We start from the raw sequence: 57,671 nt of genomic DNA, 5'->3' as shown, positions 1-57,671 counted from the left end.
AACGTTCCGCCAGCCATGCTAAAAGGGCTTCAGGTATATCTAGACAGAAAAATCCCAGTGGTGATGGTATCCCGTTGTTTTAACGGAATTGTTCAAGACATATATGGATATCAAGGCGGTGGAAAACAGATGAAAGAAATGGGAGTCATATTTGCCAATGGAATAAACGGACAAAAGGCAAGAATTAAATTAATGGTTGCATTGCAGGTGACTAAAAAGAGAGAAGAATTGGAGAAAATTTTTTCCAATTAAAGATGCGTAACTAAAGATTCACACATGCACTAGTCGAGTTCATACATTGGAAACTAACTTCAGTTGGAGTGTTCTTTTTCATCTGAAGTTTAGTTATGCCGCACAGGACGTGCAAATGTAGACAATGCAGCAGGACGCTACGTTTGTATCGATAACTTACAGGAGCCTACCGGCCACTTATCTCAAGATTATAAGCGCAAATACTGGTTCCATAGAATATTAAAAGGGTAGCCCATCCTTATGAGCTAACCCTTTCTTTCTATTCTAAACCCAATATCGAACTTTATACCCAACCTCTAAACCGGGATGCTTCCGCCATCTTTCTGACACCGACCATATAGGCGGCAAGCCTCATATTAACCCTTCTTGTTCTGGAAGTACGGTAAACATTATCAAAAGCTTTTACTAAGACTTCCTCCAACTTACTATTCACTTCTTCTTCGGACCAATAATAACCCTGATTATTTTGCACCCATTCAAAGTAGGAAACAGTAACCCCACCTGCACTTGCCAATACGTCCGGAACGATTAAAATTCCTCTTTCAGTCAAAATCTTGGTTGCTTCCCAAGTCGTGGGGCCATTGGCGGCTTCTACTACAATTTTCGCTTTGATTTTATGGGCATTTTCCTTCGTAATTTGGTTTTCAATAGCTGCTGGAACCAATATATCACAATCAAGCTGAAGCAATTCCTGATTGGTAATGGTATTCTTAAACAGTTTTGTTACGGTACCAAAGGAATCCCTTCGATCCAGCAAGTAATCAATGTCAAGTCCCTCGGGATTATGCAAAGCACCATAAGCATCGGAAATTCCGATAACCTTCGCACCGGCATCATGCATAAATTTGGCTAAATAGCTTCCGGCATTTCCAAAGCCTTGGATCACGACTCGAGCCCCTTCAATTTCAATTCCTTTCGTTTTTGCCGCTTCTCGGATACAGATGGTTACTCCTTTTGCTGTGGCAGATTCTCTTCCATGGGAGCCTCCTAAAACAAGGGGTTTCCCTGTGATGAATCCGGGGGAATCAAACTCCCTGATACGGCTATACTCATCCATCATCCATGCCATTATTTGCGAATTGGTAAATACATCTGGTGCTGGAATATCTTTAGTTGGTCCTACAAGCTGACTGATCGCACGCACATATCCTCTACTTAAGCTTTCTAATTCACGGAAGGACATTTCCCGGGGATCGCATACGATTCCTCCCTTTCCGCCTCCGTAAGGTAAATCAACAATACCCGCTTTTAAACTCATCCAAATGGATAGCGCTTTCACTTCATCCTCAGTAACATCTGGATGAAATCGTACCCCACCCTTTGTAGGTCCCACAGCATCATTATGCTGAGCGCGGTACCCGGTAAATACCTTTACCGTCCCATTATCCATTCTGATTGGAATTCTAACCGTTAACACTCTTATGGGTTCTTTAAGCAATTCATAAACTGGTTCAGGATAACCGAGTTTATCAAGAGCTTCCTTTATCACAGCCTGAGTAGATTGAAGAATATTTAGATTTTCTTCCTTCTCACTGTTTTGCTCCTGTCCGGCCATCACTTGATTTTCTCCCATGATTACCACCTCTAAAGATTGGTTATTTCAACTCTAATCCACGTCTTAGTATACACCCATCAGAGATTAATGAGAAGAAATTTCTTTATTTAATTCATAGAAAATCGCTTTCTCCTTATCAAAAGCAAATGAAACCTTTCCCAAAGTTCCATTTCGGTGTTTATCCAGACGGATAAGAATCTCCTCCCTTTCCTCATCCGATTCACTAACTCGATCTAAGGAGAAAATCACATCTGCTGACGCTTCCAGGTAGGAGAATCCCTTATCCTCTTTATCCGTATTTCTGGTAACTGCAACAATAATGGGAATATTCCATTGACGGGACCAATGATGGAGTATATACATGACCATGTAAGGATTTTCCACCCATTTGCTATCAGTTGTTTTGATGGGGACACGATGCAGATGATCAATAAATATGACAGGCGGTTTTCCTATGGTATGGGCAATTCTTTCTAAATAATGTTCCACTTCTTCCAAAGTTGTATCCATATTTCCTTCAACCGTCCATAAATATTTCGCCATTTCTCCATACGTTTTGTTTGCTTTCCCAATATCTTGAGGGTTTATTTTTCCTGTCAATATTTGCTGCGGAGATATTTTTAAAATACGCGCAATCGATCTCGACCACAATTCAAAGGTGGTCATATCCCATGTCACATACATCACCGGAATCCTTTGACCAGCGATTTGTTCGGCCATTTGCCGAAGAAACATCGACTTTCCCGAAGAAACGGTTCCTTGCAAAATATATAATCCTTCCTTTATCCCACCGCCCAACATTTGATCCAAACCATCAAATCCCGTTAAGACCCCCATATTCTTTCCGGTGTACCTCTTGAGATACTCCTCAAAAAATACAGTCAAATGCTTCACATCAGGGACAACGGGAACCGATAAATGGTCCTGAATGGTTTGGTTGATAATCTCAATAAAAATATTCAGTGGATTTTGGGCTTGGATAAATAAATGATTAATATCCTTAATCCCCTGAGGCAGGGGAAGGATATATACTTCCTTTGCCACTGAATCCAATCCTTGGGCAATTCTTCTGCTTTCTCTTCGTCCCATGTCGTCATTTGAAAAACATATAAAAACCCTTTTCCCAACAAAATATTTTTTATGGGATTCTTTAAAAATAACCGTTTGAGGCAGTGAAACCGCAGGCAACTGAACTTGTTCCAGAGAAAGGACATCAAAAATATTGCGGCAAAGAATAATATCATCAGAACCAGCCAGGGCCTTCATATTAAACAAAACATCTTCTCTTCCAATTAAAGCCTTATATTTGGGTTCTTTTCCTTCTTGAATATTCCTACCGATAATGTCCAACACTTCTCCATTCGGACCAATTATAGGAAAGATCAAATGATTTATAAAATACCCTGATATGTTTGATTTTCCTGCCTGAAATCCGATATGGGCCTTTTCAAAGCCAATGCGAAAGGCTTGGATAGTGTCTTTGGTTATCCCTCGATTTGTTAAGTATTGCTCCGCTTCCTCAGTTAATTGTCCTTCAAAGTACTTTACAAATTCCTCCAAATCCCTTGACGAGATACTTTGAGAAATAAACTGCTCTCCCATAAAAGCACCGCCGTTTCGATGATTTTATTTATTCAACGTGATCTTTACCAACTGATCAATCATATCTGAATAGTCCATACCAATGGCCCTGGCCGCATCAGGAAACAAACTGGTTTCCGTCATGCCAGGAAGAGTATTTACTTCAAGAATAACAGGATCAGAGCCATCTTTCGGAACAATAAAATCAACCCGGGAAAATGTCCGACATCCCAGCACCTGATGAGCTAAAACCGCCCATGATTGACATTTTTCCGTCATTTCCTGAGAGATTCTCGCTGGAATAATGTGGTCGCTCATTCCCGGAGCATATTTCGATTCATAATCATAAAAAGGATTCTTCGGAACAATCTCAATGACGGGAAGAGCCTTTATCCCCTTCCCTTTGCCCATTACACCAACCGTTACTTCAATGCCCTCTATAAATTCTTCCACCATGATCACACTATCGTATTGGGATGCCGTTTCTATTCCTTCAACAACTTCTTCCTCACTTCTCGCAATGGTTATTCCAATCGTTGATCCCTCTGAATTTGGTTTTATCACCAAGGGGAGGGATAAATTTATCCAAGGTTTTTCAATAGACAATTGGCTATCTTTGTTAATGATTACCTCTTTCGCCGTTCGGATACCTGCCTGAACAAACGACTGTTTCGCTTTATGCTTATCCATGGCAAGGGCACTGGCCAAAACCCCCGATCCAATATAAGGAATCTTTAATAAATCTAACAATCCCTGAACCCTACCATCTTCTCCATACTTGCCGTGGAGGGCAATATAAACTAAATCTACTTTTAAATCCGCCATTTGTTGTACTAAGTCTTTATTATCCGTAAAAAAAATCGGTTTGACAGAATATCCCTTTTCTGTCAAAGCGCGAATAACTCCCTCTCCCGTTTTTTTCGATACTTCCCTTTCAGTAGATTCTCCCCCATAAATGACACCAACCGTAATCATGAACAACACTCCTTCGCAAGATTCACTTTTCATTTTATCATTTATAAATAATATGCCATAATAAAAAAGGTTGAGAGAAATTATTTGAAAGGATGTCAAAATTGAGAAAAATTCTACTTGTTTTTGCCCATCCGGATGATGAATCATTTGCAACCGGGGGAACGATCGTAAAATATTCATCAATTGCAAATACGGAAATCCATCTCTTATGTGCAACTAGGGGGGAAGCCGGACAAACAGGTCATCCATCAATATGTACGAAAGAAGATTTGCCTTATGTCAGAGAAAAAGAGTTGCAAAAGGCTGCAAACATTCTGGGTATTGATCATATCCGTCTATTGGCCCACCGGGACGGAACCCTAGATAAAATTCCTACAGAAATTTTAGCCCAAGAAATTAAGGAATATATAGACGACTTTCACCCACAAATTGTGATTACCTTTCCACCCCATGGCATTTCCGGTCACCCCGACCATATCGCCATACAAAAGGCAACGATGGCAGCGGTGAAAGAAGCATCAATCGTTCCATATCTCTATTATATTACAATTCCTGAATCATGGGTTGGAAAACGTACTTCTCCCCCTTATTCGGACCCTGATGAATCCATACATGCAGTGATTGAATGTGCAGAATACAAGGATCAGGTGGCCGAAGCATTAAGGGCCCACCGAACACAAAATAAATCAGTTGACCGGGCTTTCCCTGGAGTAAATCAAGGAAAAAATGATTCCGTAAGAACGGCTAACCATTATATATTGGCGTGGCCGGAACGAACCCTTCATAAACCTCTTGATGCTCTATAGATGCGGAACGAACTCTATATTTTGATTGATAGATCGTGAAATTGCCAAAAACGGAAGGAAATGACCCTTCCGTTTTTTAAAGAACAACGCCTTTCTTTTGTGTTATCAAAAATAGTTACAGATCTTGGCGATGGCATTTTCATTGAGGATGCACTGTCCATATTCATCCAGTACAAATGTTGTGACATTACTTGCCTCACCAAATTCTGAAAGGATAGAAATGACATTATTTAATTGATCTTCGGGCCAATCAATTTCATCAAATACCAGATAATAACCATTCTGGTAATGATATAAACTGCCGCCGTCGATCGGATAATGCTCAATACGTTTGGCAAATTGAATTACATCTTCAAAATCTGAAAAACGGTATACAATCAAATCACTCTCTTCAAGGGTGACTTGCATTTCATATAATTCATCTTCTTCTTCACGGTCAACTGATTCCGATTTGCCTCTTGTTACGATAACAACCATGCCTTGTGCCGGAAGGGCAAATACTTCCACAGCCACGGGGCCATAAACTTCGAATCCTAATTCATAGTATGCCTGTTCCATCATTTCATTAAACAGTTCATGAATCTTGGGAACATCACGCCACATATCTTCCTTCTCTATTCCCCGCTCAACGAGGTCGTCAAAGGTAAGGAAAAAACGAATCTTGTCCTGACTTAGACGCTCAACCTTCATGATGACCCCTCCCTTGCCATCCAATGGTACTACAGATTATGTTGTTCTGCTAGATTTGGTTCTTCTTATTTAACAGATTACTCAGGTATCTATAGTGATATTATATCACATGAAAAACCATAATCATAACCCAATAATATTTGTTATTCAGGGTTTGATGTGCTTTTCCCAGCTTATTTAAGATGAAAAGTTTAGGAATAATTTACCGATCAATTTCTTTTACCATGTCAGCAGGAATTTATCTATAAACCAAGAAGTTTTAATTATTTAGATGTGGAAGTAAAGATTCATACGTCCGCTTGTCGAGTTCGTCACAGAAGTGATTCAGGCCCGCTTCAAGTCTAAAGAATGGAGCCCTCAAAAACATCTGGGTATTTCAAGGGTGGAGTCAGTTTGAGGGCCAATTTCCGTTCTTTAGACTTTCCGCTTAGTACGAACTCGAAGGCAGTCCTTAGTGAATTCTTTAATTCCGTCTATATAGATTAAATCGTATGCAGGAACTGCTAAAGAAAGGGTGCCCAAAGCAAATGACAAAAAAATTCTTAATGATTCTTACCTCAATCTTAATCATCGTTCTCATGATCTCCGGTTGCGGAGATCAAACAAGGGAAACAGCTGCACCTGAATCATCAAAAGTAAACAACACCAAAGAAAATGATGGCGTCTCAAAACCAATAGCAGAGCCTGATCCTGTGACAGAGAAGCAAACCCCAGACTCTGAAAAATCGGAAGAATCCTCTGAAGACAACCCCCCCGAAGATGAGCTCTCTGCAGATGAAAGATATTATGTGAATCCCAATAATTTTCGCATCTATCCTGTAGACAAAAATAACAACAAGAAAATTGTCTTGTTAACTTTCGATGATGCTCCATATGGAGATGCCACATTGGACATTTTAAATATACTGGACAAATATGATGCAAAAGCCATTTGGTTTATCAATGGAATCTATGCGGTAAGAAATAAGCCATTATTAGAAGAGATTGCCAATAGAGGACATGTGCTTGGAAACCATACCTGGGAGCATGATTTTCTGCGAAAAATGACTCCTGAACAGGTGCGTAAAGAAATCGTTTCTGTCAGCGATTTGATAGAAGAGGTTACCGGGGAGCGTCCAAAATATTTCAGACCTCCATTTGGCCAAAACTCCGATATATCCTTGCAGGTTATCAAAGAGGAGGGGATGCAGACCATGAACTGGTCCGTGGGTTCTTTAGATTGGAACACACCTGCTCCCGCTCCGGATGAAATCACGAAACAGGTGTTAAGCACCATGCACAATGGGGGAAATATCCTGTTTCATGATAAAACCATCACCGCCCAAGCCTTGGACGATATCCTTAAGAGCTTGTCTGAGCAGGGTTACCGCTTCGTGGTTCCCACTGAGGTTAGACCGGAATAATAGACATGCCTCCTGCCAATAATAAGGGAAACTTGATTCAATAACATTGGCACAAGGAGGCATTTTGTTATGGGACCAGATCCAAAAGTTGAAGGAAGGAATCAATTTTTTGTAGATGTTGACCGAATGATTAATGAAGGTTTAGGAGGGGGACAAGTAACAGAAGATAACGGTCTGATTGATTCTGCACTGGATTTTGAAGAGGAATCTCCCCCTACCCTGAATGGTCAACCGATGGATTGACAATTATTCGCTCCCTACTGAAACCCGGGTAAATTCTTTTCTCAGCTTTCGCCAGCTTCTCCAACGCATAAAGTTATGAACAAAAAGGTATATGGAATAGATCGCAAAGGTAATCAAACTAATCATGGGAATTTTAAAAAAACTGTAAGCCAAGAGAATTCCTGAAAGTATGGACTGAAGTACGATCCCCATGCTTCTGTCATTCCCAAAAGCCTTTTTTATGTTTCCCCATAAGATAATAAGAGTAATATATTGAATCAGGAATGTAGCAAAAAATCCCCATGGAGTAAATATAAGGGCGGATAGCCACTCACCGGCCGTATCCATGGAGAGTGCAGGGAAATTAATTGAATTGTACAGTCCAGAAGACATCACAATCAGCAATAATGCGAACATATTAAGAAAAAAAGAAAACACATTCGATCCCCCCACAAATAGAACAGCGTTAAAGGACATCAAAAATATATATGAATGGGGGGATGAAAGTATTCTTTTATTCAATTTAGGGTACTTGAGAATAATGCTGCACATTCCAATATTCCTCTTCGGAAATTCCAAGACCCTCGATTAGATATTGGATCATTTCCTTAACTTCTTGAGCATTTTCTGACTTGTTATTGTCAAGTATGTCTCTCTGTTCTTTAGCGAAGGCTTTCGCTGTTTCAACAGATATTGCTAAATTACGTTTTTTAGCTTCTTGAAATAATAATGTATCCTCTACGACCTTATTTATTGCTTTTTGTCGAGCGTTAGGTTCCCCTTGAATTGTTTCTAAGAAAAATTGGTAATTATTAACTTCATTAGCATCGATAGGCTCCCCGTTAACTTTTCCAATAGATTCTTGTACTAAACTGTTAGATGCTATTTGTTTCCCAAAAACACTGAAATTTTTATATGAAGACTCACCACTGGTAGATCCAAATAATGCAAGTGATGCCCTGGATTAGGGTTCTTCAGCACGCACATTTTTGAAAAATGGTAGATTTTTTTCGATCACCGAAATAAATTATAGAGGTTGTATAGTAATAATCCTCTGATCTTCCCACTTATATAACCAAAAAGCGATAGATCTATATGAGTCACTAATGGATATTGAGTAGAAAAGATAAAAGGGAATCTCCAATAAAGGAGTTCCCTTTTTTTCTCACTTCTCTTTTTTATCACTTAAATCCCAATCTACTTCAATCCCATAAGGAACAGGATCAGTCGCTTTGTTCCACTTAAACCCCTGAATGCGCAGACGGCAGCTGTCACAGAGACCGCATGCCAACTCATCTCCCAGATAACAGGAAGTAGTGAGATGATAGGGAACTCCCAGTGATAACCCCCATTTGATCGTTTCCCCCTTTGACAGTTGAATCAGGGGAGCCTTGATCATTATTCTTTCGTTAGAAACACCGGTTTTTGTTGCTAAATTCACTGTTTCTTCCATTGAACGGATAAACTCCGGCCTGCAGTCCGGATACCCGCTGTAATCTACATGGCTTACCCCAATATAGATGACCCTTGCTCCCATAACTTCAGCATATGCCGTTGCCAGAGAAAGAAAAGTCAAATTCCTTGCCGGCACATAAGTGTCAGGAATATCTTCCTCCACCCCATCCTGCCTCACTTGTATGTTGTCATCCGTTAGGGCGCTCCCCCCAATTTGCTTTAAAAAATCCAGGGGAACGATAAGATGCTTCTTTACATTGTAAAATTGGGCGATCTGTTTAGCCTGCTCAACCTCTCTCCGATGCCGTTGCCCATAGTCAAAAGTAATGGGATACAATTCATATCCTTCCTGTTTGGCAATCCCCATACAAGTGGTACTGTCCAAACCTCCACTTAAAACCACCACCGCTTTTTCTTTTTCCATCCTAAACACCTCGCATATCCGGATCCCATATCCATTTATGAATCTGGAGATTTAATTTCGCATCCTTCAAATAATGCCGCCCTGCCTTCTCCTTCAATATCCATTCCACCAAATCTCGGGGAGATACCATAGAAAAAACCGGACTGAATAAAATCTGGCCTTGTTGATAATGGTTTTCTATGATGTCAAGGGCCTCCTGAAAATCCTCTCTGTTGGCCACAACAAATTTTATTTCATCGTGATCCTGCAACAGTGAGAAATTGTTGGTGATCATCTTTCCCTTTTCACCACTGCCAGACAGCTTATAATCCATAATAAAACGAACCTTGCTACCTACCGTTGTTATTTCTTTTCTTTGCTGTGTAAATGGCCGCAGATCAATGGCTCCATTGGTTTCAATATGAACGTCCTTTACAATGTCCAGTTCGGAAAGGGCATGGATGAGGTCCATTGACTTCCCTCCATGGATAAGAGGCTCCCCGCCAGTTAAACAGATATATGGATTCCCCAGATTTGTCACTTGCTCCACAATCTCCCTGGTTGTTGCGTAAAATTCAGGTAGAGCCGGTGAGTAGCTGTAAGGGGTATCACACCATTTACAGCGCAAATTGCAGTGAAAGAGGCGGATAAATGTGGTCGGATAACCAGCTTTTAATCCTTCCCCCTCCACCGTTTCAAATATCTCAACCATCGGAAGTGTCATTTCCATTATGATTCATCCTCCATCCAGGAGCGCAGGAGTTTGGCATAACTGGTTGGCGTTTCATATAAAACCAATTCTTCAATTCTTAGTCCGTTTTCTTTTAATCCTCGGGTAGCCAATGCTTTATCCAACACTTCCCATATCCATACAATCATATTTTCCGCTGTCGTGTTCATTTGTGGAAGAACCTCATTTAGAAATTGGTGATCCAGCTTCTGTTTGATTTCTTGTTCATAAATTTCCTTTATTTCACTAAAGTCCACCACGATCCCAATCTCATTGAGAAAACCGCTTAAAGTAATATCCAGACGGTAGGTATGTCCGTGAAGATATTTACATTTCCCCTCATACTGATGCAAAAAATGGGCTGAATCAAAGGTAAAAGATTTTGACACCGCTACCCTGTGTTGATGATACCTTAATTTTTCAGGTTGATTTCGATGGTTGATCATTTTTATCCTCCTTTTGAATTTGAAAGGGAGAAACTTTGTCTACAAGCTGAAATATCCACTCCAAAGGGAGTGGATATTTAGGTAACATTTCACCATAAATGTTGATATGGGAACAGTCAATTCCCAACCATGACATCTTCTCCCTAGTATTTTTTAACGAGTGGTGGGTTTACGACACTCGATACATAGAAATTATTAGCTATGGCCATTATACAATCTTATCGTAACAAATAACCTCTTAGTTGAAAAGGATAATATTCGAATTCGCGTTTTATCATGACCAACTATACGGCTATAATACATAGGTTTCCAAGCCATGGGCACATCCATCTTCATCATTTATTTTTGCGATTCCCAATCCGCATCCATCTGAATGGCAACTGCACGAACCGGAGATCCATCGACACCGACAATTTTTAATGGGAATGCGCAAATTAACGGATTTGGGAAATCAATCGATTCAATATTGGTTACATTCTCAGCAATAATTCCATTTACTGCGGCAATTGCGTCATGTACCGGAAATGACGTGCCTCCGGTAAGATCTATATTGATGGCATCAATAAAAAACGTACGAATTCCCCGGCGAATCATTTTATCTATCACTTCCACATTCACATATGGGTGACGAAAGTATTTTTCCTCCCCGGCATACCGGGACCAACCTGTATGGAATAATACAATTTTCTCCGGAGCCAGTTGATCAAGGTAAGGCTCGACATCCTGCAGGGTAATCTCTTCCTGTTCTCCTTTTCCAGTAACAGGGATTACCACTCCTGTCCCGATAAACAATCTCAAATCAGACTCATCAATACGCTGTCCATGGTTACAAAAGTGGTACGGTGCATCAACATGGGATCCTGTCTGCGATCCAATATGGACATAATGAAGGTTATATCCCTCTTTCTCAATCGTAGTGGCAATGCTTATTTTAGGTTGGGGATCACCAGGATAAACAGGTGTGTTATTGGTTAACGGCATGGATAAATCTATAATTTTTTGGACCTTAAACATGTGCCTAAACGCCCTTCCCTTTAATTTGTGTCAATATTCAGTATAAATATAAAAAGCCTTGTATATAAAGGCTTTACGATTTAGCAGGGTTGGAGCGGATGACGGGAATCGAACCCGCGTTGTCGGCTTGGGAAGCCGATGTTCTACCATTGAACTACATCCGCAATTCTTTATATGATGATTTAATTATATACACATTCACGGGGAACAAGTCAAGACACGACAGGAATCTATCGCTGAAATACCCGGGTATTTTCGAGGTCTCCGTGTGAATCTTCAGTGCCGTCTATAAACTATACATGAAAAAGGAACCGCCCATTGACGGTTCCTTTTGAGATTCCTTTCAAAAGTAGCAATCCCTTACAATACCGGATTTTCATGTTTTGCTTTTAATCTCAACCAGCGGCGCTGTACTTCTTCATCAAAGGCCTTCAAATAATGTTCGTACTCCGGTTTTAACAAATGTTTCGTTTTCCCAAGCATTTTTAACCAGTCACTGACAGGTACCCTTTTCCCTTTTTCTTCTGGATCATAGGTAATGGTGGTGATTCCCTGTTCCACTTCGTATAGAGGGAAGAAACAGCTGTTCACTGCAGCCTCAACGATGGTCGTTCCTTCTTCTTCCTTGGACTTCCAATTCAGCGGACAGGTAATTAATATCTTCCCATATACCATTCCTACGTTGTTGGCATACCATTGAGCCTTTGCCGCTTTTTTCACCAGGTCTTGAGGGAAGGCTTCCGTGCCGGTAAAGACATACGGAATATTGGTGGCAGCCATGATTTGCGGAGTATCCTTGTGGTGGAAGGGCTTCCCACCCTGTTTCTCACCAATGTTGGAAGTGCTGGTCATATGACCAATTGGTGTGGAGTAGGAAAGCTGGCTTCCCGTATTCATATATCCTTCATTATCGTATTCAAGGATGATCATCTTATGGTTCCTTAATGCTGTTCCGATGGCAGGACCCATTCCAATATCCATACCTCCGTCTCCGGTAATCATAACAAAGGTAAAATCATCCGGAAGCTCAATTTCACCCCGTCTTTTTCTTTCAAAAAACATCTCCACTAACCCGGAAAGAGTCGCTGATCCATTTTGGAATAAATTATGGAGATAAGTAGCTTTATGTGAGCTGTATGGATACCCTGTGGTGGTTACCATCGCACATCCAGTGTGGAAAAGGGTAACAATATTGCCTTCAATTCCTTTGAAAAATAGCTCAAGTCCTGGAAAAATCCCACATCCTGGACAAGCTCCATGCCCTGGAGCAATACGCTTTGGCTTACCCGTTAAAGCACGAAGGGGCGGAATTTTAACGTTAAGTTTTCCGGTACTTTCATCGGGTGTTACTTGAATAAGGCCTGTTTTTAGTTGTTCTGTTTTTAGAGGTTCTAAAATTTTCTTTGGTGCATTTTCCTTTTTACCTGGAGTAACGCCAAAGTAATCAAAGGGCTTCTCAGCATATCCCTTATCAACGGCATCTAATGCAAGATTAAAAAAGCTTTCCGCATCATCGGCATAGAAATCCTTCCCGCCAAGGCCATAGATTCTGCTGATGCAAATGGTCTGATTATCCTTGTCATCTTTTAAAGCGGCCTTAATCTCATGGGTCAAATTGCTGCCATGGCCGCCAAAGGAGTCAGCCCGCTCCCCAATCACTAAAGCTTTCACATGTTTTAACGCTTCAGCAATTTCTTTCGCCGGGAAAGGACGGATAATATTGGGACTGATCACCCCAGCCTTAATTCCTTTAGCTCTTAACTTATCCACGACATCTTTTGCAGTTTCTGCCGCAGAGTTAAGGAGAAATACCGCCACTTCGGCATCATCCATTTGATAGAGATCAAGAACCGGATATTCTCTACCGGAAATTTCTTTCCACTCCGCCATTAATTGCTGAAATACTTCTCCTGCTCGATACATGGCCAATGATTGTTGATATTTATTGTTAATGTAGTCAGGATCATTCATGTAGGGTCCAATCGTGACCGGATTTTTTGGATCTAATGCATGAACAAATCCTTCTGGTATGGGACCAATGAAGTTTTGCACAACTTCCCTGTCGGCAAAATACTCCACCCGACGCTTCTGGTGAGAAGTGAAGAATCCATCAAAAGCCACAATGACTGGAAGTCTTACTTCCGGATGTTCAGTCAGTTTTGTTGCAATGATATTCATATCATAAACAGCCTGGGGATCCCTAGCCAACAGAATGGGCCAGCCAACGTTTAGTGCGTAGTAAAGGTCAGAATGATCTCCGCGAATATCTAAAGGACCGCTGACTGAACGGGTAACCAGATTTAAAACCATAGGAAAACGAGTCCCTGATTGGACTGGCAGTTGCTCCAACATATATAGAAACCCATTGGCACTGGTGGCATTAAACACACGTCCCCCACCTGTTGAAGCTCCATAACAGATCCCAGCGGAGCCATGCTCACCGTCTGCGGGGATCAACACAATATCATGTTCACCCCTTGCTTTCATTTCATCAAGAAACTCTGCAATTTCCGTAGAAGGAGTAATTGGAAAATATCCCATCACATGATAATTGATTTGAGCAGCCGCTTGTGCTGCCATCTCATTTCCAGTTTTAAATTCAATTTTTTGTGTTGCTTTCCCCAACTTTTCTTTTTCCTTATCTAGTTCAATCGCCATTATTATCCCTCCCATGATTCCATTCTTTAATTAGCCGCCGCTAACACAAAGCGATGTTTAACCATATGGTCTTCTGCATAATCATCGGTCTCCCGCTGTTTTGTGAGGGCTTCTGTGGGACAAACGGTTACACATTTTAAACAGCCCTTGCAATATTGGTAATCAATCCCCTGCAAGAACATTTGCGGACGGCCTCTTTTATCTTCTTTCTGTTCCCAAACAAAACAGAAATCGGGACAAACGGTATCACATTGGGCACAATGAATACATTTATCTTCCTCAAATGCTGGAAGAAATCCTTGACGGGATCCGCTTAAATCTTTCAATATACTGTTTCCAGGGTTGGTAATCATTCCGCCCAGGGGCTGAGTTTCATAACCAAGAAGGGGTTCAGGACGTACAAACTGCTTTCCTTTTGCTCCTTCAGGTGCATCGTAGGTTTTAAATTGAACCTCATGGTACCCTCTATCAAAAGTACGAATATTTGCTTCTACTAAATGGGGGTACTTTTCTTCAAATGTAGCCCGGATCACATTTTTCATGGATTCGGGATCCAGAAAATCGCAAACCCTAAACAAAGCACCCAACATCGCTGTGTTTACCCTTGTTTTTTCTTCAACAGCAATGGAAAGTGCATCAACCACTGCGACGGTTCCTGATTCCAGATGTAACTGCTCTTTAATTCTATCGGGGTTTTTTGTGGTATTGACAAGCATAACTCCATCAAGATAAAGCCCGCTGGCTACATCGATAGTTCTAAAAAGTGCTTCATGAAATACCCCAACCACATGAGGACGTTCAATGGGACTACTAGCCCTAACTATTTGGTCTTTTTCACAAATTCGGATAAACGATTTTACTGGTGAGCCCTTTTTTTCTGAGCCATAAGATGAAAAGTGAGCCCCATTCAGCCCTAACCCAAGGACAACTGCTTCGGCCAACATCTTTCCTGCTAGATGAGCTCCTAAGCCACCAATAGATTCAAGTCGTATTTCAAAAAAACCCAGTTCGTTCTTTATAGGTAATTGAGACATTCTTTTTACCTCCTCCTATTCTACCTCTCCCAAAAATAAAGAAGGGACATCATTCTGTGCTTTCTTTTTTAATAATTGTAACAGATGAAAACTAATAGTACAACAGAAAAATTCTCTAAGTTCAATATCGAATGTTTTATTTTTTGAAATCGCTTTAGTTATTGATATATCTACTACCATTTGTGAACTTTGTCACATTATCACGCATCAGCTGATATGCAACAGATAAGCTGTAATTATAACACAGGTCTATCGGGCATAAAAAAAGAAAGATTTGAAAATCTCTCTTTCTGCAATATTTATTTGCTTAAAGTCGGTGGAGGAAGGGGAACCTTAATTGTAACTCCAGCCATGATATTTCTGGGATTTTCTATGGCATTATACTCTGCTAAAAAAGGGACATATCTTTTATCCTTATAATAATACATGGTAATCGAATACAGTGTTTCACCTGGCTTAACACGATGGAAGACGATTTTATCATAGCCAGTCTGTTCTTTATGTTGATCATCATTTTTCCTTGTATTCTCTTCCTTTCCCCGATCTAGCGGTTCATCGTACTTCTGATCTACTTTATTCTGAACAGTGTCATTACTTTCCATACTTAAATCATTACTATCCTCATTTAAGTCATTTCTTTCTTGTGGAATTGATGAATCAGTATTCCCCCATGTAACGGAGGTCACATTTGTTGTCGATGGAACATCCCGATAGATAAAGACATACCAGACGATGATAAAAACAATGATAAGGATAAAAACAAACAACAGACCCAACCTGCTCAGATTAATGGATGTTTTTCGGTGGACCGTACTTCTGGGGGGAAGTGAAGCCCCAATCGAATGCTCTTTCTCTAAGCGGCCTCCCTTTATGCCATCCATTTTCTTTCTTAAGTGGGAAGCCTGATCATTTAGTTTGTTTTCTTTTTTATCTTCGGCCATGACCATCCACCTTCTCTGCTATCTATATCTATCCAACGTATTCGACATTTCTTTGTCATATCCTGCTATATAGATAGATGATTGGTACGACTGGATATCCAATTCTTTTGAATCATTAACCCTAAGGTAAAATCAATGACAAAGTGGGCCACCATAGGGGAAAAAAGTCTACCGGTAAATTGATAAAGCCATCCCAAGGACATGCTGATGAGAAAAAGGGTTATCATTAAAACCCATTTTTTATAATAGCGAAAATGAATAAGGGTAAAGATCAAACTGGCTATCCAAATGCCAAATTTGGTTTGAATGACACCGCGAAAGAAAAATTCTTCTGATATCGAAACAATAAAGGCAATGGTAAAAATATGTATGACCGTTCTGTTTTTAAAAATCTTTTCGTTAATTCCTCCATCATCAAAATATGAAAACGGCAGCCATTTCATCATAATTAAATCAAAAAAAACCACAAGAATTCCAAGCCCCAAACCCAAGAAACCATCCCTTATCCACTGATTGGCTGAAACAAGTGAAGTGATGGAAAAAGGAGTTAGAGCATAAATACCAAGAATCCCTAAAACAAACGTGATCCCCTGTGTCAAGTAAAGGTTAACCAATAAAGTTTTTTCATTAAGTTCTTCAATCGAGATTTTTCTCAATGTTTCCACCTTCCATCATTATCATTTGCCCGATGGTTAAGCGCCATGAATCCGCGGTTCCATTTTTCACCTTTATTTTTTATACTATAGGAGGATAGAGAAAGGAGCAGTCCTATGGGTCGATTAAGCAAAAGAGATTTTCTCATTGTCTATTCTATTATTATCCTTATATTTTTTTCCCTAACCAGCTTTTTACTTGGGGCCTATATTTCAAAGAAACAGATGGAAAAACAGATCATGTCCCTATCCATGGAGCTGGAACGTGTAAAAGAAGAACAAACCACCCCCATAAAAGATGAACCTCAATACCTTCAAACTGACTTTGTTAACTACTATTATAATGTACTTCTTCCCTATGAGAAGTTTAAAGAGCAACAAATACAATATATAAATAAATTATCCATTCTGTCAGATAGAGTGGATCAACTGGCTTTAAGTTCAGATATGAAAGAAATGACCGCCTCAGTATTAACTGAAGTTAAAGGAGCTCTTATTTCCAAATCTTCTCCCCTGCTTCAGCAAAGCCAAAAAGAAATAGTAAATGCCCTACAATCTTATTTAGATGGGCTGAGTTCCATATTTCGCATGGATTTATCAACCTCAAAACCCCTTTCCTTACTTATTCCTGAGATGCCACAAATGACTCTGGGTAAAACCATGGGATTAAAGGGTCAATTACTTTTTTATCAGGCAATGGTGAAGTGGGAGGAAATATATGTAACTAAAAAAAAATCTTCACCATTGATAAACAAAGATAATCTAACTTTGAGCGAATGGAATACTTTGACCGTTAACGAAAAAAATTATATGACAGCAAAGATGCTTCTTCAAAAACAAATCTTGTCCACCTATCGTGCCGAAGATATAACCGTTCGGATTGATGCCTATGTTCAATCAGGAATAGAAGAAGAACCGGATAAGAAAACGATTTACTCCATCCTATTGCTTCTCCAAGCCACCGATTCGTTGAAAAAAGGTGATTTCCGTGAGAAAGTAGGAGTTTGGTATAGTAAGAAGGACCTTGTTTTAATACCTTTATTTAACTAATGTTTTACAAAAGATTTTAATATGGAAAGCTTGAAATATTGTTGAAGTAAGTCTACAATGGGTACTGTAAAGTCCCCATTTATAATTCGATTTTAGGAGGTAATTAACATGGCTTATTACACTTGGGTGGATAAGGAAACCTGTATTGCTTGTGGTGCATGCGGAGCCACTGCACCAGATATCTTTGACTATGATGATGAGGGCTTAGCCTACAACATCATCGATAACAATGCAGGAACTGCAGAAATTCCAGAAAATCTATGGGATGACATGCATGATGCAGCTGACGGCTGCCCAACAGATTCCATTAAAGTATCCGAAAGCCCCAAAGAATAATTGATCGTGATAAAGATGTCAGATCCATTCGATCTGGCATTTTTTTGTCCGATTTTTTCATTGATGTACTTCTGAGATACCTTTTCTATAGACAAATCTATAGAATTCATTAAGTGTAGCCTTCAAGTTCGTACGAAAGTCTAAGACTTTTATTGTATCAATATTCTTTCCTATTACTACCGAAATTGTTATAATGACAGATGATTACCAATTTTTTAAGGAGGGTTATACATATGGCATTTGAAAACAAAATCGTTGATGCCTTCATTGAGATTCCTGCAGGAAGTCAAAACAAGTATGAATATGACAAGGAGAACAAGGTTTTTCGTTTAGACCGTGTATTGTTTTCACCAATGCATTACCCTACTGAATACGGTTATTTGGATAACACGCTAGCCCTTGATGGAGATCCTTTAGATATTCTTGTCCTTACAACTTTTCCAACCTTCCCAGGTTGCGTTATTTCCTCTCGGGTGATTGGAGTACTAATCATGTCAGATGACAAGGGCCAGGATGAAAAACTTCTTGGGGTTCCTGTCGATGATCCCCGCTGGAATGGAGTTAACTCATTAGATGATGTATCTCCCCATATTTTAAAAGAGATTGCCCATTTCTTCCAGGTTTATAAAGACCTTGAAAACAAAAAGACTGAAATCGTTGGCTGGGAGGGCCCGGAAAAAGCTGCCCAGTTAATCGAGGAATGTCTTGCCAGATATCAGCAAAATAAATAATTTATAGTATTTCCGAACATTACCTTTAATCTCTGATAAAAATGTTCATATTTTTATAAAAAACCCCCTTGACGGTTCATCAGAATCGTGTTAAATTTATCAACAATTAATCCTGAATTTAATGCGAAAAGCAATGACGGGAAAGGGTTTTTATGGAAAATCCAAAGAGAGTCGTCGTTTGGTGAAAGGCGATGTTTTTCCTTCTAACCTGAGCATCCCTGAGCTGTAAGCTGAACGTAACCGCAGGGTTATCAGTAGGTTTTACCGGGTGGATTCCGTTATCGATTTGGTCATAGACCAGCTGAGGTTATAACTGCGAAGTTATAACAAATGAGGGTGGTACCGCGAAGCAAACCTCTCGTCCCTCACTACAGGTGTAGTGGGTGGATGTGAGGTTTTTTATATTTTTCTTAAAAGAGATACAAAGGAGGAAAAAATGATGTGGACTGAAAAAACCATGCTGCGGATTCCTGGACCAACCCCTATCCCACCAAGGGTGGTTCATGCGATGGGAACTCCAATGATCGGACATCGCAGCGGAGCTTTCTCAAATCTTCTTGTACAGGTTTCCGAAGAATTAAAGCCCATTTTCGGAACAAAGGAAAATGTATACATTTTAACAGGGAGCGGAACTTCTGGTCTGGAAACCGCTGTTGTGAATGCCATTGCTCCAGGTGAAGAGGTGGCAGTGATTGTCACAGGAAGTTTTGGCGACCGGTTTGCAAAGATTAATGAAAAATTTGGAATAACAACCCATCGATTAGATCTGGAATGGGGAAAAGCATGCACACCAGAACTTTTGGCTTCATTTCTTGATCAGCACCCTCAGGTTAGCGCCGTATTTGCAACCTATTGTGAAACCTCTACAGGAGTGCTAAATCCTGTTGATCAACTGGCTAAGGTTGTCAAAGAGAAAACAGATGCTCTCTTTATCGTGGACGGCGTTAGCTGTTTAGGGGCGGTTCCATGTAAAATGGATCATTGGGGGATTGATGTTTTGGTTACTGGTTCTCAAAAAGCATTGATGCTGCCGCCAGGATTAGCATTTATCGCAGCAAGTCAAAAGGCATGGGACAAAATTGAATCCAATCCCCGTCCTCGTTTTTATCTGGATATGGTAGCATATCGAAAGAATTATGAAAAAGAAACTTCTCCTTATACTCCTGCCGTATCCTTAATCTTTGGATTAAGGGAAGTTTTGCAAATGATAAAAGAGGAAGGTCTTGAGGAGATTGTCAACAGACATGAAATTATGAAGGAGATGACTAGAGCAGGAATAAAAGCATTAAACCTGCCCCTCTTAGCTGAGGATCAATATGCATCTCCAACGGTAACTGCCATTGCCAATTGCCCCCGTTATGATTCTGAAGAATTAAGAAAAATATTAAGAACCAAACATAATCTCGTGTTGGCAGGCGGACAAAATCATTTGAAAGGAAAAATATTCCGAATTGGTCATATGGGTTACTGTGACGCCTCTGATGTCCTGATCACTCTTTCTCTTATTGAACTTGCCCTTACCCAATTGAATGTTTCCATTGAACTGGGCAAAGGTGTAAAAGCCGCACAGGAGGTGCTCCTTCAATATGTATAAAGTATTAATCAGCGATCCTTTAAGTGAATATGGGATTCAAAGACTGCTGGAAGCCGACGATGTCGTCGTTGAGCGAAAAGTTGGATTAAAAGAAAATGAACTGATTGAAATCATCGGTGAATATGATGCTCTATTGGTAAGAAGCCAAACAAAAGTAACAGCAAAGGTAATTGAAGCAGGAACGAAGTTAAAAGCCATTGGACGTGCCGGAGTGGGTGTCGATAATATTGATCTAAAAGCAGCCACCCGGGCAGGTGTCGTTGTGATCAATGCCCCTGATGGCAACACCATTTCAACCGCTGAGCATTCCTTCGCCATGCTGATGGCCCTCGCAAGAAATATTGGTCAGGCCCATGCCTCTACAAAAAACGGTGAGTGGAAAAGAAAGGATTTTGTCGGAGTTGAACTGAATAAAAAAACTCTGGGGATTATTGGACTTGGACGTATTGGTGGTGAAGTGGCCAAGCGTGCCAAAGCATTTAACATGAATGTGATTGCCTACGATCCATTTCTGACGGAAGATAGAGCAAAAAAGCTGGGGGTACAATTTGGCACCTTCGAGGATGTCATTACCAAGGCTGATTTCATCACCCTTCATACCCCGTTAACCAAAGACACAAAATATATCATTAACTCTAATCAATTTGCCAAAATGAAAGACGGTGTTAGAATTATCAACTGTGCTCGTGGGGGACTTATTAATGAAAAGGCATTATATGAAGCCATTATTACCGGTAAAGTAGCTGGGGCAGCATTGGATGTTTTTGAACAGGAACCGCCCGTTGAAAATCCATTATTTAATCTTCCCCAGGTATTAGTTACTCCCCATTTGGGAGCATCTACGATTGAAGCGCAGGAAAACGTAGCCATCGATGTTTCTGAGGAGATTCTCCATATTTTGCGCGGTAAGGCCTTTAAAAATGCAGTAAACCTTCCGTCTATACCATCAGAAGTGATGCAAAAGGTGGAACCCTTCTTCAACCTAGCTGAAAAGTTGGGAAAATTTGTTGCCCAAACCTCAGTTGGAGCCCTGCAGGAGATTTTGGTGACTTATTCCGGAGAACTGACCCAGGTGGATACCTCTCCCCTTACCCGTTCATTATTAAAGGGGGTTTTAAGCTATCATCTGGGAGTAGGAGAGGTAAACTATGTAAATGCCCCACACCTGGCAGAAATGAGGCATATTACCGTTACTGAACAGAAGTCATCTTCCAATAAGGGCTTCACGAATTTGATCACCGTTACCTTAAAAACCAATCAAGAAACAAAATCTGTAGCAGGGACACTATTAAACGGCTATGGTGCACGTATCGTAAAAATTGATCAATACACGATTGACGCTTCTCCTGAGGGCCATCTGATTTTGATCCATCATCATGACCGTCCAGGAGCCATAGGTCGGGTGGGAACCCTGCTCGGCAAAAATGATGTGAACATTGCCGCCATGCAAGTAGGGCGTAAGGATGTTGGCGGCGATGCCATTATGCTTTTGACTGTTGACAAACAGGTCTCCCCTGATGTGCTTGACGAATTGGGAGAACTGCATGAGATTCATAGCGTAACAGAAGTCGATTTATAAGAACTTTTGCATAAGAAACCCCTTTATATAGAAACGGAACTAAAAATTCACACGTCCGCTAGTCGAGTTCTAACAACGAAGCGATTCAGTCCGCTTCGTGGCTAATGAACGGAGCCCTCAAAAACATCTGGGTATTTCAACGATGGAGTCAGTTTGAGGGCTAATTCCGTTCCTTAGCCTCTCCGCTAAGTTCGAACTCGAAGGCTGTCCTTAGTGAATTCTTTGATATGAAAATACATTTTCATATCAATTTGTGACTCTACAGGTCATGGATGTTTAGTTCCGTTAATACATTTCAAAGGAGTTTTAACTTTTTTATTGCAATGGAAAACGGGCAGTAAATGAAGTTCCTTCTCCCAGTCTGCTATGAACGGTAATAGTTCCTCCATGTGTCTCCACAATATTTTTCACGATAGCCAGACCCAAACCAGTACCGGATTTTCCCCTGGTTCTTGCTTTGTCCGCTTTATAAAATCTTTCAAATACAAAGGGTATATCATCTTCAGGAATCCCGCTTCCCGTGTCTTCCACTTGGAGATTGAGATAATGTTTATCTGCCCAACTTCGAACAAACACCTTTCCGCCCTCATGGGTATGCCGAATGGCATTGTCAATCAGATTGGTTAATACCTGTTCCAAACGGTCCGCATCAGCCTTGATTAATGGTATAGGTTCTGCAATATCTTTTATCAGAAAAACCTTCTCTTCCTTAGATAAGGCAGTAAATTTTCTCATTACTTTTTCAATCAGATGTACCATATTAACATGGGACAATTCCAATACGGTATTTCCAGCCTCCATCCTGGCCAAATCCAAGAGATCATTAACCAGTCTGCCCATTCGTAATGATTCATCATAAATGATTCGGGCAATTTCTTTTCTTTCCTCTGGAGAGGCGGCTACATCATCAACGATAGCTTCACTATACCCTTGAAGCATAGAAAGGGGAGTGCGCAGCTCATGGGAGACGTTCGCAACGAAATCCTTTCTAAGCTTGTCCAATCTCCTTTCTTCCGTCATATCCCTTAGTACAGCAACAACCCCTCTGATTTGAGCCATATCATACAAGGGAGCCATAACCACTGACCATGTTCTCCCTTGAACTTGAATATCCGTATGCTGTTCCTTTTCTTCCTTATATACCATTTCCAACAATTGAAGGAGGGGTTCTGGCAAATCGATAGCAGCACTCTTATCATGATTTTGAAACTTCCAACTGCGCAAAAATTCCTCAGCCGGAGGATTGGTCACTATGATTTGCCCTTCCTGGTCCACGGTAATGACTCCATCTGCCATACTTCTTAAAATACTGGACAATTGTTCTTTTTCCCTGGATAAGGCATGAATTAGTTCATCAAGATGCTTGGCCATATAATTAAAGGTTGATGCCAGGTCCCCAATCTCATCATCGGAACGTATGGATACCGTAGTGGAGAATTCCCCTCTGGAAATTCTATCCGCCGCTTTTTTCATTTGACGAAGGGGGTTGGTAATTCGTGTAGAAAGAAAGAATGCAAATACAGTGGTTAGAGCAATCCCAATAATTGCCCCATAAATGATCAGTTTTTTCGTTCCTCTGGTGGTTTCTATCAGTTCTTTCAAAGTACGATACATGATGAGTCCACCGGTTACCTCTTTTCCTTTGAAAAGAGGGATCCCCACCACAAGAAGTTCCCTTTTAATTCCCTCTTCAGTTAAAAATATTCCCCGATACACTTGTTTCTCTCCACTTAGTACTCTATTTAAAGAACTGTTTTCAAATAACTGAGACACCTTCACTCGCGGAACCTGATTTACATCATATCCTTCCATCAGAAGACTTTCATCAACGCCAACAACCGCCACCCTTGAACCGAAGGCAGCAGCTAACTCCGTTGCCGTTAAAATAGCATCCCGTTGATTGGGATATTCCTGCAATAGACGAGCCGTCTTTTCAGCCGCCTTCAACAGATTTTGAGATTCTTTTTCAAAATAAAACTGATCCAAAAATTGAACCAATAAGAAACTCAATATTAATAATACCGCCGTAACCAATGCAATGATAGTTATCCATAATTTTCCAACTACACTCTTCCATAACCAGGTCACTCTTTGGGCACCTCTAACTTATATCCAATACCCCAAACGGTTGTGATCATATCAGCTGCTCTAGAGGAGTATTTGTTTAATTTTTCTCTTAAACGCTTAATATGGGTGTCTACCGTTCTCAGATCTCCGAAAAAGTCATAATGCCATACATCCTTTAAAAGTTCTTCCCTTGAGAATACCTTATCTGGCGCTTGTGCTAAATAATAAAGCAATTCATATTCCTTTGGAGTTAAATTCACTTCCTGCCCGCCAACAATCACCCGATGGGCATCATGTTCGATCATCAAATCAGGAAAAACAATAGTATGACTGTTATTCCCTTCAGAAGTAAAAACGTTGGAATGGACAGAACGCCTTAATAGTGCCTTAACCCGATATACTACTTCCCTGGGGCTGAAGGGCTTGATCACATAATCATCAGTTCCCGCTTCAAATCCTTGAACCCGATTGGCTTCCTCTCCTTTTGCTGTTAGCATAATGACAGGAGTTGCTTTATGTTTCCTCAATTGAGTACATACCTCAACACCATCCATTCCTGGCAACATGAGATCTAGAATAATTAAATCATAGTCATTGTTCAAGGCCATATCTAGAGCCTTTTCTCCATCCTCTGCCTCATCAATTTGGTAATTTTCCCTTTCGAGGTACATTCTTAACAGCCTTCGAATGCGATCTTCATCATCCACAACTAGTAATTTGGCTGCTGGATCCACTTTTAAAACCTCCCCCAATACTAATTTCTATCTGCTTATTTTACATGATTTATGACAATTCTGCTATGGATTTCAACATTCTTACCTCTTTTTCCGTTAAATATCTATACTCCCCTCTTGGAACTCCTTCTAGCGTAAGAAATGCAATACGAACACGCTCCAGTTCATGAACAGGATGACCAATTTTTTCACACATTCGTCTGACCTGCCTTTTTCGTCCTTCATGGATTATTAGTTTTAGCCAGGATTCATCTCTGGCAGGAATATACTTAAGAATTTCGGCTTCTGCAGGAAAAGTCATCCCATCTTCCAACGGAACTCCTGAACGTAAAAGATTTAAAGAATCAAGACTTATCTTCCCTTTCACCCGGGCTATATATTCCTTGTCCATCTCATACCGGGGGTGAATCATCCTATAGGCTAGCTCCCCATCATTGGTTAACACTAGAAGCCCCTCCGTATCATAATCCAAACGACCAACGGGATATACACGTTCTTTCAAATGAGGGATAAGATCAGTTACAAGGGGACGATGAAAAGGATCAGACAAACTTGTCAACACTCCCTTAGGCTTATTTAACAAAATGTAAACTTTATTTTCCTTTTGAACAGGCTTGCCGTCAACGGTAATGAAATCATCATCCTTTACTTTGTATCCGAGCTCTTTGACAACTTGTCCATTCACCTTTACCCGTCCATTTATGATCATTTCTTCACACTTTCTTCTGGAGGCAATGCCAGCATGGGCCATCACTTTCTGCAATCTTTCCATAAAAAATTCACCTCGTCATCCATCATACGTTTCTTATATGTTAAAGTCAAAAAACAAGGCTAACGATGATGATGGAGGCAATCATTCCCGCTAAGTCAGCCAACAAACCAACTTTAATCGCATACAACCCTTTCCTGATTCCAACGGCTCCGAAGTATACGGTAAATACATAAAGGGTTGTATCAGTACTTCCCTGCATGGTAGATGCCAATCTCCCCAGAAACGAATCAGGTCCATACGTAGCAATAATATCAGTCATCACTGCCAAAGAACCTGATCCTGTAATCGGCCTGATAATGGCGAGAGGAATTATTTCACTTGGAATTTGAAAAGGGCTTAACATCGGCTCTAATCCCCTAATCAAAACCTCTAAAGCCCCAGATTCCCGAAAAACCTGAATGGCAACCATCATTCCAACCAAGTGGGGAATCATATTAACCGAAGTGCCAAAACCTTCCTTTGCTCCCTCCACGAAGGTTTCATATATAGATACTTTTTTATAGATACCATGGGATAAGATGAGTGCAATAAGCACCGGTATGGCCCATGTGGATATCTGACTAATCAATTGGTACATCATGATCACCCTTATTTTAGATGATTATTTCTAAACCAACGATCGAGAAATATTGCTACAGTTGTCGAGATGAATGTAGCAAAAAGGGTTGTTCCTACAATCTCAACGGCATTTACTGAACCATAGTTTAAACGAATGACTATGACAGTAATCGGAATTAACGTAATGCTTGACGTGTTAAGGGCAAGGAGAGTAATCATCGATGGGGTAGCCATTTGGGGATCAGGATTTAGTTTTTGCAACTCCTGTATCGCTTTAATCCCCATGGGCGTCGCTGCATTTCCCAATCCGAACAAATTAGCAGTTATATTAGAAATAATATATCCAAAGGCAGGATGTCCCTTTGGCACTTGAGGAAATAGCCACCTCACCAAAGGATGCAAAAGTTTTGAAATAAAAGATAAAAGCCCTGAATATTCGGCTATCTTCATCATCCCTAACCAGAATGAAAGAATGCTGATAAAGCCGATGCTAATAGTAACCCCCTGTTTGGCCCCTTCAAAAATAGCCTTATTCGCCCCATCCATGTTTCCAAGAGCCCCTGCAGTAACTAAACCAGCCATAAGCAACAGAAACCAGATGACATTTACCATGATTTATAGTGAAATCAATCCCCTCTTTTTGTTTTTGTACAAGTATATGCGTACATTCTTTAAATAGAAGCAAAAGAGCAGGAACCTAATCAAAAGGGCTCCTGCTCTTTCTCTTTCTTTTGTTCAAGCCTTGAAAACAGCATTTGTTTCTCTATTTCCATTTCTTCTGCCAAATCTAGTTCCTGTGGAAGAGGAGGTAAATCATTCAAACTGCTTAAACCAAAATACTCCAAAAACTCCTTTGTCGTTCCGTACAAAATGGGTCTGCCCATTCCCTCACCTCTTCCCACCTCTTTAACTAACATTTTATGAATCAAGGTATGAAGCGCTTTTTCCGATTTGACACCTCTTATTTCCTCAATCTCCGCTCTTGTAATCGGCTGTCTATATGAGATAATGGCTAATGTTTCGAGGGCAGCCTGAGAGAGGGTAGAATGGGAAGGGGAATGAACCAATCGTTCAAAATATGGGGCATGTTCGGGAAGAGTCGTTAACTGAAAAGCATTTGCTGTTTCAACGATCTGTATTCCTCTTCCTTCCCTTTTATAATCCCCTTTCATATCCTGAATAAGATCATAAACGGTATCCTTATCCAATTCCAGGATTTCTGATAAATGTTTCAATTCAATTCCTTCATCTCCAACTGCAAAAAGTAGTCCTTCTATAATTGATTTCACTCTGGTAAAATCCATCGATTTTTTCTCATCTCCCTTAATCAATCCTTTTCTCGACAACATCTTCGAGAATACTTATATGGACTGAACTAAAGAATCTACTAAGGACAGGTTTTAAGTTCGTACTTAGCGTAGGGACTAAAGAACGGAATTAGACCTCAAAATGACTCCATCTTTGAAATACCCAGATGTTTTAAATCTTTGATATGAAAATGAATTTTCATATCAATTTGTGACCCTTTGTGTCATGAATGTTTAGTTCCACTTCTATACAGAGAAGCCTTTCCTTACATTTTACGAATCAATATGATTTCTGAAAATAATCCCTGCTGATGGCATTCTATTTTTCCTTTTTTTATCAACTCCAATACAGCGAGAAAGGTTACAACCACTATCACTTTAGAAATGTTCTGCTGGGGGGTGAGTTGGGAAAAAGATAAAGTAGAGTGCTGCTTTAACAGGTTGAGTATCTCGTTCATCCGATCTTTTATAGAAATTTCATCTCTCTCGATATGAACCATCTTAGGGCCATGATCTGCTCTCTTTAATGCATCTGATAAAGCTTTAAGTAAATCATATAAAGTAACATTTCCAACGGGATTTTCCTCCTCAACGGTAACAAAGGATTGTAAATTCATGGGAGGTCGGGTAAACAATTGACTTCTTGTCAATTCCTTTTCCCTTAAGCTTTCAGCTGCTTCTTTATATTTTCGATATTCGATCAATCTTTTTATTAATTCTTCCCTTGTATTAATTTCATCGTCTTCTATATCAAAACTGGGCTGAAAGGAGTATTGTACATTTTTGGGAAGAAGCATTTTACTTTTAATTGAAAGAAGGGTCGCTGCCATGACAATAAATTCACTGGCCACTTCCAACTGTAATTCCTGCATCGTATGCAAATAGCTTAGATACTGTTCGGTAATTTCGGCGATGGATATATTATAGATGTCTACTTCAGCTTTATCGATAAGGTGAAGCAGCAGATCTAAGGGCCCCTCAAAGGCATCAATTTTTATCAGATAACTCACTCAACTCTCACCTAATCCTCAATGAATTGATTAAAAAATCCTTCTCAAAAGAGAATTATAGCATACCTTCCCAAAAACAAAACCACTCCCTAAGCATTTATTCGAATTTCCTGAAAGACTAAAAAACCCACTGATGTTCAGTGAGTTTAATTTACACTCTATTTACATTAAATTCACATTTATTGGGATGTGTCCTTTTGCCAAAACCTGATTTTTTGATCAAAAGTAATGGCATACACTAGGAAAAAATTAATTACCCAAATTGTAAAAATATCAAATGTATTGTTAAACGCAATGGAGGAATATCCATTCCATTTCATCACGATGAAAGACTGTATCACAAGCAACACAAAACCGGCGATCAAGGAAAATCCGATTTTGAACATTTCGACCACTCCATTCTCATATATAAAAATATCCATTTCCCCCATTCTACAACTTTTCAGAATATTAATCAAATATTTTTTTTCAAAACATTTAACTCGCAGTTTTCTTGTTATAAGACCATTTATCCTTAATTTTGTCACAATTATTTTTCATCCAAAAATATCTGTAATACATGGTATAATGTGATAAAAATATCCTGGAGGGAATGTAATATGTTCAAAGTAATTGCAACACAAAATGCTCCTCAAGCTATCGGGCCTTATTCGCAAGCTGTCCAATTTGGGAATTTTCTTTTTCTTTCAGGACAAATTCCTATTGATCCTGAGACAAACCACGTTGTGGGTCAGGATATCATTGTCCAAACCCGGCAGGTTCTATCCAATATCAAAGCTGTTTTGGAAGAGGCAGGAGTTACCCCTGAACATATTGTAAAAACAACAATTTTTATCAAAGATATGAATACTTTTTCTCAAGTAAATGAAGTATATGCTGAATTTATGGGCAAACATCGTCCGGCTCGTTCCACTGTAGAGGTTGCGCGATTGCCTAAAGATGTGTTGATTGAAATTGAAGCGATTGCCTATATTGATTCATCCAAAAACGAATGATCACGGATTTTAGTACTTTCTTCGTCTTAAAAAAGGGAGGTCCCTGAACTAAAAAAGTGGAACCAAACCAACATAACCTTTCGGGTCATGCAGTTTTAGTTCCACTCCTATAGTTCAACTAAAAACTTTTGTTTAAATTGGCCATTTCAATGGCGGTAAGTCCTGCTTCCCATCCCTTATTACCGGATTTCGTCCCCGCCCTTTCCACAGCCTGTTCTATGGTATCAGTTGTTAATACACCAAATATGACAGGAATTCCTGTCTGAAGAGATACTTGAGCCACCCCTTTAGACACCTCAGAGGATACATAATCAAAATGAGGAGTTGCTCCTCTTATGACTGCACCGAGGGTAATAATAGCGTCATATTTATGGGTTTCCGCCATTTTTTTTGCAACAAAGGGGATTTCAAAAGAACCGGGTACCCAAGCTATATCAATATCTTCTTCTTTCACTCCGTGCCTTATTAACGCGTCCTCAGCTCCGGCGAGAAGACGGCTGGAAATAAAGTCATTAAAGCGTCCAACCACAATTCCAATTTTTAATCCTGTTGCCACCAAATGTCCTTCAAATATCTTTTTCAATTTTAACTCTCTCCTCTATCATGATTTATTTAACTTTATGACAATAAATGTCCCAGCTTTACTTTTTTTGTATCTAAATACTTTTGGTTTGATTTATTTGAGGGAATTTGAATAGGAACCCTCTCAACAATTTCAAGGCCATATCCTTCAAGTCCCCGTATTTTTCGCGGGTTATTCGTTAATAGCCGTATTTTCTGAATACGCAGATCCTTTAATATTTGTGCCCCGATTCCATAATCCCTTAAATCAGGAGGAAATCCTAATTTTTCATTTGCTTCCACAGTGTCCAAACCTTTCTCCTGTAAAGCATACGCTCTTAGTTTATTCATTAATCCGATTCCTCTGCCTTCTTGCCTCATATAAAGGAGAACCCCTGATCCAGCCTCTTCAATTTGTCGCAGTGCTGCTTCCAACTGAGGCCCACAATCGCAACGACAGGAGCCAAAAACATCCCCGGTCAAACACTCAGAATGGACTCGAACCAAAGCCGGGATATCCGGGTCAATATTTCCTTTTACCAAAGCAATATGTTCTTTATCATCCACAAGGTTTGAGAAGGCGATGGCCTGAAACTCACCATATTGAGTAGGAAGCTTCACTGAAACTTCCCTTCGGACCAATTTCTCTTTTCGGTTTCGATACTTGATTAAATCAGCTATGGTAATCATTTTTAAATCATGTTTGTCTGCTATTTTTCTTAATTCCGGAACTCGGGCCATCGTACCATCTTCATTCATAATTTCACAAATGACGCCAGCCGGACTGGCACCGCACATCCTCGCCAAATCAACTGCCGCTTCAGTGTGTCCAGCTCTTCTTAAGACCCCTCCATTTTTGGCTATCAATGGAAAAATATGTCCCGGTCTCCTGAAATCAGCAGCCTTAGAATTGGGATCAATCAAAGCTCTGATCGTCCTGGACCGTTCTGAGGCAGAAATTCCCGTGGTTGTATCTTTATAATCAACAGAAACCGTAAATGCTGTTTCATGGGCATCTGTGTTTCTCTCCACCATAGGAGACAATGAAAGCAGTTTAGCCCGTTCTTCGGTGACAGGAACACATACCAATCCCCTGCCATGAGTAATCATAAAATTAATCACTTCAGGGGTAGCTTTTTCCGCCAAGGCCACAAAATCCCCCTCATTCTCTCGATCCTCATCATCTACCACAATGATGATCTTCCCCTGCATCAATTCATAAATGGCTTCTTCTATTGAATCAAAGAACATTTCTTTTTACTCCTCCCTTAAGCAAACCCGTTTTTTCTCAGCCATTCCATGTTTAACGGAGAAGAAGACCCATCGGATCCCTCATTCTTCTCATCCTTCGTCTGTAAGAAATGGTAGAGATATTTCCCCAGCAAATCACACTCGATATTGACAACATCTCCAATTTTTCTTTTTCCCAAAGTTGTCTCTTTTAAAGTATGGGGAATGATGGAGATCGTAAAGGCCTCTTTCAATAATTGGACGATGGTTAGGCTGATTCCGTCAACCGCCACCGACCCTTTAGGAATCATATATTTTAATAACTCCTCCGAAACCTTTATGGTAAATAGAACCGCATTTTCATAGGGAGTGATTTGTTGAATGGTTCCCATTCCGTCCACGTGTCCAGAAACAAAATGTCCTCCAAATCTCCCGTCAAATAACATGGCTCTCTCCAAATTAACGGGGGAACCAATGGTTAACTGATTTAAATTGGTTTTATCAACTGTTTCTGGCATGACATCAAACAAACAGGTCCCATACCCAAAATGGGTTACCGTTAAGCAGGTCCCGTTGACTGATATACTATCCCCCAATTTTAACCCTTCCATAATTTTTTTAGCCTCGATGGCAAGCTGAATGGTCTTCCCCTTCTTTTGTATCCCTTTAACCAACCCTACTTCTTCAATAATTCCTGTAAACATCGCTTCCTCCATCCCCTATGTCATCATGTTTTATACTTCGGATAGCCCATAATTCTGATATCCCCGGCAAACTCATCGATTTGAATTCTTTCGATCGGGACTGCTTCAGACATCAAACTAAAACCGGCACCCCCAATAAATGGTCTAGCATTGGCTCCCCCAATAATTTTGGGAGCAATATAGAGAACCAATTTATTTATCAATTTTTCTTCCAAAAAAGAACCATTGATCTCACTTCCTCCTTCAACGAGAAGTGAAGTAATCCCTTGACTTCCCATTACCTCTAAAGCATGATGAATATTAATCTTTTCACCATTCCCGGTTAAATATAACTTTACCCCCTTCTCTTCCAATTGTTCTCGCTTTTCTATGGGGGATTTTACCGAGGTAAAAATCCAGGTATCCGCTTCGTGATCCGTCACCACATGGGATTCCAGCGGAATTCGTAAAGTGGAATCTAAAATGATACGAATGGGATTTTTCCCTCCCTCCGGCAGTCTCGTAGTCAGTTTAGGGTTATCGTGTATGATTGTACCTACCCCGACCAGAATCGCATCCACCTCATTTCTGAGGGAATGTACATCCATTCTGGCTTCCTTTCCCGTAATCCATCGAGAGTTTCCAGAGTAACTGGCTATTTTCCCGTCCAAGGTAACTGCACCTTTTAAAATAACAAAGGGTCTTTTATGGACAATATAATGGTTAAAGACTTCATTCAACTGATTACATCTATCCTCCAAAATGCCGCAGACAACTTCAATTCCTCTCTCTTTCAGCCGGGCTATCCCTTTTCCCGAGACCAAAGGATTGGGATCCTTGGCTCCGATAACCACTTTCCTTATTCCGGATTGTATAATTTTTTCCGTACATGGTGGAGTCCTTCCAGTGTGGTTGCAGGGTTCCAGGGTAACATACAAGGTACTGCCAAACGCTTTTTCTCCCGCCATTTGAATGGCGTGAACTTCAGCATGTGGGGTGCCTGCTTTGAGATGGGCACCCATCCCCGCAATTTCTCCATTTGAAACCACCACGGCTCCAACTAGAGGATTTGGTGAGGTTTGTCCCTTTCCAGCCTCGGCAAGTTTTAATGCCAATGACATATAGGTTTCATGGTTCATCTTTCATCACTTCCGAATAATTTTTATCCGTGACTCAATATTGGAGTCCTCGAAAACATCTTGATAATTCGAAGATATAGTCAGCTTGAGGGCACTCAAAAACTGAAAAAAGCCCCGAAGATCGGGGCTAAAAAAGCAAGAAGCATCTAGAGGATACTTTGTGCAAAATTGAACATATGCACCTTACTAACAACGGTGTTACAAAAATGCACAAAGATCCCCTATTTCTTCCTTCTCCCATCCAGACTGTAACTGTCGGCCTCGGATTTTCACCGAATCCACCGCCAATGGCGGGTCACGGGCTTACCATCGCATAAAATGGATCACCGCCGGTAGGGACTTTCACCCTGCCCCGAAGGAATAAATTGTTGGGTTATGTTTAACTAAAGTATATCTAAACATAAAACGTTTGTCTACTTTTGCAAAATTAAGATTTAGCATTTATCACCTTATTACATAATTCCCGATATTGGGCAGTCCTATCATTTTGAATCAGGTCATCATAGCTTTCTCTTTCTACAACTAGCGCTGCTTTCCCATCCTTTACAAACACAACGGCAGCTCTTGGAATCCGATTATAATTGTTGGCCATCGTATATCCATAAGCTCCTGTACAGGATACCGCTAACAAATCACCGGATTTTATTTCAGGAAGATCAATATCCCATATCAGCATATCTCCGCTTTCACAACATTTACCCGCAATGGAGACTGTTTCTGTCGGATTTTCTAATGCACGATTGGCTAATATGGCCTCATAATTTGCCTGATATAACGCAGGTCTCAAATTATCCGTCATACCCCCATCGACAGCAACATATTTACGAATTCCGGGAATGTTTTTTGTAGAGCCGATTGTATAGATGGTGGTTCCCGCATCTCCCACAATACTTCTTCCAGGCTCAATCCAAATTTCCGGCAGTTGATAGCTCTTCTCCTGACATATTTTGCGTACCGTATCCGTTATTGCTTTTACATATTCACCGACAGGCAGCGGATCATCCCCTTCCACGTATCGTATACCATAGCCACCGCCTAAATTTAATACGGAAATTTCTTTATTTAATTCTTCCCTTAATTGGTCTAAGAATTGATATATCTTTTCCACAGCTAAAATGAAGCCAGTGGTTTCAAAAATTTGTGATCCGATATGACAATGAAGTCCAAGAAAATGGAGATTTTCCATACTAATAGCCTGTTTCACAGCATCAAACGCCTGACCATTGCTGAGGTCAAATCCAAATTTGGAATCAGCCTTTCCGGTTTGTATATACTCATGGGTATGGGCTTCCACACCAGGGGTAATCCTTAACAGAATAGAAACCACAGTCCCCTTTTCCCTTGCCAAGTGATTTAAAAGCTGCAACTCATAAAAATTATCGACTACAAAGCAGCCAATTTCAGCATCTAATGCCAATTCGATTTCTTCAATGGTTTTGTTATTTCCATGAAAATGGATCCTTGATGCAGGGAATCCAGCCTTAAGAGCTGTATATAATTCCCCTCCAGACACGACATCCAATGACATCCCTTCTTCTTCTGCCAATTGACACATTGCGATAGTACAAAATGCCTTGCTCGCGTAAGCGACCTGGAAAGAAAATCCACTTTCCTTAAAAGCATTCACAAATGAACGAATTTTTTCCCTTATCATCGTTTCATCATATACGTAAAGGGGAGTACCGAATTCTTTTGCCAATTCAAGGGTATCACAGCCCCCAATTTCCAAATGCCCTTTTTCATTGATGCGACTTGTACCATGCAAATACATTTTTATCCTCCTCTACATATCCCATCGTGACGATTCATTATCTTCTTAGATATATTAGTATTTTTCTACTTCGCTGCTACACCCATATTCACTTTTTCACCCAAAAAATAAAATCAAAAATACTTAAATGTAGAGCTGACACTCCACGATTTAAGTAGTAATCTGATGGAATATTCAATTCATTATATAAGTTAAAGATTAACATAGAAGAACGGTGGTTGTAAACCATATTTTAGCCTTGTTGAGGTTAAGGTTGCCTTCTCCGATTCTGTGGATGAACAATACTTGGACGTGTATTCATAGTTGGCGTAGACGTACGAACCAACACGGAAAGCAATGCCTTCCCATTAAAGGGAATAAACGGCCAAAGATAAGGTGTATTTAATGAGCGTGTCATTGCCAGAATCAATATAACAAAAGTAACACCCAAGACAAACCCAGGTACTTTAAGAAAAGCAACCATTAGTAACAAAAAAATGCGAAACACCTTTGTTGCAACGCTTAGCTCATAGCTAGGAGTGGCAAACATCCCTAATGCAGCGACAGATATATATAAAATAACCTCAGGTACAAACAACCCCACCTTCATTGCTACTTCTCCGATAAGGACAGCCGCAATCAATCCCATAGCCGTGGCAAGAGGGGTAGGGGTATGAACCGCAGCCATACGCATGATATCAATTCCTAACTCCGCAATGATAAACTGCAGATAAATTGGGATTTTACTGGTGTCTTTAGGTCCAATAAATTTTAGTCCCTCTGGAAGCAAAGAGGGATCCATAACAAATAACAGCCACAATGGTAGAAGAAACAGTGAAGTAAGCATCCCCAAGAATCTTACCCAACGAAAATATGCACCGGTAACCGGCGTCTGTCTATACTCTTCGGCATGCTGGACATGATGGAAAAACGTCGTTGGAGTAATCATAATACTTGGAGAGGTATCCACATAGATCAAAACGTGGCCTTCCAGAAGATGTATGGCTGCCACATCAGGTCTTTCGGTATACCTGACCAGCGGAAACGGATTCCAGTTTCGTCCGACAAGAAATTCCTCAACCGTTTTCTCCGCCATAGGGATTCCATCAATCTTTATTTCGCTTAGTTTCTTTTTTATGGTTTTAACCAATCCCGGGTCTGCCACATCTTGAAGATAACCGATACATACATCCGTCTTCGACCGCTCTCCGATTCGCAGAATTTCCATCCTTAACCGTTCATCCCTGATTCTTCTTCGGGTTAATGCTGTATTTACGATAATATTTTCCGTAAATCCATCCCTGGATCCGCGAACTACCCTTTCCGTATCCGGTTCTTCAGGATTTCTTCCAGGAAAAGACTTGGCATCAACAATCAGCGCTTCTTCTTCTTGATTAATCAGCAGAATTACAGCCCCAGACAAAAGTTGATCAACCAGTTCATCCATTGTTTTTACGATTGTGACCTGCTGATGGTTTAAGTAACGTTTTAGCAAATGCTGTAGAACCTTTGGTACTAGATTTTCTCTTTTTACATCGGCCAGTTCTCCCAAAATTGGAACCAAAGCTAAATCATTGGCAAAACCCTTAATGTAATAAAGGCACATTTCCTTATCACCGATGTTTAATTCTTTCGTTCCGATATCAAAATTGGCATCAAGACCTAATCGATCCTTTAAAATTTTTTTGTTGTCTTCCAACTTTTTTTGGATGTCCTTGCTTTCTTTTTTCAATATAACCACTCTTTTCTAAAATGAGTTGGATTGCTTTTTTTGTAATGGGAGCTCCTTTTCTAAAATCATCTTTCCCCTCCATTTTTCCAATGTCTCCAATTCCTATGACAAGGGGAATTGAATATCGGCTTAACGTATCTACTGTATCTCCATATACTCGGGGAATTATCCCTATTTCTTCTTGTCCATCCTTGTTTACACCTTGTGAAATAATTTTCCCATCATTAGTAATCGAAAAATCGACCCTCGCTCCATCTACGTAAGGAGTATTTGAAGCAACGGCAATTGCCCCAATCACAAAGATATCAGGATGACTTATTACAGTTTCCATAGCCTGTTCCCCATAACCCATATCCTCTTGACCATTATCATCAAACATGACAAGAACGGGATCGTAGGGAGTTTTTTTTATTTCCCCCACCAATTGTTCTCCGGTTAATGGACTTGGATTGCCTGCAGAACGGGAGATACAACGACATTGAAGTTTCTTGGCCACTTCTTCAACTGCTTTTCTTGCCACCTCATCTCCATCTGTCACTATAATGACCTCCCTTTTCCCATTTTTACTCAAAGTAATCCCTCCTTGGCTAACGGTTGAATACCATCCACTGAATCAATGATCCGAATATTTTCCCAAACACCATCGCCATCAAAAAGTATAATACTTTCTCTTGCATTGATATTCGCTTAGCTAAAATGGGAAGAACATTAAGAACCTCTGTGAGTGCAGCTGCCAATAACCCGATATATATTCCTGCAAATACCCCTATTATAGCGGTCCATAGTTTCCATACATGAAAGGTCCATTCCAAGAATCCCCATAGTGACCCAAATAAAGCTCCTAAAATTACGGCGCCTTCATACCATCGAATGTAATGATATGAATGGGTGACTTGGCATAATCTAGGAATCACATCAAGGACAGTCAAAAATGCAACGAACCCTCCTCCTACGGCAATTCCTCCACTAAATCCAAAGAAAATCAATAAAATGGATTTAATCATGGGTGTAATCCCTTCTATTCTCCTTGTTTTCATGAAGGATTAAATATTGATCCAAATTTTGTTGGTATAAAAACATTTCTACTTCTAGAGGGCTTGGTTCCTCATTTAACCGTTTCTTGAAAAGATGATTAAAAAAAAGGATCATCCCTACTCCAATTCCAATGGAATAAGGAATTTGAAGGATTAGAGGGTTATTATTATCTTTTCCGGTTAATAAGGAAAAAATTTTGCGATGAACCTCCGGCATACTAACATCAGTATGAAAATTCATGATGGTTAGTCCGGACCCCACAAATAATAGAACCCATACGAATAAAACAGCTACAAACGGAGGCTTTTTTTTTCTTGAGACGACTTCCACAATAGTTTGTGTTGGCCCAAGGGACTCAATTTCTATCTCAGGTTCTATTTCTCTGATTTTTCTTATCACTTGAAGTAAATCCAAGATCACAAATTGACCTTCAGAAGGATGAGGAGTATGGATGATCATATTTTCCAATTTAGTTTGCATTCCTTCATGAATCGTTAGAATTTGAGCGATTTCAGCCAATCTGATTTGATGGTCTGGCGAAACCTTTATCCTCGCCCGAAGACGTATATATGTTAACTTAGACATCCAATTCCCCCTTTCTATGGTTAGTGTGTGATTTTTTTCGTTACATTAAACAGGAACCCTTACTTTATTTCTCTAAAAAAGCCTGTATAAAAAATCTTTAAAAGTGTAAAAAAAGCGGGGATTGTGTATCCCTCGCCTTTTTTACACTTTTAGACATAAGAGTAACTTGTTATTTCTCAATTTGTGCTTTTATTGTCTTCAAAATCTTCTTTTCCAATCTGGAAACCTGTACCTGGGAAATTCCAAGTCGTTCTGCTACCTCAGATTGAGTTTGATCCCGGAAATATCTTAAGTAAACGATCAGCCTTTCCCTTTCTGACAATTGATTAATAGCTTCTTTTAAAGCCAATTTATCAAACCACTTTTGACCTGAATCATCTGCGATTTGATCCATGAGGGTAATTGGATCTCCATCATTCTCATAGACCGTTTCATGAATGGATGTTGGAGCACGTATTGATTCTTGGGCAAATACCACTTCTTCAGGTGTGATATCAAGGTCCTCTGCAATTTCCTTTATAGTGGGCAGTCTCCCTAATTTTTTGGATAAATCATCTTTCGTTTTTCTTATTCGATTCGCTAATTCTTTAAGTGACCGACTAATCTTTACCGTACCATCATCTCGGAGAAATCTCTGGATTTCCCCAATAATCATGGGAACAGCATAAGTGGAAAACTTTACATCGTAGCTTAAATCAAATTTATCAATGGCCTTTAAAAGCCCAATACAACCAATCTGAAATAAATCATCGGCTTCATATCCCCGGTTTAAAAATCGTTGGACTACAGACCATACAAGGCGTATATTGGAATTGACCAAAGTATCTCTTGCTGAGGCATCCCCCGCTTGACTCTTTTGGATCAGTTCTTTGATCTCCTTATCTGCGAAATGAACTCGATTTGATCTTTTTTCCTCAATATGTTCCATAACCATTCTCCTATTTACTTACAACGTGACTGTTCGTCAAATGCTTTACCATCGATACTTTTGTTCCAATTCCAACCTCTGTCATAATCTCTACCTTGTCCATAAAATTTTCCATAATGGTAAATCCCATTCCAGATCTTTCTAACTCTGGTTTTGTGGTAAAAAGAGGTTGCTTTGCTTCCTCTAAATTAGCGATACCCACACCTTTGTCCTCAATGACAAGATAAACCGTTTGGTCTTCTAAAGTTGTATGAATGATCACTTCACCATCAGGACTATTTTCATATCCATGAATGATTGCATTAGTTACCGCTTCGGACACCACGGTCTTAATTTCTGTCAACTCTTCTAGCGTTGGGTCAAGCTGGGACACAAAAGCTGCTACGGCAATTCTGGCAAAAGATTCATTTTCACTGCGGCTGGAAAACCGAAGTTCCATGAAATTGCTCATGACGCCACCCCCAAGCTGATTAAAGCTTCATGTTCATTTTCCTCAATTCGTAATATCTTGAACAAGCCGGATAGTTCAAACAAACGGTAAATGGTGGGATGGACAGAGCAGACAACCATTTCTCCTCCTTTTTGGCTGATTTTCTTATACCTTCCTAAAATAACTCCTAGTCCAGAACTATCCATAAAACTTAATTCTTCCAGACTTAAAATCACATGGGTAATATCCTCTTTTTCAATAACAGTTTCCACTTTCTCCCGTAAATGATCGGCAGTATGATGGTCTAACTCTCCAGACAATCGCACGACCAGAACATGTTCTCTTTTTTCAAGAAATATGCATAAACTCATTAGATTCACTCCTTCTTCCCATTAAATTAACAGCTACATTCTACACTTGATTCACCAATTCCTGCCAGGCGACAAAAGAACAAAAAAATCGAGAAACCATGTCGGATTATGGTGCCTCGATTCTTAGGTGCAATGGGTTATATTATTGTAAAAACATCCGTTTGGCCGTTCTCGTAATCAATTCCCAGGTGCTTGCCTTATTTATTTGTTTTTCGGCAACCAGATCAATCGATGAAATTTCCCTCCCATCCTTCTTCACTACGATTTTCCCAACGATTCTCCCCTTATCTATAGGAGCAGGAATATTTTCTTCAATCTGAATTTCTTGTTGATAGGCTTCCTCCTTTTCTCCTTTTTTCAACAATATACTAAAGTTTCGAGGAACAATCACATTTACTTTTTCTTCTTTTCCTTTGTCGACAGCTACGGACTGGACCACTTGGCCTTTAGTGTATAAAGATACGTTTTTGTATTGACTGAAGGCAAAATCTAACATTTGGGCTACTTCTTTATTTCTTACTTTTGAGTTTGGTTCACCCATTACTACGGCGATCACCCTCAGGGAATCCCTTTTTGCCGTAGCCGCCAAGCAAAATTTGGCTTCACTTGTATATCCCGTTTTTAAGCCGTCTACTCCAGGGTAAAATCTGACCAATCGATTGGTATTCACTAACCAGAATGGTCTGTTCGTATCTTTTCTTAGATAATCTTGATAAATCCCCGTATATTTCGTAATAAGGTCTTCATATTTTAAGAGTTCCCTCGACATGATGGAAATGTCGTAAGCGGTAGTATAATGATTTTCTGCAGGGAGACCGTTGGAATTTGAAAAATGGGTGTTGTTCATTCCTAACTGTTTGGCTTTTTCATTCATTTGTTGAACAAATGCTTCTTCCGTCCCTGCTATATATTCGGCAAGTGCGATGGAAGCATCATTGCCTGATGCTACTGCTACGCCCTTTAATAAATCCTCAACGCTCATTTCTTCTCCGGGCTCAAGAAAAATCTGTGATCCCCCCATTGATGCAGCATATTCACTGGCCCTCACCTTGTCAGACAGACTAATCTTGCCATTATCGATGGCTTCTACCACCAACAACATAGTCATTATTTTTGTTATACTGGCTGGAGGCAGCTTCTGATTCCCATTTTTTTCATAAAGTATGGTACCTGTATCGCTATCTATCAAAATGGCTGATATCGCTTCAGGTGCAAGGTTTACGGATTTTTCATCAGCTAATCCAATGGTTGGCCATAAGATGGTTAATGCCAGTGCGATGAAGACTACTTTCCATTTTCTCATCTACTTCCCTCCAATCTTTCCTTTCTATTGTTTCCCAAATAAAAAGAAATATTCCCGGAAGATCGTCCGGGAATATCTGATTTCATTCATGAACCAACGTTTTTATCCGATCACTTTATATATAATTGGGAATGGTAGAACCGGAGTGGCAGAATAGGATATGGCGTCCTTAAACTTATTGATGATTCCTTCGGAATATTGGTTGTTTACATGAAGAATTGCAATTTCCTCCCCTTTCGTGACGGAATCACCAACTTTCTTCAACAACTGTATCCCTACTCCATGATCAATAGTATCATCCTTACGCTGCCTTCCCGCCCCTAAAAGCATTGCACAGGTTCCAATCTCTTCAGCATCCATTGCTGAAATATATCCGTTTTCATCTGAGAAAATAGAAATTTGTTTTTTTGCACCCAACAATTTTTCAGGGTTTTCTACCGTCTTCCCATCACCACCCTGAGCTACAACAAATTGTTTAAACTTCTCCAATGCCTTTCCGCTGTTAAGCGCTTCTTGCAACATTTCCACAGCTTGATTTTCGTTTTCCGCTTTTTTAGCCAATAAAACCATTTGTGCTCCTAGAGATAAACACAACTTCGTAAGGTCTTCAGGACCCTTTCCCATCAACGTATCGATAGCCTCCTTTACTTCCAAGGCGTTACCGATAGAGAAACCAAGGGGCTGGTTCATATCGCTAATAATAGCTACCGTCTTTCTGCCCACGCTTTCACCAATATCAACCATCGCCCTGGCCAGTTCTTCCGCATGTTCTATCTTTTTCATAAATGCTCCGGTTCCAACTTTAACATCTAGGACGATGGCATCCGCGCCAGAAGCAATTTTCTTACTCATGATGGATGAAGCAATAAGGGGAATGATATCAACAGTAGCTGTTACATCTCTTAATGCATATAACTTTTTATCTGCTGGGGTTAAATTGCCGCTTTGACCAACCAATGCCAAACCAATCTCCCTTACTTGCTGAATAAACAGCTCAGAGGATAATTCTGTATGAAATCCAGGAATAGACTCCAATTTATCAATCGTACCACCTGTATGTCCCAATCCCCTTCCAGACATTTTTGCTACCGGTACACCAAGGCTGGCTACTAATGGGGCCAAAACCAAAGAGGTTTTGTCACCCACTCCTCCGGTACTATGTTTATCCACCTTAATCCCATCAATAGAAGATAAGTTGATTTTATCACCGGAATTGACCATGGCCCAGGTTAACTCAGCCGTTTCTTCTTTATTCATTCCTTTAAAATAGATAGCCATGGTAAGGGCAGACACCTGATAGTCGGGAATCTCTCCCTTTGTAAATCCGTCAATGAAATAGCTGATTTCCTCTTTGGTGAGAGGGTAGCCTTCTTTTTTCTTTTGAATAAGATCGATCATTCTCATAAATAATCCACCTCAGAAACTACGGCTTTCACTAACTTTATAAATTTGGGTTTTGCCCGGTTTGCCACCTCAACCACCTGTTCGTGGGTGAGAGGTTCAAGTTCATCACCGATCGCCATATCGGTTATACAAGTGATTCCGATCACCTTTAATCCTGCATGGCTTGCAACAATCACTTCAGGAACAGTGGACATTCCTACTGCATCCCCTCCCAATTTGGCCAACATGGTTAATTCAGAGGGAGTCATATAAGCAGGACCGCTAATTCCGGCATAAGTTCCGGTTTGGACTGGTATTTGAAGCCGTTCGGCTACTTGTTTCACAAAAGAAACCAGTGATGGGGTATATGCTTGGGACATATCAGGAAATCTAGGTCCCAACCGATCGTCATTAGGTCCTATTAACGGATGATCACCGGTAAAGTTAATATGATCCTGAATAATCATCAAATCACCGGGCTGAAAATTCCGGTTCATTCCGCCTGCCGCATTGGTAACAATCATTAACTGAACCCCTAAAAACTTCATGACATAAACGGGAAATGTAACTTCTGACATGGTGTAACCTTCGTAATAGTGAAAACGTCCCTGCATCACCACAACCGGTTTTCCATCAAGAGTTCCAATTACCATTTGTCCGACATGTCCCTCTACTGTAGAAACAGGGAAATGGGGAATGGCTTCAAAGGGGATTTTTACAGGATCTTCAATTTCGTTGGCCAGATCCCCTAAACCAGATCCCAAAATGAGACCAATGACTGGCTTAATTTTTATCTTTGACAATATGTACTCCTTCGCTTCGATGATCTTATCATACTTGTTTTTCATTCGATCTCTTCCTTTCATTAAAGTTTCTATTTATTCCATGTTGGCTACTACACCTTTAACAAGTTGGATAAACTGGGATTTCACCCGATTGGTGGTTTCCATAACCTCTTCATGGGATAAAGGTTGCGGCAATATACCTGCTGCCATATTGGTAATACAGGAAATGCCCAAGACTTCCATATTACCATGTTTGGCGACAATCACTTCGGGAACCGTAGACATACCAACGGCATCAGCTCCCAATATTCGAAGCATCCGAATTTCAGCGGGTGTTTCATAGCTTGGCCCTGTCAGTCCCGCATATATTCCCTCCACTAAAGTTATCCCTTGGGTTTTAGCTACTTCTTTTGCAATCTTCCCAAGTTTTTTTGAATAAGCTTCTGACATATCCGGAAAACGGACTCCTAAGCTGGGATCATTCCTTCCAATCAACGGATTTCTAAATGTCAAGTTTAAATGATCCTTAATTAGCATTAATGCTCCCACTGAAAATCGTTCATTTATCCCCCCTGCAGCATTGGTAACAATCACTTTATCGATTCCTAATCCTTGCATAACCCTTACCGGAAATGTTACAGCCTCCAGTGAATATCCTTCATAGTAATGAAATCTTCCTTGGAAAGCCAATACGTTTTTCCCTTCTAATTGACCTACCACTAATTGCCCCTTATGGCCTTCAACCGTAGAGACTGGAAAATGGGGAATTTCCCCATAGGGAATGACAACGGCATCCTTCAATTCTTCCGCCAAACTTCCCAAACCAGAACCTAGGATTAAACCAATGGTAGGGTCTACTTTTATTTTCTCTTTCAAGCAAGCGGTTGCTTCCATAATTTTATTCATATCAACGGCTCCTTTCTTCACATTTCTTGCCACACATGTTCTGTACGAAACCAAAATTTCCAATTCCATCGAATAGAGTTCGACATAGAAACTTACTTACGATCAATTTGTTATATCTTAGCTTCTCTAAATAAGGTTAGATAAACTGAGTAGATGTTATAACAAATTTTTTAAGAAACTGTTTCCGATCATAGGTTTCATCAAACGAAAATTCTCAGCAATGGTAGCACCGATATCTGCAAAAGATGAGCGCACACCTAAAGAATATCCCCGTTCAAATCTTTTGCTGTAAACTAGCAAAGGAACATATTCCCGAGTATGATCTGTTCCATGATGCACGGGATCGTTCCCATGATCAGCTGTAATGATTAGTAAATCATCAGAATATAGATGATCTAATATTTCCTCCAATCTTCTGTCAAACTCCTCCAGCGCATTTGCATAGCCCTCAGGATCTCTCCGATGTCCGAATTTAGCGTCAAAATCAACTAAATTTACAAAGCTTAATCCGGTAAAATCTTTCTTCATGGTTTCAACCATTTTGTCTACGCCGTCCATATTTGTCTTGGTTTTTATGGACTCAGAAATCCCTTCACCAGCATAAATATCTGATATTTTCCCAATCGCTATTGAATCAAGGCCAGAATTGACCAAATGATTCATCACTGTCGGGTGCGGCGGTTTAACTGAAAAATCCCTGCGGTTGGCTGTTCTTTCAAAACGTCCTGGGCTTCCAATGAAGGGGCGAGCAATTACTCTGCATACAGCATGATCATGATCCATTGTCATCTCTCTGGCTACCTGACAAATACGGTATAACTCATCAAGGGGAATTATCCCTTCATGAGCTGCAATTTGAAAAACACTGTCTGCTGAAGTGTATACAATCACATCTCCTGTTTTCATATGCTGTTCACCCAAATCAGCAATAATTTCAGTACCTGAAGCCGGTTTGTTTCCCAGCACACCTCTGCCGATTTTTTCTGAAAAAGGCTTTATTAATGAATCCGGAAATCCTTCAGGATACGTTTTGAATGGAATTTCTGTTTGAATTCCCATTATTTCCCAATGCCCGGTTGTTGTATCTTTTCCAACAGATACTTCTGCCATTTTTCCATAATAGGCAGAAGGTACCTCTACTCCCGGAACTCCCTTTATAGAAATAATGTTTCCAAGACCAAGTTTTTGCAAATGGGGCAAGTGAAGACCCCCAACCGCTTCTGCCGTATGTCCAAGAGTATTTGCCCCTCTATCATCATACTTATCTGCATCTGGTAATTCTCCTGCACCTACACTATCCAAAACAATTAAAAATGTGCGTTTAAATGGATACAACTTTATCTCCTCCTTATAAAATATATAATTCCCGTTATGTTTCTTTTCACATCCCTAAGATCAAGATGTCAGATGTCAGACAAGATAGTATATACGCAACGCAAAGAAGCATTCAGTCCTGTCTATTACGCTCTTGGATGGGATCTCGCGTATACTTCCTTTAATCTGGTTTTCGTAATATGAGTATAGATTTGTGTTGTTGAAATATCAGCATGACCCAACATCTCCTGAACCGCCCTTAAGTCTGCGCCATTTTCTAAAAGATGGGTAGCAAAGGAGTGTCGCAGGGTATGCGGTGTGATTTCTTTCTTGATTCCTGTTGACTTGGCATATTTTTTGATAATTTTCCAAAATCCTTGCCTGGTTAATCTTTTTCCATGATGATTTAGAAAGAGGGCATCCACCTCAACTTTTTTTTTCAGATGTGGACGACTCCTCTCTAGGTAATACGCCATCATCCTTATGGAAACCTTACCCAATGGTATAATCCTTTCTTTAGATCCCTTGCCAAAACATTTAATAAAACCCATTCCGAGGTTAACATCTCCCAGATTAAGAGAAACTAATTCCGATACCCGAATTCCAGTAGCATAAAGCAGTTCCAACATTGCTTTATCACGCAAACCTAGAGTATCATCAAGGGATGGCGCATGGAGCAACAACTCTACCTCTTGAACCGATAATACTTTTGGCAGTTTTTTATCGATTTTAGGTGATTCCAGATGTAGCGACGGATCCTTCTCGAGAATTCTCTCCTTGGTGAGGAATTGATAAAATGAACGAATAGACACCAGATTTCTTGATATGGTTGAAGTCGCTTTTCCTTTTTTCTGTTGATCCATTAAGAAAGAAATAATATGGGTTCTTGTTGTGTTTTTAATATCTAAATGTTGATCTTTTAAGTAAGAACAATAAAGCTTAATATCCCGGTCATATGATTCGAGAGTATTATTTGAAAGCCCTTTTTCCACCGAGAGATAATGAATAAATTGACTAATATATTTCTCCATTCTCTCTACTCCTTCTACACTCTTCCCCATCAAATTCTTCATGAAAGATTAAATTCCTTCTTTAATTTATCCTCCCATCCAAAAAAATAAAGCAAGCCGCTTCAAAAATAAAAATAAACCGCTTGCCTCCATTTCTTTTTCATTCTGAAATATGTAATTTTGGAATACCTTGACTGCATCTCCTTTTGGTTCGTGGTAGGGATGAAAAGGCATTAGAACATCATTCATAAATACAACAAGGCTATAAAAAAAAAGGGTGCAGACAAAAAATATTGCAATTAATTTCATCCATACCTTTAACCTTTTAAGTGAGATGATCATAAAATCTCTCCATTCTGGGCATTTATTACCATTTTACACGAATGAAAAGATTTTTATTCAAAAATTGTTGCTTGATTACTCAATCGTTACTTTCCTTACAGCTTGTTGGGATGACTGGGATTTTTCCGAACTGCAATCTTGACAAATCCCATGAAAGGTTAGCCGATGATCCAGGATTTCAAAACGAAATTCCTTTTGAACCTTCTTCTCAACATCCTCCAACAAATCTTCAATAATCTCATCCACTTTCCCACAACGAATACAAACCAGATGATGATGATGATGGGCAGCATCCTCTGCACGAAATTCATATCTTGCAACACCATCACCAAAATTTATTTTGTGAATAATCTTAAGTTCGCTTAATAATTCAAGAGTTCTGTATACAGTAGCCAAACCGATTTCAGGGGCTTTATCCTTCACAAGCATATAAACATCTTCGGCAGATAAATGATCTTCTTCATTTTCTAATAACACGCGAACAGTAGCTTCCCTTTGCGGGGTTAACTTATAATTATGAGAATAAAGCTGCTGTTTTATCCGATCTATTCTCTCTTCCACCTGCTACCCCTCCCCAACAACAAGTACTGTAAGTTCACACGCACTACAAGTTTATTTTATTATAGAGGAGACAACAAAATAAAGTCAAATTTAATTATTTCTATTTAATAATAATTATTATATTATCAACTCCATGACAGATTGCATTAGTTTTGGTGAAACAAATGATTCAAATAATGTAGCAACTAAAAACAATATTCCCATCACTAAAACCAATGTAGTATAGGAAACAAAATGTTGGGAAAGGGTTCCACGCCTGGGAGAAAACTGATTTTTCATCAATTTAAATGAAAATGATATTCCGGCAACCCCTATAATAATTAAGGCAGGAACAATAATTAAATTTTGTGGAACAATGGAAACAAAAGCAAACCATAACCCATTCCATGAAAGTTGAGAAACAAGAAAAGAAACAGAAAACCCTATAGCTAATCCTTTCAGAAAAATAAATACTAGGATTAAAGGCAGACCAATAATAGACAAGCCCAGTATCCAAATTAAACCTAAATATTTAAAGTAATGACCGGCAGTATTCACGAATGCCGCTCTAGAATCTCCTTCAACACCCTTATTCAATTCATTAAAAAATTGGCTTAAATAAACAAGCAAATCCTGCTTTTGCAATTCTGTTAAGGCATTTACAATGACAGCACCAAATATAACTCCCATCATAAACAGTACAGTTGAAAACACATAAAGGATGAGATGATTTTTTAAATGAAGTTGAAAAAAAAATCCCCATCGTTTCCCCATTGCTCTCACCACCTTGTCCTATATGTAACAATGTATGTAGGTCAAGGTGAAATATGCCTCTTATTCCACAACATGATCTTCCCACATATCCCCGCCTCACCTTCATAAAAATTTTTCATCCCCTTTTGTTTTCAGCCGGTAGTTTTCCCAAACATAAAGCGCCAAAATCGTTTTAGCATCTATTATCACCCCGCTCTTCAAAAGATCCTTTGCTTCGTCCCACGTGATTTCCACCAGTTCCACGAACTCTCCATCATCCGGAGCGTTTTCTCCCTTCACAAGTTGGTCCGCCCAAAACAGATGGATGATTTCATCAGCAAATCCTGGTGAAGTATAAAAACTGGCAATATGAAGCAAACTTTTTGCCGTATAGCCTGTTTCTTCCTGGAGTTCCCGTAGGGCACATTCCTCTGGTTTTTCGCCTTTTTCTAATTTTCCGGCAGGGATTTCAATAATGGTTTTTTCCAACGGCTTTCTATATTGTTTAACCATTACCATTTGATCTTGATCAGTGATTGCAATGATAGCCACTGCACCAGGATGATTTACAATCTCTCGGGACGATATTCTTCCATCAGGCATCTCAACTTCATCTAGCTTTAAAGAAATAATTCTTCCTTCATAAATCGTTCTTGATGTGATTGTTTTCTCTTCAAATGACATAGAAAAACCTCCTTTTGAATAATTTGTACAATTTACTCATAAAGTTGAAGTATATCAAAACAAATATCGTAATCGTAAATTTACCTGTACAGGATATACTAATAGAAGGAGGGAAACAGGAAATGAAAGTGTATATAGGGTCAAAAGAGTTGCGAATAGTTGGGAAATGCTGGGAAATTAAAAACAAGTTAAAAACGCTTTCCAATGATTCTTTAACTCTTCATCAATATTTAAAAACCACGGTTAACGATTGTATAAATAGTACGCCCCTCTGGCCGAAGTGATTACGCTCAAGAAATAATCGAGATCTTTTTTATAATCTCTATTCATCGTTGTAATGGGCAAGGGATATTTTGACAGGATAAACTCCAAATCTCCCAATAATTCATCTTCTTCAGCAGAAATATTTATTATATGATGCTTATTTTCCAGATCATAATCTTTTATCTGCCGAGAGATGATTGGATGATTTAAGTGGTGTTCCCATATCGGAAGGTATGCGGGCCGAAGAGAAATAAGGGATAGATTCGTCAGGGTATGGTGACTTATCCCATGATGCCGATTCCTATGATCAGAAATACTGATTCTTGGAACAAACACAGGTTTACCATTTAATACGGATACTCGATTTATATTTTCTCCCTGTTCGACTCCAGTATGTCCGTAAATGGTACCAGTTCCAACAATCCCTGGCCCCATCCCAACGATGATCATATCGGGATTCCAATATTTCTTCGCCGCAAGTAATGCCGAATAGACTGTGACCGCTTCCATTTCTCCGCCAAATGCATGACCCACTGTCACTACTCCTTTTATCCACCCCAACTCCCTTAGGGCTTTTACATGTCTGCTTAGGTATACAGGAAGTGCTCCTCCATCAGTCATAATATATACGATATGAATGGATGGGTTTAATTTCTTTAATGTGGAAACCAGTATTGGAAGAGCACTGTGGATTTCTATCAATAAAATAGGCATCCCCTCAAGTTGTTCATTTTGATCAGACTGACCAGACTTTTCATTTTCCCTTTCCTCAATGCAGTTTACCGCAAACTGATATGGCGTATATCTGAGTTTCATAATATGTCCGTTACCATCTTTACGCAGATTAGGATTGGACAAATTGCACATCACCATATGATAGCCTCCTGTACCTAAAGAAAGATTGACGGCTGTAGTGTTTACCAAAACCTGATCACCACAATTACAGTGACCTGTAAACAAAGGGTAGTTATATGCTCTTTCAAAACTAATTATTTGATTATCCCTCTTAATCTCAACCATGATCTCCTCAATTCCCTCCCATTGATCCACCAGTTGAATCACGGTTCCTCTTTCAATATCCAGTTTCAATGGTTATGCTGCCCCCTTCCCCATCAAATTAAATCTATCCCAATCATATTTAAATCAGTTGAACGGGAACGTGGGTTGATTTCCACTTTTCAGTCACTCCTTGCAGTTCCGCTTCGTTTAATTCCATTTTGATATAATCTGTGTAAAAAATTTCAATTTTTAATTGATTATCATTAAAAAAACGAACATTTGAAAACTGCTCCAGATCCAGCCAATTGTCAAAAAAATGAAAGCGGTCTTCTGTCATCGGAGCTTTAAACAATCGACTTATGACCGCATTTCCTTCCTTTTTCTCAATGATATTCTCCTTTGTTGCTCCCAGTCTTAATAAACAATCCACAGATTTTTCCAAACCCATCTTTTGGGCCAACAGGTAGTCAGAATACTCCACTTCGAAATGGGTAATAACATCTTGTAATGACTGCAAAACACCATAAAATAATTTTCTAATAACCAAATTGGATGGAGACCAAGGATGTTCTGCAAAATGAAAGATTACTGTCCAATGGCCATCCGCATTTTTTTTCTTTTTAAGCCGCAAGTGCGTCATAAGAATCCCCCCTACTCTCTTCTATCTTCATCGGTTTTTGTCATTCTTGAATACAGATTGGGGAAAAGGCGATGAAAATCAAGGATGATAAAAGCAAGGATACTGGCGAATAAAGTAGGAATATACATTCCGGAACTAATCATCAAACCAATAGCAGAGGCAACCCAAATACCCGCTGCCGTGGTTAGTCCCTTAATAGTTCCATTATTTTTAATAATCACACCGGCCCCTAAAAATCCTACACCCGTAACCACTTGGGCAGCAATTCGCCCCGGGTCATAGGTAGGGCCCAAGGTAGGAAATCCGTAAATGGAAGTCAAACCAAAAATGGTAGAACCGAAACAAACCAGCGTATAGGTTCGAAATCCCGCCGCTTTGGGAGCATTCATGTCTTTAAAGGAACGCTCTCTCCCTAATCCCATTAATACCCCCACGAAGAACGACAATACTAGCCGAAAAATAATGGTAAACATATCGCTTTGAAAAAAATCCTGAAGCATACACAAACCTTCCTTCTGCCCATTATATCCAATACTTCACCTTATCATAGCAGGTTTATCCATATTATATATTATAAATTATAATTCCTTCGAATTAGAGGTGAAAAGGATGATCAGAAGTTTTAGTGGCGGTAAGCTATCGGATAAAAATGAAAAAAGAGAATGAATTGTATTTACTAATGACACTTACTATTGTAGTATAAATTTGGACAGTTAATTTACAAAAAATTATCTATATTTGGAACATTTATTAGTATTTCAACCGTAAATAACGTTAATATAGTGTTAACTTAATGCTCCTATAAATTGTTGGGTTTTACAGGAATTTTGCAACTCAAAGTCAGAGGGCCAAATTTTTTGCAAACCAGGAAAGGTGTTGTTCAAAAATTTATTATTGAACAACTTCTAAATAAACGAAGGAGTGTTGGTTATGGAGTATTCACCATGTTGTCAGGACAGAAAAACGGTGAAGTATGTATCAGATTATCAATATTGTTGTGATGATGACTATGATTTGCAAATTCCTGTTGAATTTTGTTCTAAATGCGGCAAACTGTTAAGTCCCAACATATTTAACACAACTTGATTCTTCAATGTTTTCATTTTTCCCGTGTTTGTATTGATGTTATGGCTGGGGTCCTTCGCATTGAAGCAATATATAACACGGGAGTGAGCATATAAACGCCCATCCCCGTTGATGAAGTTATACTGCTTGCTTTTCAATGGGGAATACAGCGTTAAAAACTATCAACAGGGGGGAAGACGGAGAAATAAATATTTTTTTCAATTTATACTTTGATAGAGAGGGAGAGGGAAAATGCAACTTCAAAAAACCATTGTCCGAAATACCAAAGCTGAATTTGTTGTTGACTTGGTTGAATCGGTAAGTGGAGTATTGCTTGTTTTATTTTTATGGACTCACATGATTTTTGTGGCGACAATATTATTTGGTGTTGATCCTTTTAACGCATTGGCTAAATTTTTAGAAGATTATTATTTACTCCCAGCCGCTGTTGTATTTATTTTACTTGTTTTTTTGGCTCACATTGGGTCCGTTCTGAAAAGAATTCCTGGACGTTGGCGTGAACAAAAAATTGTTTGGAATCATGCTAAAACGATCAAACACGGAGATACCTGGTCATGGTTATTTCAATGTGTTTCTGGCCTGGCTATTCTCATTCTTGCTTCTATCCATATTGTTCTTGTTGTATATGGTGGAATTGATGCGAAATTGAGTGCAGATCGCGTCAATTCACCTATCTTATGGATATATCTGCTTTTATTATTCTTTGGCGAATATCATGCTAGTATCGGCCTCTACAGAATTGCTGTTAAATGGGGTTGGATGAAGCGTCAATCGATAAAGAAAGTATTAAGCTTTGTCACATTTGCTCTTTTAGCATTAGGCCTTGCAACTCTGTGGGTCTTCTATACATTGGGAGGTGCAGCATGAGCAATTATGATATTTTTTCATCAGACGTATTAGTTGTTGGAGCAGGGTTGGCCGGTGAACGTGCAGCTGTTGCTGCAGCTGAAAAAGGCTTGAATGTAATTATCCTAAGTTTGGTTCCTCCTCGCCGTTCCCATAGTACAGCTGCCCAAGGGGGTATGCAGGCTTCTTTGGGGAACAGTGCAAAAGGTTTGGGAGACAGCCCTGATGTCCATTTTGTCGATACCGTTAAAGGTTCTGACTGGGGCTGTGAGCAGGATGTTGCAAGAATATTTGTAGAAAATGCTCCAATTGCCGTTAGGCAAATGTCCTATTGGGGTGTCCCCTGGAACCGAGTCGTTGCCGGAAAGAAAATTCTCCATGATGGAACTGAAATAGAAGATAGCCCTGAAAAAGAAGGATTGATTACAGCCCGTGACTTTGGAGGAACAGCAAAATGGCGGACGTGTTATACTTCAGATGGTACCGGACACACCCTTCAATTTGTGATGGACAGCATCGTGATTAAACTGGGTATTACTGTCCATGACAGAACCGAAGCAATCTCTATTATCCATGACGGAGACCGCTGCTACGGCGTGGTGGCCCGTTGTCTAAGGACGGGTAAACTTCGCGTCTATACTGCTAAATCGACTGTGATTGCAACAGGTGGTTATGGTAGACTATATGGCGCTTCCACCAACGCGATTATCAATGAAGGTAGCGGTATGTTTATCGCTCAAGAAACCGGGGTTGTTCCCCTTGGAAATATGGAAGCTGTTCAATTTCATCCTACTGGAATTGTTCCATCATGGATTCTTGTTACCGAAGGGGCCCGCGGGGATGGAGGTTACTTAAGGGATAAGAATCTTCACCGTTTCATGCCAGACTATGAACCTGTCAAGAAGGAATTGGCTTCCCGTGATGTCGTATCTCGACGGATGATGCAGCATATTCGCAAAGGATATGGCGTTGAAAGCCCCTATGGAGAGCATCTATGGCTAGATATTCGTCATTTGGGAGAAAAGCATATTAATACTAACCTACGTGAAATTGCGAACATATGCCGCAATTTTGCCGGAATCGACCCTGTACACGATTTAATCCCTGTCCGTCCTACCCAACACTATAGCATGGGTGGTATAAGAACCAATGCTCAAGGTATGGCTTATGGTCTTGAAGGATTGTTTGCCATCGGTGAGGCGGCTTGTTGGGATCTTCATGGCTTTAACCGTCTCGGAGGAAACTCATTGGCTGAAACCGTTGTCGCCGGTATGGTTATCGGTGAAGAAATTGCAAAATACACCAAGGATGCTTCCTACAACGTTTCTACGAAACTATTGGATGAATTTGTCGGTCAACAGGAAGATCGAATTGATGCGCTTATCAGTAATCGCAACGGCAGTGAAAATGTATATGAGATCCGCCGTGAAATGGAAAAGACCTTAAGTACCTATGTGGGGATTTTCCGAAATGGAAAGGATTTGCAAACTGCAGTTAATAAACTAGATGAATTGTATCAACGTTCACTTAAAGTTGGGATTCGTTCTGGCGGCAAGGGTGCTGATCCGGAATTGGCTTCAGCTCTTCGTATAAAGGGTATGGTCCGACTGGCCTATTGTATAGCTGCAGGTGCCCTTAACAGAACTGAGAGCAGAGGCAGCCATTTCCGTGAAGATTATCCAAAACGGGATGATGCAAACTGGCTCAAAAGAACTTTAGCCTACTGGCCTGTTGGGGCATCTAAACCAGAATTGAAATATGAGCCTGTAAAAATCACTGAATTGCCTCCTGGTGACCGTGGTTACGGGGAAGCAAGCGCTCAAGCTAGTGCAGGAAAGGCATGAGAATTATTTTCCCTTTGACTGGAGGAGAGAACATATAAGGAGGTAAAATCATGAGCAATCGCCTATTAACATTCAATATCTTCCGCTATGATCCAAATACGCCAGAAATCGAGCCTAAAATGCAGAAATTTCAAGTAGAAGAAGAAGAAAGAATGACTCTGTTTATCGTGCTAAATAAAATACGGGAAGAACAGGATCCAACGTTAAAGTTTGATTTTGTATGCCGGGCAGCAATCTGTGGTTCCTGTGCCATGCTGGTGAACGGGAAGCCAACGTTAGCTTGTAAAACCTTGACTAAAGACTTGCCAAATGAAACAACTTTAATGCCACTTCCCGCCTTTAAATTATTGGGTGACTTATCTGTAGACACTGGAACCTGGTTCAGGGAAATGTCAATCAAAACTGAAGCTTGGGTCCATACGGATAAAGTCTTCGATCCAAAAGCTGAAGAAGAGAGAATGAGCAATGACCAGGCATTGGCTATTTATGAGGCCGAACGTTGTATCGAGTGCGGGTGCTGTATTGCTGGTTGTGCAACTGTAAATATTCGTCCGGACTTCTTAGGAGCAGCAGGTATTAACAGAGTGGCACGATTCATGCTGGATCCTCGGGATGAAAGAACTGAACAGGAATATTTTGAAGTGGTTGGATCAGATGATGGGGTATTTGGTTGCGTTGGCCTCATGGCATGTGATGACAACTGTCCTATCGGCATCCCGCTTCAGGGTCAACTCTCTTACGTTCGCAGAAAGATGGCCGTTGCCGGCTGGCGCAGATAACAACGAAAATTTCCTTTATTCTTAAAAAAAGGGAGCCCAATCCGGGCTCCTTTTCTCTTTCCCACTGTTTGTTCAATCAATAAGAATCTTATTCCTTGTTGTCATTCGTGACGATCATGTTATTGTTCAGGTTGTTCGTATTCTCTGCTATACGGATTATATTTTGGCTGATCATCTCCAGGTGCCTTGAGGTCTTTTCCAAAGAAATTCGGATGGAGTTTAAGGCATACAATATAAAAACCCATACTCCGATAACGACAATAAACCATAAAAATCCAAATCCCATTGCCGGCCAATTCCAACCCATCATAATGCAACCTCCTTCGAGTTAAATGCGATAGATTATCTTTCCTTGCTACCTTTTATTACATGATTACATGCTACCTTTATTACGTCTATATGTGCCGACGGTTTCAAAAAATTGATATTTCACATGTTACTTAAAATCCTGAAAAATGGATCATAAGGATTCTTCGATAATGGCCACGACTAGCTCTGTTGCCTTAACCAATTCTTCAATAGAAATTCTTTCTTTTGTGGTATGAATTTCCTCGTATCCAATGGCCAGATTTACCGTAGGGATTCCATATCCATTAATGACATTGGCATCACTGCCCCCTCCGCTTGATTTAAGTGATGGAATCCGCCCGATTTTTTCTACCGCTTTGCTGGCCACTTTAACCACATGATCTTCTTCTCCAAATTTAAAGGCAGGATACATGACCTCCCAATGAAATTCAACCTTTGCTCCCGCTTCTTCTGCTGCCTCATCAAAAGCCTGTTTCATCTGATCCACCTGTTTTTCCATTTTATCCACAACCAGGCTTCTTGCCTCAGCTAAAATATCCACGCGATCACAAACAATATTGGTGGCTTGTCCTCCTGAAAAACGGCCGATATTGGCTGTGGTTTCATGGTCTATCCGACCCAAAGGCATTTTTGAAATTGCTTTAGATGCGACATTGATGGCACTGATTCCATCCTCGGGATTCACACCGGCATGGGCTGACTTCCCTAATATGGAGACTTCTATCTTAGCCTGGGTTGGTGCAGCTACAATGATCTCCCCAACCTTTCCATTACTATCCAGGGCAAATCCGTACTCTGCTTTAATTAGAGAGGCATCTAACGCTTTAGCCCCCTTCAATCCCGACTCTTCTCCGACGGTGATGACAAATTGAATGGAAGGATGGGGGATGTGGTTCTCTTTTAATAACCGGATGGCTTCCAACATGGCAGCAATTCCTGCTTTATCATCACTGCCCAAAATCGTCGTTCCATCGGAAGTAATATAGCCATCCTTCACCTGAGGTTTTATCCCCTTACCCGGAACCACCGTATCCATATGGGAAGTAAAGTAAATGACTGGGCCCGCTGTTGTTCCTTCAAGTGTCGCCACAAGATTGCCTGCTCCATGGCCGGTTTTGCCTTTTGCCTGATCTTCGACTACCTGCAGGCCCAACGAAGAAAATTTATTTTTCAGGACCATTGAAATGGCACCTTCATGTCCTGTTTCGCTGTCTACCTGGACAAGTTCCATAAACTCATCAATCAGTCTCTGTTGATTAACCAATTGAATTCCTCCATTCAACAAGGTTTTAGAAAGTTTTAAACCGCTTCCATTTATCACCTTACCATGTTTTTGAACCATTTGAAAGGGCTGTTTTTATCCGTAAATAAACGCAATTATAACAACAAATAACAAATTTGTTATTTCCAATACTTTCTTAATGTTTCAAAACGCATGGCCCCCATGTTTGAAACAGGCTCCTGGCGGAGCAAGTATTGCTTGCTGTCCTTTATGATTTTGCGCTGCTGCAGCTGCTGATATTTTCCCGCATCCTGCCAAACGGATGTATCCTTGGGGCTGGAAACAAATTTAATCTCATAGGACCTCATCAATCTTTATCTCTCCTTCTAAAGAACTGTAATACAGCGTTATTTTATAGGTACGGAACTAAACTTACATGACCCGCAGGGTCACAAATTCTCATGAAAATAATTCCATCCAGTAGTTACCTAGTTACTGTATCATCGTCATCTTCTCATAATGGAAATTGAACAGGGGAATGGTAAGTCGTAAATCTTTATGGTGGTAGCAATATCAGACCCCGCGAACTAAACGGACAGCATCGATCATTGAGCACAAATTCCTGTTGCTGCGAGCACGAATATCAAATTACTGTTTGTCTCTGATC

Annotated in this window: 63 protein-coding genes, 1 tRNA gene, 1 riboswitch and 1 other annotated feature (1 of these 66 running past the window's edge); of the genes, 14 read left to right on the top strand and 50 right to left on the bottom strand. The window is 40.0% G+C overall.

Annotated features, from left to right (window positions below):
* Positions 1-252 carry the final stretch of an asparaginase gene (locus L1765_RS05885; protein WP_236405716.1) on the top strand. It extends 720 nt beyond the left edge of the window, so only the last 252 of its 972 coding nucleotides appear in the window; the start codon falls outside the window, past its left edge; it ends in the stop codon at positions 250-252.
* A gap of 283 nt (positions 253-535) precedes the next feature.
* Here L1765_RS05885 and L1765_RS05880 read toward each other — a convergent pair whose 3' ends face one another.
* From L1765_RS05880 to L1765_RS05870, 3 genes are all read right to left on the bottom strand, one after another.
* Positions 536-1,807, bottom strand: a complete 1,272-nt coding sequence (locus tag L1765_RS05880) for a Glu/Leu/Phe/Val family dehydrogenase (RefSeq protein WP_407942209.1) — start codon at positions 1,805-1,807, stop codon at positions 536-538.
* A gap of 84 nt (positions 1,808-1,891) precedes the next feature.
* Positions 1,892-3,409, bottom strand: coding sequence for a DnaB-like helicase C-terminal domain-containing protein (locus L1765_RS05875; RefSeq protein ID WP_236405714.1), 1,518 nt, complete (start codon positions 3,407-3,409; stop codon positions 1,892-1,894).
* Between the two features lie 24 nt (positions 3,410-3,433).
* Positions 3,434-4,363: a D-alanine--D-alanine ligase family protein gene (locus L1765_RS05870; RefSeq protein ID WP_268928732.1), complete on the bottom strand. Its 930-nt coding sequence runs from the start codon at positions 4,361-4,363 to the stop codon at positions 3,434-3,436.
* 92 nt (positions 4,364-4,455) lie between these two features.
* Between L1765_RS05870 and L1765_RS05865 the strand changes: the two genes are divergently transcribed.
* Positions 4,456-5,169, top strand: a complete 714-nt coding sequence (locus L1765_RS05865) for a PIG-L deacetylase family protein (RefSeq protein WP_236405713.1) — start codon at positions 4,456-4,458, stop codon at positions 5,167-5,169.
* A 105-nt stretch (positions 5,170-5,274) separates the two neighbouring features.
* Here the strand turns inward: L1765_RS05865 and L1765_RS05860 are convergent, their stop codons facing one another.
* Positions 5,275-5,859, bottom strand: a complete 585-nt coding sequence (locus tag L1765_RS05860) for a genetic competence negative regulator (protein ID WP_236405712.1) — start codon at positions 5,857-5,859, stop codon at positions 5,275-5,277.
* Positions 5,860-6,386: 527 nt separating this feature from the next.
* On the opposite strand from L1765_RS05860, the gene L1765_RS05855 reads away from it, so the two are divergent.
* Together L1765_RS05855 and L1765_RS05850 are read left to right on the top strand one after the other, a co-directional pair.
* Positions 6,387-7,262 carry a polysaccharide deacetylase family protein gene (locus L1765_RS05855; protein WP_236405711.1) on the top strand — a complete coding sequence of 292 codons (876 nt, stop codon included), beginning with the start codon at positions 6,387-6,389 and terminating at the stop codon, positions 7,260-7,262.
* A 69-nt stretch (positions 7,263-7,331) separates the two neighbouring features.
* Entirely contained in the window at positions 7,332-7,505 is a 174-nt protein-coding gene (locus L1765_RS05850) for a hypothetical protein (RefSeq protein WP_236405710.1), read from the top strand.
* Between the two features lie 3 nt (positions 7,506-7,508).
* Here L1765_RS05850 and L1765_RS05845 read toward each other — a convergent pair whose 3' ends face one another.
* The 10 genes from L1765_RS05845 to L1765_RS05800 all read right to left on the bottom strand — a co-directional run bounded on the left by L1765_RS05845 (position 7,509) and on the right by L1765_RS05800 (position 16,821).
* Complete coding sequence (locus tag L1765_RS05845; protein ID WP_236405709.1) at positions 7,509-7,922, bottom strand: hypothetical protein; 414 nt, start codon at positions 7,920-7,922, stop codon at positions 7,509-7,511.
* 727 nt (positions 7,923-8,649) lie between these two features.
* The gene (gene queC, locus L1765_RS05840; RefSeq protein WP_236405708.1) at positions 8,650-9,363 is read right to left on the bottom strand and encodes a 7-cyano-7-deazaguanine synthase QueC; all 714 of its coding nucleotides are present in this window, start codon (positions 9,361-9,363) and stop codon (positions 8,650-8,652) included.
* Between the two features lies 1 nt (position 9,364).
* Positions 9,365-10,072, bottom strand: a complete 708-nt coding sequence (locus L1765_RS05835) for a 7-carboxy-7-deazaguanine synthase QueE (protein ID WP_236405707.1) — start codon at positions 10,070-10,072, stop codon at positions 9,365-9,367.
* Positions 10,072-10,518, bottom strand: coding sequence for a 6-carboxytetrahydropterin synthase QueD (queD, locus tag L1765_RS05830; protein ID WP_236405706.1), 447 nt, complete (start codon positions 10,516-10,518; stop codon positions 10,072-10,074). Before queD ends, L1765_RS05835 begins: the two co-directional genes overlap by 1 nt.
* 339 nt (positions 10,519-10,857) lie before the next feature.
* A complete protein-coding gene (locus L1765_RS05825) occupies positions 10,858-11,532 on the bottom strand; it encodes a cyclase family protein (RefSeq protein WP_236405705.1) in 675 nt (224 codons plus the stop codon).
* 90 nt (positions 11,533-11,622) lie between these two features.
* Positions 11,623-11,696, bottom strand: a tRNA-Gly gene (locus tag L1765_RS05820).
* 196 nt (positions 11,697-11,892) lie between these two features.
* The gene (locus tag L1765_RS05815) at positions 11,893-14,190 is read right to left on the bottom strand and encodes a transketolase C-terminal domain-containing protein (protein ID WP_236405704.1); all 2,298 of its coding nucleotides are present in this window, start codon (positions 14,188-14,190) and stop codon (positions 11,893-11,895) included.
* 26 nt (positions 14,191-14,216) lie between these two features.
* Positions 14,217-15,224, bottom strand: coding sequence for a 2-oxoacid:acceptor oxidoreductase family protein (locus L1765_RS05810; RefSeq protein WP_236405703.1), 1,008 nt, complete (start codon positions 15,222-15,224; stop codon positions 14,217-14,219).
* Between the two features lie 299 nt (positions 15,225-15,523).
* The gene (locus L1765_RS05805; RefSeq protein WP_236405702.1) at positions 15,524-16,165 is read right to left on the bottom strand and encodes a LysM peptidoglycan-binding domain-containing protein; all 642 of its coding nucleotides are present in this window, start codon (positions 16,163-16,165) and stop codon (positions 15,524-15,526) included.
* 65 nt (positions 16,166-16,230) lie between these two features.
* Complete coding sequence (locus tag L1765_RS05800) at positions 16,231-16,821, bottom strand: CPBP family intramembrane glutamic endopeptidase (RefSeq protein ID WP_236405701.1); 591 nt, start codon at positions 16,819-16,821, stop codon at positions 16,231-16,233.
* A 114-nt stretch (positions 16,822-16,935) separates the two neighbouring features.
* Between L1765_RS05800 and L1765_RS05795 the strand changes: the two genes are divergently transcribed.
* The 5 genes from L1765_RS05795 to serA all read left to right on the top strand — a co-directional run bounded on the left by L1765_RS05795 (position 16,936) and on the right by serA (position 22,108).
* Positions 16,936-17,868: a hypothetical protein gene (locus tag L1765_RS05795; protein ID WP_236405700.1), complete on the top strand. Its 933-nt coding sequence runs from the start codon at positions 16,936-16,938 to the stop codon at positions 17,866-17,868.
* A 108-nt stretch (positions 17,869-17,976) separates the two neighbouring features.
* Positions 17,977-18,204: a ferredoxin gene (locus tag L1765_RS05790; RefSeq protein ID WP_236405699.1), complete on the top strand. Its 228-nt coding sequence runs from the start codon at positions 17,977-17,979 to the stop codon at positions 18,202-18,204.
* 233 nt (positions 18,205-18,437) lie between these two features.
* Positions 18,438-18,935, top strand: a complete 498-nt coding sequence (locus tag L1765_RS05785) for an inorganic diphosphatase (RefSeq protein WP_236405698.1) — start codon at positions 18,438-18,440, stop codon at positions 18,933-18,935.
* Positions 18,936-19,059: 124 nt separating this feature from the next.
* Positions 19,060-19,304: a binding site (T-box leader), on the top strand.
* 70 nt (positions 19,305-19,374) lie between these two features.
* On the top strand, positions 19,375-20,529 hold the full coding sequence (locus L1765_RS05780; protein ID WP_236405697.1) for a pyridoxal-phosphate-dependent aminotransferase family protein: 1,155 nt from the start codon (positions 19,375-19,377) through the stop codon (positions 20,527-20,529).
* Positions 20,522-22,108 carry a phosphoglycerate dehydrogenase gene (gene serA / locus L1765_RS05775; protein WP_236405696.1) on the top strand — a complete coding sequence of 529 codons (1,587 nt, stop codon included), beginning with the start codon at positions 20,522-20,524 and terminating at the stop codon, positions 22,106-22,108. Before L1765_RS05780 ends, serA begins: the two co-directional genes overlap by 8 nt.
* Positions 22,109-22,423: 315 nt before the next feature.
* On the opposite strand, the gene L1765_RS05770 is transcribed toward serA, so the two are convergent.
* The 8 genes from L1765_RS05770 to L1765_RS05735 form a co-directional block, all read right to left on the bottom strand.
* Positions 22,424-24,196: a HAMP domain-containing sensor histidine kinase gene (locus L1765_RS05770; protein ID WP_236405695.1), complete on the bottom strand. Its 1,773-nt coding sequence runs from the start codon at positions 24,194-24,196 to the stop codon at positions 22,424-22,426.
* Positions 24,193-24,909, bottom strand: a complete 717-nt coding sequence (locus L1765_RS05765; protein WP_236405694.1) for a response regulator transcription factor — start codon at positions 24,907-24,909, stop codon at positions 24,193-24,195. The genes L1765_RS05770 and L1765_RS05765 overlap by 4 nt, the downstream gene beginning before the upstream one ends.
* A gap of 49 nt (positions 24,910-24,958) precedes the next feature.
* On the bottom strand, positions 24,959-25,681 hold the full coding sequence (locus L1765_RS05760) for a pseudouridine synthase (RefSeq protein ID WP_236405693.1): 723 nt from the start codon (positions 25,679-25,681) through the stop codon (positions 24,959-24,961).
* 46 nt (positions 25,682-25,727) lie between these two features.
* The gene (locus tag L1765_RS05755) at positions 25,728-26,258 is read right to left on the bottom strand and encodes a spore maturation protein (protein ID WP_236405692.1); all 531 of its coding nucleotides are present in this window, start codon (positions 26,256-26,258) and stop codon (positions 25,728-25,730) included.
* Positions 26,259-26,269: 11 nt separating this feature from the next.
* The gene (locus L1765_RS05750) at positions 26,270-26,851 is read right to left on the bottom strand and encodes a nucleoside recognition domain-containing protein (RefSeq protein ID WP_236405691.1); all 582 of its coding nucleotides are present in this window, start codon (positions 26,849-26,851) and stop codon (positions 26,270-26,272) included.
* A gap of 89 nt (positions 26,852-26,940) precedes the next feature.
* Complete coding sequence (gene scpB / locus L1765_RS05745) at positions 26,941-27,543, bottom strand: SMC-Scp complex subunit ScpB (RefSeq protein ID WP_236405690.1); 603 nt, start codon at positions 27,541-27,543, stop codon at positions 26,941-26,943.
* Positions 27,544-27,812: 269 nt separating this feature from the next.
* On the bottom strand, positions 27,813-28,556 hold the full coding sequence (locus L1765_RS05740; RefSeq protein WP_236405689.1) for a segregation and condensation protein A: 744 nt from the start codon (positions 28,554-28,556) through the stop codon (positions 27,813-27,815).
* A gap of 179 nt (positions 28,557-28,735) precedes the next feature.
* Positions 28,736-28,942, bottom strand: a complete 207-nt coding sequence (locus L1765_RS05735) for a hypothetical protein (RefSeq protein ID WP_236405688.1) — start codon at positions 28,940-28,942, stop codon at positions 28,736-28,738.
* A gap of 213 nt (positions 28,943-29,155) precedes the next feature.
* Between L1765_RS05735 and L1765_RS05730 the strand changes: the two genes are divergently transcribed.
* Positions 29,156-29,551, top strand: coding sequence for a RidA family protein (locus L1765_RS05730; RefSeq protein WP_236405687.1), 396 nt, complete (start codon positions 29,156-29,158; stop codon positions 29,549-29,551).
* A 118-nt stretch (positions 29,552-29,669) separates the two neighbouring features.
* Here L1765_RS05730 and ribH read toward each other — a convergent pair whose 3' ends face one another.
* The 22 genes from ribH to L1765_RS05625 all read right to left on the bottom strand — a co-directional run bounded on the left by ribH (position 29,670) and on the right by L1765_RS05625 (position 49,015).
* On the bottom strand, positions 29,670-30,134 hold the full coding sequence (gene ribH, locus L1765_RS05725; protein WP_236405686.1) for a 6,7-dimethyl-8-ribityllumazine synthase: 465 nt from the start codon (positions 30,132-30,134) through the stop codon (positions 29,670-29,672).
* A 35-nt stretch (positions 30,135-30,169) separates the two neighbouring features.
* Positions 30,170-31,363, bottom strand: coding sequence for a bifunctional 3,4-dihydroxy-2-butanone-4-phosphate synthase/GTP cyclohydrolase II (locus L1765_RS05720; protein ID WP_236405685.1), 1,194 nt, complete (start codon positions 31,361-31,363; stop codon positions 30,170-30,172).
* Positions 31,364-31,380: 17 nt separating this feature from the next.
* Positions 31,381-32,046 carry a riboflavin synthase gene (ribE, locus tag L1765_RS05715; protein ID WP_236405684.1) on the bottom strand — a complete coding sequence of 222 codons (666 nt, stop codon included), beginning with the start codon at positions 32,044-32,046 and terminating at the stop codon, positions 31,381-31,383.
* Positions 32,047-32,069: 23 nt separating this feature from the next.
* A complete protein-coding gene (gene ribD / locus L1765_RS05710) occupies positions 32,070-33,164 on the bottom strand; it encodes a bifunctional diaminohydroxyphosphoribosylaminopyrimidine deaminase/5-amino-6-(5-phosphoribosylamino)uracil reductase RibD (RefSeq protein ID WP_236405683.1) in 1,095 nt (364 codons plus the stop codon).
* Between the two features lie 225 nt (positions 33,165-33,389).
* Positions 33,390-33,528: riboswitch (FMN riboswitch) on the bottom strand.
* A gap of 63 nt (positions 33,529-33,591) precedes the next feature.
* Positions 33,592-34,935: a diaminopimelate decarboxylase gene (gene lysA / locus L1765_RS05705; protein ID WP_236405682.1), complete on the bottom strand. Its 1,344-nt coding sequence runs from the start codon at positions 34,933-34,935 to the stop codon at positions 33,592-33,594.
* 247 nt (positions 34,936-35,182) lie between these two features.
* Positions 35,183-36,646 (bottom strand): spore germination protein, encoded by a 1,464-nt coding sequence (locus L1765_RS05700; protein ID WP_268928730.1) that lies wholly within the window; start codon positions 36,644-36,646, stop codon positions 35,183-35,185.
* On the bottom strand, positions 36,570-37,217 hold the full coding sequence (locus L1765_RS05695) for a stage V sporulation protein AE (RefSeq protein WP_236405680.1): 648 nt from the start codon (positions 37,215-37,217) through the stop codon (positions 36,570-36,572). Before L1765_RS05695 ends, L1765_RS05700 begins: the two co-directional genes overlap by 77 nt.
* A 16-nt stretch (positions 37,218-37,233) precedes the next feature.
* Complete coding sequence (locus L1765_RS05690; RefSeq protein ID WP_236405679.1) at positions 37,234-37,650, bottom strand: stage V sporulation protein AB; 417 nt, start codon at positions 37,648-37,650, stop codon at positions 37,234-37,236.
* A complete protein-coding gene (locus L1765_RS05685; protein WP_236405678.1) occupies positions 37,643-38,266 on the bottom strand; it encodes a stage V sporulation protein AA in 624 nt (207 codons plus the stop codon). Before L1765_RS05685 ends, L1765_RS05690 begins: the two co-directional genes overlap by 8 nt.
* 169 nt (positions 38,267-38,435) lie before the next feature.
* On the bottom strand, positions 38,436-39,194 hold the full coding sequence (gene sigF / locus L1765_RS05680; RefSeq protein WP_236405677.1) for an RNA polymerase sporulation sigma factor SigF: 759 nt from the start codon (positions 39,192-39,194) through the stop codon (positions 38,436-38,438).
* 10 nt (positions 39,195-39,204) lie between these two features.
* On the bottom strand, positions 39,205-39,645 hold the full coding sequence (spoIIAB, locus tag L1765_RS05675; RefSeq protein WP_236405676.1) for an anti-sigma F factor: 441 nt from the start codon (positions 39,643-39,645) through the stop codon (positions 39,205-39,207).
* Positions 39,642-39,995: an anti-sigma F factor antagonist gene (gene spoIIAA, locus L1765_RS05670; RefSeq protein WP_236405675.1), complete on the bottom strand. Its 354-nt coding sequence runs from the start codon at positions 39,993-39,995 to the stop codon at positions 39,642-39,644. The genes spoIIAB and spoIIAA overlap by 4 nt, the downstream gene beginning before the upstream one ends.
* Positions 39,996-40,137: 142 nt before the next feature.
* Positions 40,138-41,298, bottom strand: coding sequence for a D-alanyl-D-alanine carboxypeptidase family protein (locus L1765_RS05665; RefSeq protein WP_236405674.1), 1,161 nt, complete (start codon positions 41,296-41,298; stop codon positions 40,138-40,140).
* 102 nt (positions 41,299-41,400) lie between these two features.
* A complete protein-coding gene (locus L1765_RS05660) occupies positions 41,401-42,702 on the bottom strand; it encodes a pyrimidine-nucleoside phosphorylase (protein WP_236405673.1) in 1,302 nt (433 codons plus the stop codon).
* Positions 42,699-43,529 carry a purine-nucleoside phosphorylase gene (locus L1765_RS05655; protein WP_236405672.1) on the bottom strand — a complete coding sequence of 277 codons (831 nt, stop codon included), beginning with the start codon at positions 43,527-43,529 and terminating at the stop codon, positions 42,699-42,701. The genes L1765_RS05660 and L1765_RS05655 overlap by 4 nt, the downstream gene beginning before the upstream one ends.
* 30 nt (positions 43,530-43,559) lie before the next feature.
* Entirely contained in the window at positions 43,560-44,372 is an 813-nt protein-coding gene (locus L1765_RS05650) for a purine-nucleoside phosphorylase (protein ID WP_236405671.1), read from the bottom strand.
* A 156-nt stretch (positions 44,373-44,528) separates the two neighbouring features.
* Positions 44,529-45,707, bottom strand: coding sequence for a phosphopentomutase (deoB, locus tag L1765_RS05645; RefSeq protein ID WP_268928729.1), 1,179 nt, complete (start codon positions 45,705-45,707; stop codon positions 44,529-44,531).
* A 125-nt stretch (positions 45,708-45,832) separates the two neighbouring features.
* A complete protein-coding gene (gene xerD / locus L1765_RS05640; RefSeq protein ID WP_236405736.1) occupies positions 45,833-46,717 on the bottom strand; it encodes a site-specific tyrosine recombinase XerD in 885 nt (294 codons plus the stop codon).
* 66 nt (positions 46,718-46,783) lie between these two features.
* Complete coding sequence (locus L1765_RS16190) at positions 46,784-47,038, bottom strand: DUF4227 family protein (protein WP_407942207.1); 255 nt, start codon at positions 47,036-47,038, stop codon at positions 46,784-46,786.
* 75 nt (positions 47,039-47,113) lie between these two features.
* Positions 47,114-47,599, bottom strand: a complete 486-nt coding sequence (gene fur / locus L1765_RS05635) for a ferric iron uptake transcriptional regulator (RefSeq protein WP_236405670.1) — start codon at positions 47,597-47,599, stop codon at positions 47,114-47,116.
* A 117-nt stretch (positions 47,600-47,716) separates the two neighbouring features.
* Complete coding sequence (spoIIM, locus tag L1765_RS05630; protein ID WP_236405669.1) at positions 47,717-48,352, bottom strand: stage II sporulation protein M; 636 nt, start codon at positions 48,350-48,352, stop codon at positions 47,717-47,719.
* A gap of 102 nt (positions 48,353-48,454) precedes the next feature.
* Complete coding sequence (locus L1765_RS05625; RefSeq protein ID WP_236405668.1) at positions 48,455-49,015, bottom strand: NUDIX hydrolase; 561 nt, start codon at positions 49,013-49,015, stop codon at positions 48,455-48,457.
* A 122-nt stretch (positions 49,016-49,137) separates the two neighbouring features.
* On the opposite strand from L1765_RS05625, the gene mciZ reads away from it, so the two are divergent.
* Positions 49,138-49,299 carry a Z-ring formation inhibitor MciZ gene (mciZ, locus tag L1765_RS16185; protein ID WP_407942206.1) on the top strand — a complete coding sequence of 54 codons (162 nt, stop codon included), beginning with the start codon at positions 49,138-49,140 and terminating at the stop codon, positions 49,297-49,299.
* Here the strand turns inward: mciZ and L1765_RS05620 are convergent.
* Genes L1765_RS05620 through L1765_RS05610 form a run of 3 tightly spaced genes read right to left on the bottom strand, consistent with a single transcriptional unit; the run spans position 49,259 to position 51,418 of the window.
* Complete coding sequence (locus tag L1765_RS05620; RefSeq protein WP_236405667.1) at positions 49,259-50,368, bottom strand: DUF3866 family protein; 1,110 nt, start codon at positions 50,366-50,368, stop codon at positions 49,259-49,261. The genes mciZ and L1765_RS05620 overlap by 41 nt on opposite strands.
* 49 nt (positions 50,369-50,417) lie before the next feature.
* Positions 50,418-50,918, bottom strand: a complete 501-nt coding sequence (locus tag L1765_RS05615; protein WP_236405666.1) for a hypothetical protein — start codon at positions 50,916-50,918, stop codon at positions 50,418-50,420.
* Positions 50,919-50,929: 11 nt separating this feature from the next.
* A complete protein-coding gene (locus tag L1765_RS05610; RefSeq protein WP_236405665.1) occupies positions 50,930-51,418 on the bottom strand; it encodes an MgtC/SapB family protein in 489 nt (162 codons plus the stop codon).
* Between the two features lie 817 nt (positions 51,419-52,235).
* Between L1765_RS05610 and L1765_RS05605 the strand changes: the two genes are divergently transcribed.
* The 3 genes from L1765_RS05605 to L1765_RS05595 are packed head-to-tail and all read left to right on the top strand — an operon-like array spanning position 52,236 to position 55,473.
* Entirely contained in the window at positions 52,236-52,871 is a 636-nt protein-coding gene (locus L1765_RS05605) for a hypothetical protein (RefSeq protein ID WP_236405664.1), read from the top strand.
* Positions 52,868-54,694 carry a fumarate reductase flavoprotein subunit gene (locus L1765_RS05600; RefSeq protein WP_236405663.1) on the top strand — a complete coding sequence of 609 codons (1,827 nt, stop codon included), beginning with the start codon at positions 52,868-52,870 and terminating at the stop codon, positions 54,692-54,694. Before L1765_RS05605 ends, L1765_RS05600 begins: the two co-directional genes overlap by 4 nt.
* 50 nt (positions 54,695-54,744) lie before the next feature.
* The gene (locus tag L1765_RS05595) at positions 54,745-55,473 is read left to right on the top strand and encodes a fumarate reductase iron-sulfur subunit (protein WP_236405662.1); all 729 of its coding nucleotides are present in this window, start codon (positions 54,745-54,747) and stop codon (positions 55,471-55,473) included.
* Between the two features lie 88 nt (positions 55,474-55,561).
* Here L1765_RS05595 and L1765_RS05590 read toward each other — a convergent pair whose 3' ends face one another.
* The 3 genes from L1765_RS05590 to L1765_RS05580 form a co-directional block, all read right to left on the bottom strand.
* The gene (locus L1765_RS05590; protein ID WP_236405661.1) at positions 55,562-55,783 is read right to left on the bottom strand and encodes a hypothetical protein; all 222 of its coding nucleotides are present in this window, start codon (positions 55,781-55,783) and stop codon (positions 55,562-55,564) included.
* A gap of 150 nt (positions 55,784-55,933) precedes the next feature.
* A complete protein-coding gene (locus L1765_RS05585) occupies positions 55,934-57,046 on the bottom strand; it encodes a M20/M25/M40 family metallo-hydrolase (protein WP_236405735.1) in 1,113 nt (370 codons plus the stop codon).
* Positions 57,047-57,183: 137 nt separating this feature from the next.
* The gene (locus L1765_RS05580; RefSeq protein WP_236405660.1) at positions 57,184-57,375 is read right to left on the bottom strand and encodes a hypothetical protein; all 192 of its coding nucleotides are present in this window, start codon (positions 57,373-57,375) and stop codon (positions 57,184-57,186) included.
* Positions 57,376-57,671 lie beyond the last annotated feature (296 nt).

It is taken from the genome of Microaerobacter geothermalis, assembly GCF_021608135.1.
In the GTDB taxonomy this organism is placed as follows: domain Bacteria; phylum Bacillota; class Bacilli; order DSM-22679; family DSM-22679; genus Microaerobacter; species Microaerobacter geothermalis.
This window is presented reverse-complemented; position numbering and strand designations above follow the sequence as displayed.

Excerpts from the sequence above, each read along its gene's own strand:
- L1765_RS05880 (WP_407942209.1), bottom strand. The coding sequence starts at position 1,807 with ATGGCCGGACAGGAGCAAAACAGTGAGAAGGAAGAAAATCTAAATATT.
- L1765_RS05875 (WP_236405714.1), bottom strand. The coding sequence starts at position 3,409 with ATGGGAGAGCAGTTTATTTCTCAAAGTATCTCGTCAAGGGATTTGGAG.
- L1765_RS05870 (WP_268928732.1), bottom strand. The coding sequence starts at position 4,363 with ATGATTACGGTTGGTGTCATTTATGGGGGAGAATCTACTGAAAGGGAA.
- L1765_RS05865 (WP_236405713.1), top strand. The coding sequence starts at position 4,456 with ATGTCAAAATTGAGAAAAATTCTACTTGTTTTTGCCCATCCGGATGAT.
- L1765_RS05860 (WP_236405712.1), bottom strand. The coding sequence starts at position 5,859 with ATGAAGGTTGAGCGTCTAAGTCAGGACAAGATTCGTTTTTTCCTTACC.
- L1765_RS05855 (WP_236405711.1), top strand. The coding sequence starts at position 6,387 with ATGACAAAAAAATTCTTAATGATTCTTACCTCAATCTTAATCATCGTT.
- L1765_RS05850 (WP_236405710.1), top strand. The coding sequence starts at position 7,332 with ATGGGACCAGATCCAAAAGTTGAAGGAAGGAATCAATTTTTTGTAGAT.
- queC (WP_236405708.1), bottom strand. The coding sequence starts at position 9,363 with ATGGAAAAAGAAAAAGCGGTGGTGGTTTTAAGTGGAGGTTTGGACAGT.
- L1765_RS05835 (WP_236405707.1), bottom strand. The coding sequence starts at position 10,072 with ATGGAAATGACACTTCCGATGGTTGAGATATTTGAAACGGTGGAGGGG.
- queD (WP_236405706.1), bottom strand. The coding sequence starts at position 10,518 with ATGATCAACCATCGAAATCAACCTGAAAAATTAAGGTATCATCAACAC.
- L1765_RS05825 (WP_236405705.1), bottom strand. The coding sequence starts at position 11,532 with ATGTTTAAGGTCCAAAAAATTATAGATTTATCCATGCCGTTAACCAAT.
- L1765_RS05815 (WP_236405704.1), bottom strand. The coding sequence starts at position 14,190 with ATGGCGATTGAACTAGATAAGGAAAAAGAAAAGTTGGGGAAAGCAACA.
- L1765_RS05810 (WP_236405703.1), bottom strand. The coding sequence starts at position 15,224 with ATGTCTCAATTACCTATAAAGAACGAACTGGGTTTTTTTGAAATACGA.
- L1765_RS05805 (WP_236405702.1), bottom strand. The coding sequence starts at position 16,165 with ATGGCCGAAGATAAAAAAGAAAACAAACTAAATGATCAGGCTTCCCAC.
- L1765_RS05795 (WP_236405700.1), top strand. The coding sequence starts at position 16,936 with ATGGGTCGATTAAGCAAAAGAGATTTTCTCATTGTCTATTCTATTATT.
- L1765_RS05790 (WP_236405699.1), top strand. The coding sequence starts at position 17,977 with ATGGCTTATTACACTTGGGTGGATAAGGAAACCTGTATTGCTTGTGGT.
- L1765_RS05785 (WP_236405698.1), top strand. The coding sequence starts at position 18,438 with ATGGCATTTGAAAACAAAATCGTTGATGCCTTCATTGAGATTCCTGCA.
- L1765_RS05780 (WP_236405697.1), top strand. The coding sequence starts at position 19,375 with ATGTGGACTGAAAAAACCATGCTGCGGATTCCTGGACCAACCCCTATC.
- serA (WP_236405696.1), top strand. The coding sequence starts at position 20,522 with ATGTATAAAGTATTAATCAGCGATCCTTTAAGTGAATATGGGATTCAA.
- L1765_RS05760 (WP_236405693.1), bottom strand. The coding sequence starts at position 25,681 with ATGGAAAGATTGCAGAAAGTGATGGCCCATGCTGGCATTGCCTCCAGA.
- L1765_RS05755 (WP_236405692.1), bottom strand. The coding sequence starts at position 26,258 with ATGTACCAATTGATTAGTCAGATATCCACATGGGCCATACCGGTGCTT.
- L1765_RS05750 (WP_236405691.1), bottom strand. The coding sequence starts at position 26,851 with ATGGTAAATGTCATCTGGTTTCTGTTGCTTATGGCTGGTTTAGTTACT.
- scpB (WP_236405690.1), bottom strand. The coding sequence starts at position 27,543 with ATGGATTTTACCAGAGTGAAATCAATTATAGAAGGACTACTTTTTGCA.
- L1765_RS05735 (WP_236405688.1), bottom strand. The coding sequence starts at position 28,942 with ATGTTCAAAATCGGATTTTCCTTGATCGCCGGTTTTGTGTTGCTTGTG.
- L1765_RS05730 (WP_236405687.1), top strand. The coding sequence starts at position 29,156 with ATGTTCAAAGTAATTGCAACACAAAATGCTCCTCAAGCTATCGGGCCT.
- L1765_RS05720 (WP_236405685.1), bottom strand. The coding sequence starts at position 31,363 with ATGTTCTTTGATTCAATAGAAGAAGCCATTTATGAATTGATGCAGGGG.
- ribE (WP_236405684.1), bottom strand. The coding sequence starts at position 32,046 with ATGTTTACAGGAATTATTGAAGAAGTAGGGTTGGTTAAAGGGATACAA.
- ribD (WP_236405683.1), bottom strand. The coding sequence starts at position 33,164 with ATGAACCATGAAACCTATATGTCATTGGCATTAAAACTTGCCGAGGCT.
- lysA (WP_236405682.1), bottom strand. The coding sequence starts at position 34,935 with ATGTATTTGCATGGTACAAGTCGCATCAATGAAAAAGGGCATTTGGAA.
- L1765_RS05690 (WP_236405679.1), bottom strand. The coding sequence starts at position 37,650 with ATGATTAAATCCATTTTATTGATTTTCTTTGGATTTAGTGGAGGAATT.
- L1765_RS05685 (WP_236405678.1), bottom strand. The coding sequence starts at position 38,266 with ATGTCTAAGTTAACATATATACGTCTTCGGGCGAGGATAAAGGTTTCG.
- sigF (WP_236405677.1), bottom strand. The coding sequence starts at position 39,194 with ATGGAACATATTGAGGAAAAAAGATCAAATCGAGTTCATTTCGCAGAT.
- spoIIAB (WP_236405676.1), bottom strand. The coding sequence starts at position 39,645 with ATGAGCAATTTCATGGAACTTCGGTTTTCCAGCCGCAGTGAAAATGAA.
- spoIIAA (WP_236405675.1), bottom strand. The coding sequence starts at position 39,995 with ATGAGTTTATGCATATTTCTTGAAAAAAGAGAACATGTTCTGGTCGTG.
- L1765_RS05665 (WP_236405674.1), bottom strand. The coding sequence starts at position 41,298 with ATGAGAAAATGGAAAGTAGTCTTCATCGCACTGGCATTAACCATCTTA.
- L1765_RS05660 (WP_236405673.1), bottom strand. The coding sequence starts at position 42,702 with ATGAGAATGATCGATCTTATTCAAAAGAAAAAAGAAGGCTACCCTCTC.
- L1765_RS05655 (WP_236405672.1), bottom strand. The coding sequence starts at position 43,529 with ATGAAAAACAAGTATGATAAGATCATCGAAGCGAAGGAGTACATATTG.
- L1765_RS05650 (WP_236405671.1), bottom strand. The coding sequence starts at position 44,372 with ATGAATAAAATTATGGAAGCAACCGCTTGCTTGAAAGAGAAAATAAAA.
- xerD (WP_236405736.1), bottom strand. The coding sequence starts at position 46,717 with ATGGAGAAATATATTAGTCAATTTATTCATTATCTCTCGGTGGAAAAA.
- L1765_RS16190 (WP_407942207.1), bottom strand. The coding sequence starts at position 47,038 with ATGATCATCTCACTTAAAAGGTTAAAGGTATGGATGAAATTAATTGCA.
- spoIIM (WP_236405669.1), bottom strand. The coding sequence starts at position 48,352 with ATGGGGAAACGATGGGGATTTTTTTTTCAACTTCATTTAAAAAATCAT.
- L1765_RS05625 (WP_236405668.1), bottom strand. The coding sequence starts at position 49,015 with ATGTCATTTGAAGAGAAAACAATCACATCAAGAACGATTTATGAAGGA.
- mciZ (WP_407942206.1), top strand. The coding sequence starts at position 49,138 with ATGAAAGTGTATATAGGGTCAAAAGAGTTGCGAATAGTTGGGAAATGC.
- L1765_RS05615 (WP_236405666.1), bottom strand. The coding sequence starts at position 50,918 with ATGACGCACTTGCGGCTTAAAAAGAAAAAAAATGCGGATGGCCATTGG.
- L1765_RS05610 (WP_236405665.1), bottom strand. The coding sequence starts at position 51,418 with ATGCTTCAGGATTTTTTTCAAAGCGATATGTTTACCATTATTTTTCGG.
- L1765_RS05605 (WP_236405664.1), top strand. The coding sequence starts at position 52,236 with ATGCAACTTCAAAAAACCATTGTCCGAAATACCAAAGCTGAATTTGTT.
- L1765_RS05600 (WP_236405663.1), top strand. The coding sequence starts at position 52,868 with ATGAGCAATTATGATATTTTTTCATCAGACGTATTAGTTGTTGGAGCA.
- L1765_RS05595 (WP_236405662.1), top strand. The coding sequence starts at position 54,745 with ATGAGCAATCGCCTATTAACATTCAATATCTTCCGCTATGATCCAAAT.
- L1765_RS05590 (WP_236405661.1), bottom strand. The coding sequence starts at position 55,783 with ATGATGGGTTGGAATTGGCCGGCAATGGGATTTGGATTTTTATGGTTT.